Origin of the sequence: Aeromonas sp. QDB25, assembly GCF_027707725.1 — a bacterium.
In the GTDB taxonomy this organism is placed as follows: domain Bacteria; phylum Pseudomonadota; class Gammaproteobacteria; order Enterobacterales; family Aeromonadaceae; genus Aeromonas; species Aeromonas caviae.
This window is the reverse complement of the sequence record NZ_JAPCIZ010000019.1, coordinates 8,614-59,039: the sequence shown is the minus strand read 5'-3', so window position 1 is coordinate 59,039 and position 50,426 is coordinate 8,614. Positions and strand designations below refer to the sequence as shown.

Genomic DNA, 50,426 nt, shown 5'->3' with positions numbered 1-50,426 from the left:
CGCCCAACAGCACCGCGCAGAGGCTGGTGACCAGGTTGTCGGCGCGTGCATTGCGTTCGGAGACATGGGTGAAGGCCTCGGAAAAGCCAGTGCGGGCGGCGATTTCCAAGAGGATTTCCGGCAGATCGACACGCGGCATCAGGTCAGACACGGCCGCCCGCAGTTGCAGCAACGAGCAGGGCTCGTCCAGCTTGTCCAGCGCCCCGAGCGACAGTTCGGTCTTGCCCTCGGTGTTCTCGCTCAGTTGAATCGCCGGGTTGTCGGGCAGGCGCGCGGCTACTGCCAGCCAGGTTGCATCCAGCTCGACGGACAAGGCGTCCAGGGTGGTTTTGGCGTCGATGGTCAGGCCCAGTGACCGGCAGATGATCGGTCGCGCCGCCAGCCATTCGGCACCGTCGAGCAGGCCAAGACGCGGGTCGGCATAGCGCCAACTGGGCGAGACGAAGACATCGTGGCGGCGCAGGGCCGTGCGCAGCGCATCGAGCGTGCAGAACACATAGGCACCCATGTCGAGGGAGCCATCTTCGCGGGTGATGTGCTTCTGCCAAGCCTTGGCCACGATCTCCTGCGGCGCGTCATCCTCTGGCTTCCGGCGCGGCAGGTTCAGTTGCAGCCACTCCAGACTAGCCGCCACGCCCTTGCCGGCCGGGCTGAAGCCGAAGCGGATGTGCTTGAGCAGGTCGGGCAGGAAGCGGCGCACGCTGCGGTAGCGCGCTTCCAATGCAAGAAAATAGACGTCATCTACCGGGCGGATCAGCGCGTTGACCTCTTCCAGGGCCTTTTCCAGGGTGGTCCTCGGCAGGTCGTTGAACAGCCGGGCGCGCACGTTGTCATCGCTGATCGAGCTGTCCAGCACGACCTTGCACGCGGCGGCGAGCGTCGCGGCCGACCGATCCAGGTCTTTCAGGCTGCGCATGCGGGCTTTCTTGTCGGCCTTCTCCGCGTTGCTGAACAGGTCGCGCAGCAAGGCCTCCAGGACTTCCAGTGCGTCGTCGTGCGCAGTCGCCTCCAGGCAGAGTGCGAAGGCCACCAGTGTCGCCATCCGCCGCGACGCCGGCAGCCGATTAATCGCGGTGACCTTGGCCGTGTTGGCGAAGCGGGCCAGGGCGGCGATACGGCTGGGAGGGATGTGCGCCGCCGCCGGCAAGGTGATGCCGATGCCGCGCACGTCATCGAGCCGGCGCAGTGCCCGAATCAACGCGGGGCCACTGACCATGACCGGGCCGGAGCGCAATTGATCCAGCCGGGAGCTGCGGTTGCCTTCGGCCACCGTCAGCAAGTCTTGCAGTTGCAATCGCTGTTCCTCAGTCACGCTGCGGCCCAGCGTAAACCAGAGGCGTTCTTCGACCCGACTGCGCAACTGGGCGATAAAGCGCTCTAGTTGAGACACACCAGGCAGGAGGACTTTCTGTGTGAACAGCCACGAGGTGGCTCGCTCAAACAGCACTCCCGGCCGGTCGGTGCCCGTCCAGCAGAGGGCATACAGCCAGCGGCTCAAGCGAAAGCCGATGCCCGGATCGGTGAAATGACGATAGCCAAAGCGGTTCTGAATATCGGTGGCATGTATCCAGCGGCGATGATCGCTATAGCGCTGGAGGCAGTCGGGGTCTGGAATCGCCAGTTGTCGGCAAAGCACCTGCAGGACTTCCACCGGCACGGCGGCGGGCTTGTCCGGCAGAACGCCAACGAAGCGGACGGTGGTCAGCAGAACGGCATAACCCAGACGGTTATGGTTACCCCGCAGCACCTGGATGGCTTCACGGTCTTCATCGCTCAGGTGGAAGTAACGTTCCAGCTCTTCACGGCTGGGCGAATCAACATAGCGGCCAAAACCGTCGCGTTGCTCTTGAGTCAGAAAACCGACCGGCATTGATCACAGCACCTCGACGCAGAACACGGCGGGCGTGACGATCCGCGTGCGTTCGATGTGCCCGCGTTGCAGCAGGCCGGCGCGGCGATCACCGGTTACCAGGTAGTCCGCATCGCCCGCCAAGGCCATGGCCAGCAAAAACGAGTCATCCGGATCATCGGCTTCGACCTCGATGGTCAGGCGCTCCAGTACCACAGCCCGTTGCAGGTTATTGATCATGGCGCCCACCTTGGCGGGCTGTAGGATGGCCTGAAGCTTGGGATAGCGGCTGGCTCGACGAATTTCATCGAGTTGCATCCGCGAGGTCACCACCTCGAAACGCGCCGCCCGCCAGGCACGGTAGATCGCATCGGGCGCGCCATGTGGCGAGATCAGGGCGCTGAACAGGATGTTGGTATCCAACACGACCCGCATCAGCGCTTACGTGCCCAGTCGAGCGCTTCGTCAACCGCGTTGGTCAATTCTGCCTCACTCAGATGGGCGTTAGCGGCCTTGGCCTGCTCAGCGCTCAGCTCCAGGATGTGTGCCCGTACCGCTTCTTCGATGAAGCGCGACAGGTCGCCCTTACGGCCGCCGCCCTGGCTGGCCAGAAACATCCGAAGCGACTGGTCGGTGTCGGCCGAGACGGCGACATTCCAGCGAATGGTATTCATAGCGTTCTCCGCTAATAGGTGTTTGTGTGTTTATACGCCAATCACAAAGGGCGATGCAATGGTTCGACAAAACGAAGGTTTTGCCGAACTCTATCGAGGAATGGCTCGGTTCGTTAAGCTCCCCGCGCTACGGTTCAAATAACTGGTACGCTTAATCAAAGTTCAACTATTACTAACGTAGTCGAGTAAACAGTACTTTTGATGAAGATCGGTTATGCGCGAGTGAGCACTCGGGATCAGAAAGCCGACCTACAAGTCGATGCCCTGAAACAGGCCGGGTGCGAACGCATCTACCAAGACATCGCCAGCGGCGCGAAAAGCGCCCGGCCGGAGTTGGACAAACTGCTGGCCAACGTGCGGCCGGGTGATGCCGTGGTGATCTGGAAGCTGGATCGCCTTGGGCGTTCCCTCAAGCACCTGGTCGAGTTGGTCGGCGAGCTGGCAGAGCGCAAGGTCGGCTTACAGAGCCTGAATGACCCCATCGACACCACCCACGCCCAAGGCCGCCTGGTGTTCAACCTGTTCGCCTCGCTGGCGGAGTTCGAGCGCGAGCTGATCCGCGAGCGGACTCAGGCGGGTCTGTCGGCCGCACGGGCGCGTGGCCGGATCGGTGGCCGTCCCAAGGGCCTGCCAGCCAAGGCTGAGGCCACCGCCATGGCGGCCGAAACCCTCTACCGCGAAGGTCGCCTGAGCGTCAGCGCGATCGGCGAGAAGCTGCACATCTCCAAGAGCACGCTGTACAGCTACCTGCGCCACCGTGGTGTCGAGATCGGCGCGTACCAGAAGAGCGCCAGGTCACGCGACCAGCAGCCTTCGGCCGCGTCGCCGGCAGAGCCGCCCGCCGCCGAGCGGGTGGCCACCGTCACCCTGCGCCTCGCGGTGGTGAATAACAGCAAGTTCGTGCGCGGCCGGAAGCGGGCCACGGAGAACATTGAGCGCTACTGCCTGGAGCCCTATGGCATGAAGCGGCTGGATGCCGGCCACTATGAGTTGACCATTCCGTATCGGAGCGACGATGAGCTGGACAAGAGCGTGCATGACCTGCTGACCGAGATCAGCCAGGAGGCCGACATGCGCAACTGTTTTGTCGAGATGGGCGCCTGGGAAGAAGACACCGAAAAGCGTTGGTAGGGCTTACGTTGGTTTTTGGTTCCATTGCTCCCCAAACCCCTCCCTGAGCCTTCTCTTAGGCGATGGCTATCCCCTCGCACACAATCGTTCATGCCTCTTCATGCAGCGCGGCGGATCTGCCAGGCTATCGGCATCGAGATCGCCGACATGTTGATGCCGGTTGGCCAACGTGGTGATGACCCCATCCTACAGGCGTTTCTGGCCTTGCCGCCGGCCATGGCCGAGCTCGCAGTCCGCTATGCCTACGAGGCTGCCGAGGCCTGCGGGACGCCGGTCAGGGCCCCACCAAAATTGTGAGAAAGTCACCGCGGCTAATCAGTTATATGTTAAATCGGCACTGGCCGCCGGCGTTGACCAGGCTAACGGCGCGAACTGGCCATAACCGACAATCAACCCGGCGCCTGACTACCTGGTTCACCCCTTCAAAATATGTTACGGCCTTGTTGCTTTTCGATAGCCGATTTCATTATTTTGCTTTGCCACTCTCTAACGTGCCTGAGCCTCGTTTTACGCAATCTCGACCCGAGCCCATGCCTTGCCATGGCTTTTCTTTTTGATGGCCACAGCGGCGGTGGTGTGGATGGATGACTGCGTTATCACAGCGACAACCACCCCCCTCCCTGCTGAGCCGTCTTTAAGGCCCATGCTGCTTGACGCCCCCATGAAGGTGATCGGCCCCCTTGTGGGGCATGACAGGTTCAAGCTGGGGTTTGTGAGCTGGGGTGTGGGGGCTTGCCCCCACGAATGGGGTTGAGTGCTGACCGGCGGGCGGCTTGCCGCCCTGCAAGGGCAGGCATTCTCGTCCTTGGGCTGGCGGCGGCCAGCTTGCTGGCCTGCATAGCCAGGCGTTATCCCCGTTATCGACAGATAACGGGACACAGACAATAAGATCTATCTCTTAGTTCTCTGTTTAAGATCTCTTAGAGAATCTTGCATCTATTCGCTACGCCACAGCATACAAGAGGAAAAGTGGGATGCATTTATATATGGATAACTGTGCAACCCCCTGCGGAAACCAACGGGGCAGGCGTGAGCATGGGCTGGATGTGGATAAATCGAACCAGGAGCGGCTCTGGATGGAGACTGGCGGGGTGACCATTACTGGCCATAATGAACGACAGGCACCGCCGTTAGGCGGTTATATGGGGTATCTGAGGGGGTATTGTAGCTTTACTCTCGAGGCAATGGCTCCATGGCCAGCGCCTCGAGGCGATACACTGCCAGCGACACGGCCCGGTTAAACGCGGCGGGGTCTTGCATTGAACGCCTGGCCTCGTCGGGGGTCATCTTCTTGAACATGCCATCTGCTACCTCACGGCGCATAGCGTCCTTGCCTGCGGCGACCAACCTCTTTGCGCGGCGGATCTGGGCGGCAGTGACGGACTTGCGGCGGCGGTACTCGAACGCTCGCTGCTTGAGGCGTTCCAGGCGCAGCTGGCTGTAAGCCTTGTGCGACAGGTTCATGGCATATGTCGGGTCGAGTCCGTCCCGCATCCAGGAGTCCTCATTGCGCCACTTATCCCACGCCAGCTCCCGCACCTTGATCGCTTCTTCGGCGCCCACGCCCACCATGTCCCAGAACCGCTCTGTGACAGTCAGAGCTTTATAGCCCCAACATCCGGCAACGTCATCCCAGTGCAACTTACCCTCGATGATGCCCATCTTCTCCAGATCCTGGATAAGGCGAGATCCACGAGAGATCGAGTGATTACCGGATCGGGATGTTGTGTCAAGGCCACACTGGCGGGTAAGCACATCAACGGAGGTTTCCACCTGCCAGGTGATCACGTTGGTGTAGTGGAGCATGGCCAGCGCCATTTGATTAAGCGCCCGGGCGCGGTGCGCATTCCAATGACGGGAACGGCCGATGAGGGGTCGGAGCGGGATAAATCCAGGCCAGCAAGCCAGATCGCGCTTAGCGGCGATGTTGTAGGACTTTCCGATAAACTTGGGGCGGCCCTTGTGGTGACCGGGCTTTTCAAACTGAGGGGTAGCATTCGTCACATAGCAACCGCGTTCTACGGTTGGCCGGCCAGCATCCCGCTGGACGTAATCAGTCAGATTTAACATTGTTCCGCCTAAAAAAAGGGCGGCAAGGTTGCCAACTCGGCACTGCTCCAGTAAACTGACTTTGCGATTAGTCGTTTGTATCTTGTTTGTTTACTGGTACAACCGAATCAGAAACCCAGCCCTGCAAGGCTGGGTTTCGTCATTTTGGGCACTCGCCAATTTTTGATTCTATTTGGGGCGACACATCCCGCCCCAATCCATGTCACAGAATGTAGCACAGCTAGTGCATTAGGCGCAATCTTGGCGCCGCCTCTGTCTCATCTAGCCGGATTATTGATCACTTCTGCAGCCAGGTGCGCAGCCTTCTCGACCCGCTCGGCCACAAACGAATCACACACGTCAGGCCCGATATACTCGAGCAGCTCCGCCAAGACCTTCTGCAGGTCACCCATCCTACTTGATCCGCGCTGATCGATCACCTGATCATCTTGATCACTCGTCACACTACCCACCGACAACCCTCCCGGATGTACCTGTATAAACGTACAGGTTAATTTTGACACCTGGCAGCCCAGCTGGGCAAGGCGAAAAAAGAAAGCCCCGGCACAAGGCCGGGGCGGGTTCATATCAGGCCCATACTCTCACGGGCGTCACTGGGTACGTTCGCTGAGCATCGAGAGCAGCGGCAAGCGCCTCCGACTTGGTTCGCACGTTGACGTGGTAGCCAGGGACGGGAGCCAGCACATCCTCCTGGCGGCCATCTACCATCACCTTTTCGCCAGTTGGCTGGTAGATGGTGCCGATCACATCGAGCGCAGCGGCGGGGTGATAAAGCTCGCCGGTGTCGGGAACCTGGATAAAGCCCGCCGTCTTGAGGGCCAGCGTCATGGCCGACTTGCTGCCCGCCTTGAGGTAGAGATCAATCATCTGTCTTATCCTTCCAGAAATACCAGCCGCCAACGCGGCAGGCCGCCCAGAACAGCCAAGCCAGAACCGGCTTGCCCTGGGCAATCATGCACTGGCGCAAGCGCCTGTCATCCTCGGCGCGGGATACCGTACCTTTGGCGCCATAGTCGTTGTCGTGCTGCTTGCAGCAGCTGTTAGTACCAGGGGAAACGGGGCCCAGCCCCGTGCAGTAGTGGCGGGTCACTTGGTCACCTCAATAAGCTCGGCATCAGCCAGCACTGAAGGAAGCACGGCAAACTGTTCGATAGGCTGACCGCCCTGACCAAAGCCACCAACTGTACAGCCGCAACTGATGCGATTTAACACCTTTGACAGCGATGCAGAACCGACGGATGTGGTATAAATCACGCCGTTAACCGCCAGTGAAAGGCGCTTGGTTACGTTGTCATACGAAACGGCCGCTTTGAATCGCTGGGATGGAGTGTTGCTTGATGGCCCGTTCACCCTGGCGACCTCAGTCGCACCGGAAAACACCTTTGCTCTGATGAGCCCGCCACTTGTGTCTGACTCAAGAATGACCTTGTCACTATCCGCACCGTCATCAATGGTCCAAAAAACGTTGGTGATCCCCTGTTGTTTTCTCCCGACAAAAATAACTGACATCGAAGATGACAAGAGTGGCGCGGACGAATCCCGCCTAAAAAGCTCTCTTGATCGAGTCACTTGCGTGCCAGCAGTCGGGATGTAGCTAGTCATAACCGAGCCAGATTCGAGCTGGCCGCCCCATATAGTGACCGCATTGACAGAACCTGACCCCATTTGCAACTCATAGCTACTGGTCGCGGCAGGGTCATACATGCCGATGCGGAACCAACCGCTCGAGCATTTCTCTACAGTCAGAGTCCCGGTTGTTGGCGCTGTCGCAATAGTTCCATCTGCGTTTATGGTGGCGGTCCATGGTGTATATCCAGTTGCTACACCGCGAAGGGTGAGCGCTCCCTGAATATCTCTGACAAAAATGCTTGCAGTAAACCCTGCTGTACCTCCGACTGAAAATCGTACATACCCTTGATTCAGTCCGAGCAGACGACTGGCTGCTCCTGTCGTGCCATCAGGTAACTGAACTGATACGCTGGAAAGCGTAAGTTTTGTGCTGTCGTTGTAATACCACCCCCCCTGCTGGCCACTCGAACCAGCCTGGGCAATAGGATGTGGCCACAACATGAGGTTGGTAGTTTGTGGCTCTGCCACACCTCCTAGCTTTACTCCATCACGATACACAACACGCATCACATCATTACCAACCTGCTCAATAGCAGTTGGCCCCTGAGCGGTAGCTGATGATGAGCGAGTTAACGGCATGATTTGAGCGAGTGGCTTGAGATTAAACCCAGCGCCCATCCCTTCATAAATGCGGTGCTCTGCCTTAATGAAATCGAGCGACAGAGTGGGGGTTTTACCATTGATGCCGTAGCGGGCGAAGTCCATATATGGAATGGCGGCTCTAGGCGCTGATTTGGCCTCTTCCGCGCTGGAAGCCGCTTTGTCGGCCTCCAGCTTGGCACGGGCCGCCTGCCCCTCCCCTTCGCTGGCAATCTTCGACCAGCTCGGCACCTTGATCACCAACCCGGTATCCGGGTCGGTCAGGTTCACATCGCCGGTGGCCGTCAGCAGGGTGTTGATCTGGGAGGCGAACAGCGAGTTTTTTTGCACAAACTGCGACAGCTGGGTCGAGAATTGCGGGATGGTGAGCGCCATTAGCACCAGGGCATACCCCTGGCCGGCGCCACTGGGGCCCGTGTAGTTCGATACCAGCGTCATGTTTGTGTCGTCTGCGACCGTATCGACTTCGTATACCTTGCCATCCGGCCCGCACAGCATGCTGCCTTTGCCCGGAAGCGGGTTAGCAGACTTCCATTTGGTGCCGTAGCCCACCACGGCCTTAGAGCCATTGGTGAGCGTGACAGTGCCGACCCGATACCACAATCCTGCCATTGAAGCGTTCTCCAAAAAGAAACCCGGCCGAAGCCGGGTTGTGGGTTACTTGACGGCAATCAGCCAGGTGGCCGTGCCGGAAAACTGGATGTTACTGATGCCACTGCCGCCAACCTTCTCCACTTCGAAGGTGACATTGCCCTCGCTATAAGCAGGTAGCTCGATAGCAGGTTGAAGGTACGCCCTGAAATAGGGGTTGCCACCGGTCGGGACATACTGGGTTTGCTGCACTGAATCAACAACCTGGCCATTGAGCTTGCAGATCAGCTTGATGCCAAATTCACCCTGACCAGATACGGCGGCAGAAACATTGATAGGTTTAATAGCAATCAACACCCTGGCACGGCGATAGGCTGGCACATAGAAGTTCGCCGGTGCCTGGATCATCTTGACGATATCCCCTACCACTTGCGTCACATCCAACTGCCCCAAGATCTGGCAGTTTTCCCTGATCACCACGTTGTTGAACTCGCCAGAGTTGGCCCGTACATGACCGGTAAAGCTGCCGGAATCGGCGTAGAGCTTATTGGTGCGGATGGTGCCATCGGCATAGATGATGGTGTGCCATGTCTCACCCCAGCCACCGTATGGGCCACCCCGACCAAAGCCGGCATTGCCGCCCTTGAAATCGCTGTTGACGATGGTCGCGGCATCCAGGCTGTTAACCCGGATGTACTTGGCGATCACATTGGCGATTTCGGCTGTGTCCATCATCGCGTGATTGATGTAGGTCACGCCATTCTTGACCACAAATGGGTTGCGCTTGCTGGTCACGCCGCCAGCCCGGGAGAGCACGGCAAACACGTCCGCATCGATGGCAAAGGAGGTCATGATCGACCCGTCCGATGCCATGGTGACAGACAGCCCGAAGCCGCCGCCCTCGCCATTGAGCTGGGCTTTCGTATACCACCCGGCCGAGAGCTTGCCGGCGGTGTCAGCCTGCGCCTTGGCTACCGTCTGGACAGCGGCCGAGAGCTCTTTGCCTTGCTCGGTCACGCTGGCCTGCACGGTATCTAGGCGCTGACCAAGGGCCTTATCACCCTCTTTCTGGGCGGTAGATACCGACTGAACAGCAGCAGAGAGCTCTTTGCCCTGCTCTGTCACGCTGGCCTGCACGGTGTCAATGCGCTGGCCAATGGCCTTTTCAGCATCGTTCTGAGCGGTGGCCACCGACTGAACAGCCGCCGAGAGCTCTTTGCCCTGCAGCGTCAGATCGGCCTGTAGCTTTTCCGTTTTCTCAGCCTGCGCCTGGTCGGCTGCGGCAAGGGTTTTGCCCTGCTCTTCCAGAGCTGCCTTGGCTGCACGGTCTGCCGACTGGTATTCACTGCGCTGCTGCTCGAGCTGCTGGGTGGTTGATTGCTCAACGCCGGCGACGACCTCTTTCAGCGTGGTGAAGCGGGCAGCGGTGTCGGCCTTCTCACCCTGGAACTCGGCCCCGAGGGTTTCGAGCGTCTTGGCTGTCGCCTTAAGCTCATCAGCCTGAGTCTGCTGCTGCACCTTGATTTCAGCCCGGGCCTTGCGGGATCGTTGATCGGCCTCATCGCCGGCGAGCGCGGCACCGATGGCACCGATGGCAGCCAGATCGATCTCTGACATCATGTCGCTTTGGCTGGTCGCCAGGGCTTTCCCCTGCTCCGCAACGGTCTCGGACAGGTTGCCAAGCTGGGCGGCGGTGTGCTCGGTCTTGCTATCGAGCACATCGAGCGCCTGGGCGGTGGACTGCTGGCCATCGCTCACAGTTTTAGCCAGCGCCGTGATCTGAGATTTGGTTTCCCCGACCTCGGTTTGCTGCTGATCGAGCCGTTCCGTCAGCGCCTGGTCACCTTCCACCTGGGCCTTTTTGGCCGCCTTGATGTCGGCAGCCAGCTGGCTATCCCCCTTGTCCACCTTGGCCGACAGCTGAGTGATCTGCTCAACCTGCGCCTTGTCAGCGGCGGTGAGGGTGCGGCCTTGCTCTTCCAGGGCGGCCATGTTTGCCTGGTCGCCTTGCTGATACTCACTGCGCTGCTGCTCGAGCTGCTTGGTGGTTGACTGCTCAACGCCGGCGACAACCTCCCGCAGCGAGGTGAAGCGGGCAGCAGTATCTGCCTGCTCACCCTCGAAGTCTGCAAAGAGGGTTTCGACCGTCTTGGCGAGCGCCTGGTGCGCTTCAACCTGCACCCGCTGATCCCGCTGGATCGCGGCAGAGGTCTGGCGCTGGCGCTGTGCCTCGGCGTCACCGGCCAATGCAGCACCAATCGCCCCCATGGCGGCATCGTCTGCAGCGACCTTGTTGAGATCGAGGCGGGCCGAGATCTCATCTAACCGCCCTGCAGTAACACCACCAACAGACTCCACCACCTCCTCGATTGCTAGGATCTTGCCATCTACCGAGTCAGCCCGAGTCTCGAGCCCGGATACCCGCCGCGCCACCTGCTCAGTGGCCGAGGCAGATACCTCCGCCACGTTGGTGATGGCGGCCTTCATCTCTTGCCCTTGCTCGGTAACCTTGGCGGTCAGGCCATCAACTGCCTTGGCCGTGGCAGATGCCTGGTCTGCCGTGGCGGAGAGTCGCTGCTCTGCCACCCCGAGGCGCTTGCCTTGGGCGGTTACATCGCTTTGGGCGGCCTTCTGAGACAGCTCCCCGGTCGCGGCATCGAGCCTCTGGCTCACTTCGGTCAGTCGTTCACCCTGGGCGGTGAACTCCGACTTAGTGACCAGCTGGGTCAGCTGACCCTTGATACCATCGAGCAGTTGCTCCGCTTCGGTCAGGCGCTGGCCCTGGGCATCTTGCACGGCCTGGCTGGCCTTGCTGGACAGCGTCCCCTCGAGGGCGTCCAGAGTCTGGTTGATGTGTGTAACCGAGGCGTGGACTTCATCGCGCAGCGCACGAACGGCATCCATCTCGATGTTGCCGGTCTCGGGGTCAACGGTGAAAATCGCATCCCGAACATCCGAGATCTCTTTTCTCACGCTGGACAGCATGCCGTGCAGCTTGTCTTGCTGCAGGGCCGTGTTGATCCCCATGCTGCCAAGGGTGTCCTGCTCAGCCTTGAGCACGCTCTCGGCCTGCTCGGCTCGCTGCGCCACCGAAGCCAGCTCACCGTCCATCTCGGTGAGCAGGTGCTCGATGGTTGGCACCCGCTCGGCAACCGGCTTGATATCGGCCACGATGGCAGAGACATCAAACAGGGCCTTGTCCAGGGCGGGGATCTTCTCGATGGGGCGGCGCAGCTCCTCCTTGAGTTGGTCGAGACCGAGCTCGCCATCGAGCACATCCAGGATCGATTCTGGGTCATAGAGGGTCTTGGCCGTGGCCGCCAGCAAGCCTGACTTGCCGTAAGCGTTCACGGCTCGCAACCAGACATAGTATTGCGTGTCTGGCCTGAGGCCCTGCAGGGTCATGTATGACGCCGTGCCGGCAAAGGTAGCCTTGGTCATGGCCTCATTGATCGGGTGTTCAATGCGGCTCCACCACCATTCACACAGCGTCCCGTTATCGGTGCCGCCGGTGAACAATGGTCGGATGGCCAGCGACCAGTTACCTGCCTCGACCTCCACCCCTGTCGGGGTGGCAGGCACTTCAATGGTGAAGTTGACCGCCGCCACCGCTGAATGGGCCCCAGTGATCGAGACGGCCCGCACCAGGGCGACATAGTTCCCCGCCGGTAGGCCCGCAAGGCGGCATAGCTCCCCCGTTACCTGGGCGGTGTGAACGGTCACCGCTTTAGCCGGCGGGCTAAGGCGCTGGATGATCACCTGGTTGTATACAACCCGCCCCGCATTGCGCCAGTGCAGTACACCTTGCACCACGTCACCGATCTGCTCGGTCTCGTACCGGAGATCATCCGGCATAGCGAGCCCACCGGTTGGCAGTGTCGTGATGTCGGGGCGTTCCATCGGCTTGCCCACGGCATCATCCCACACCGCCGCAGACTCTTCTCGCAGCGTCAGATTGACACCGCCCAGCAGGTTGAACCCCCAATCGACCACCCGGAACTCGGCACCGGCGATGCCAAGGGCGGGGATGTAGAGGCGCAGGTACGAGCCTGGGCGATACCGCCAGCCAGACAGGTTCACCGGCACGGTCAAGGTGCGGCTGGTGCGGCGCTGGCGCAGCATGATGTTGGCCAAGCGCTGTGCCTGGTACGGACTGGTGACGAAGCGCAGATCGAGATCTTCTGCCAGCTCGATGCCGCCATCCTCTTCGACCCACTCTTTCACGACCACTGACGGAAAGTCCGTGACGGTAAAGCTATCCGGGTCGACAAAGGTGCCGGTCACCGTGTTGATGCGGTCGGCACTGGCAGGCTCCGGCAGCAGCTCGATGTCACCGATGATCTGGTAATCATGGAGCTCATCGGTAGCCGGGCCATAGTACGCACCGGCCACGATGCCGTGACGGCCGCCGACATAGGTCGGCTGACCAGCGCAAGCCGCATGCATCGCCTCGAGCACCTTGGCTTTCGGCTCTGTCAGGTCGAACTCGCCGTTGAGGGTATAACGAGGCTCGGTGCGACCATCCGGGCGGGTCACGATTTCATCGCAGATATTGGCTGCGACCTTGAACTCTTCGAAGTTGATCTCGTCATCTGGCGTTTTCAGCCAGTGGCGATAGTAGTCAAGGATGACCAGGGCGGCGTTATCAGTCCATTTCGTCTTCCCGTCACGGGGGTCATATACCCGGCGACCAAATTTCTCGATGCGCAGGTTGGGTAGGCCGGCTGGGAACTTCTCAAAGTTGGACTTGTAGGAGACCCGCAGCCAAGCGAGGCCGCGGCCGATCATGTCTGGCTTCCAGCTCGGGCAGTTCGCCAGCAGGAAGGCGTCCGCCTCGGTCGGGTTATTGTGAAATGTGTAGCTGACCAGGTCGCCATAGGTGCTGATCTCATCCTCCCCGACCAGGATCTTGCCGAGGCGATCTATCTCGTGGCCATTGAGCACCACTGCCAGGTGCAGCCATTCCCCTTCGGTCTGCTCGCCTTTCTCTTCTTCGGCAAAACTCATCAGGGCAGATGACACTACCCTGCCATAGCAGGCCACTTTGGCGGAAGCTGCTGCCCGCAACAACTGGCTGCGCTCGCTGGCGCTGGTGTAGTCCCCGAGGCTAGGCGTCTTGGTCATCAGCATCATGGTCGCACTGGCTACCGCCATCCCGATGGAAATAGCAGTCGATAGCACGATGGTGGTAGCGGCATAGGCGCCGGCACCGGCGGCCATGCCGGCAATAACGGGGATGGCTACTGCAGGCATTATTCAGCTCTCCACGCGAACAAAGGAACAGCATCGGGAACAGGACGCGCCCCCTGTTCCGTCATGGCCCAAACCTGACCGGCCCACATCAGACCAGCTGTCTGTCCAAGCGGGCCATCAAACACAACCGGATCGCCGCGCTGGGCCAGCGCGGGGTCAATTCTCTGAAAGTGGGCATCGAGCACGGCGGCAATGCTGCCATGCTCCTTGGTCAGTACCCGCTGAGAGCCGATGGCCGTGGTGTAGCGCCCCCGGTAAACAGCGGCGGGGTCAACGCCACATGTCGCCACACAGCAGTCAGCAACGAACAGGCAGCAGTCGAGCTCCCCCCAAACAAAAGGCCGCACTCTGGCGGCCTCAAGGGTGGTGATCAGTTGTCGTTGCCAATCTGGTCTGCGCATGGGTTATTCCTCGTAGCGGAATGAGGGGGCGTCCTTAGCAGATCCCCAGTGGATATCCCGATTGGCCATCTGATCCTGGTAACGGAAAAAACGGTCGCCGGGATAAAGGCGTTGGTGACTCTCGTCAGTGCAGCGGTAGGGGAGCCCCTGTTTCCAGCTCTCGAAGATGTTAGAGACGCTGAGCTGGATCGTATTGGTCTTGCCGGCTTTGACCGGAGTCTGGTCAATCAACCCCTTGAACTGCAGGGCGGCGCCGATGACGTTGCCGGCATCATCGAGCAGCACCAGGTACAGGCGCAGCGAGCGGCCCACGATGCGCTCGCGCATCACCTCGGCCAGCAGGGAGTGATCAAGCCCGGTCAGGGAAATGGTCAACTTGGTGGGGGATGTAGACAGCTGCTCTTTCTGGGTCGAGACGGAACCCAGCGCACCTACGCCATAAAACAGCTGGCCGTTGATGACCAGCTCGCCGAGGCCGGAGTGCATGCGGGACACCCCACTTACCAGGTCAATTTCCAGCGCGTACAGCCCAGTTACATAGGGGCTAGACAGGGCCGCCAAGAAAGCGGGATCAATACCGGTGATCATGGATAGAGGGCCTCTCGAAACCGTATGGTGCCGAAGTCGGCGCCCTTGTTGGTGATCATCCCCTTTCCAGCTTGCTTGTCATCGATGCGAAACAGCCCCATAGGCCGCTCTACCAGCAGCGGGGTGCCGCTGGCATAGGTTGCTCGCAGCTCCGGCTCGATGTTGATGGTGGCGCGGCCAGACGCATCAGAGCGAACATCGCTGACCACCCGCTTGAGCTCATTGCCAATCTGCAGCCAGTCACCCTCATTCAGCACCAGCTTGGATGGCGTCCACCCTCGACTAGTCAGATAGCGGCGCATAGACAGTGACTCATTCACCACTGGCGTACCGAGCACGGCGCGGCGGGGTCGAGAGAAGTCATACAGCTTGATGCAGTGCTTGCGGCCGCCCACGCTCTCAAGGCGGGCACTGAAACGGCTGGCAAGGGCCAGGTCTTTTATCTGCCCGATCACCACCTCAAACACCCACTTGCTGCCGAGGGTGTCCACCACTTGTTCGTCACCGGTGAATGGTGATTCAAACGAGCGGCTGTTGCCTTCCAGGCCAGGGCGGAATCCGCGCACCCGCACAGCGGCGGGCCAATCGTAAACATTCATTAAACCCCCAACATACGGCGGCCTTGGCCGTAAGTGCCGAAGTCCTGGATCATCATTTGGTAGCCCTGCTGTGCGGCAGACGCGATCACCGCATTGCGGTCTGCGTCTGTCATGTCGGCGCTAAAGTGCAGGTGCTGTTCAAACACCGGACTGCCGCCCAACGCGCCGCCGCCGGAACCCATCAGCTTGTCGTACATCTGGTCGATGCGCTGGGCGCTCTGGTTGGTGTAAACCCGTTCGCCGGTATTCAGCAGCCATGTCCCCTCCCGGGGGATGGCATCGATACCGTCATGGGCCATGCCGGCGATGGCCGTGCCGGCGACAATTCCGACCGAGATCATGGTCTGGGCCTTCATCAGCGCCCGGGCTGACTCGGCGCCCACCATGCCGCCGGTCATCGCCGCAAACGCAGCGGCACCCGCTTCGGCTTGCTGACCGGCCACCATAATCGATGGGATGGCCAGCAGCTTCTGAGTGGCAAGCAGGGCCTTCATCAGAAAGGTCTGCTCTTTGCCGCTGCTCTGCAGCATGTCGGTGATCAGCCCAGTGGTCTGGGTGGTAAACGACAGCATGTCGCGGGCGGCTTGCTGCTGGTCACGGGACTGCTGCTCTACCCGCCGGCGCTCCTGCTCAGCAAGCTGCTCCTGGCGGCGCTGCTCCACCTCGAGCTCGCGCTCGATCTGCTCCTCGCGCTTGCGCAGGTAATCGTCTTGCTCTTGCTGGTAATGGCTTGCCTCGCGTTGGCGGTACTCGTCACGCAGTGCCTCGATGGAGTCAAACCCGGTGCGCACCAGATCTTGCTCTGATAGCTGCATCTCGCTGATGCTGGCCAGCCGCTCCTCATGGGCCAGCCGCATCTTTTCCCGCTCGTCCGCATACTGCATATCGAGCGAGGAGAGCGTGGTCGCCCCCTTGTCTGTCAGCTTCTTGGTGTCGGCTGACATATCCCGGGATGATACCGGCAAGGGCGGCTTGTATTCAGGGGCCTCCCCGATCCCGAAACGGGCCCGGTTATAGGTCTCCTGGATACGATCGATTTCAGCGGCAATCTCTTCCCGCTGGCGCTGCAGTTCTGGCAGCCCGGCCTTGCCCTGGGTGTCCCCCAGAATGGCATCGAGCAGCCCCACCCCACCGAATGCCTTCTGGGTACCGGTCTCCCGGATCTGGTCGTCCAGCTCCTTGAGCTCTTCCCGCAGGTTGCCGAGGCGGCTGGCCATGCCATCAATGGTGCGGGGGTTGTCGGCCCATGAATCGAGCAAAGAGCCCCACCACTGCACGGCATAGCCGAGCTTTTGGCTCAGCCAGTCGATTTGCTCACTGGCACCGAGCACCCCCTGGGCGAAGGAGCTGCGCAGGCGCAGGGACACATCCTGCAGCGCCTGATCCATCTCCTTGAGCTGGCGGATATCGGTTTCTGACAGCGCCACGTTGAGGCTGCGATAGTGTCCGGTAAGACGCTGCAGCTCTGCCCCGTTGTTGCGCAGCAGCGGCTGCAGGGTCGAGACATCGTTGGCGATGGATTCCAGGTAGAAGATTTGCTCAGAGGCTGAGACGTTGGTCGCGTCCATCGCATTCTGGACGGCGATCAGCGCCTCCGGGCCAGCCATCTGCTGCAGCTTGGCAACGGTCAGCCCCACCTTGGGGGCGATGTTTTCCATCCAGTCCTTGAACTCGCCGCCGCCCGTTGCCGAGAAGTCGCCGAGTTTGTCCTGAACGTCCTTGAGCATGTCAGAGAGCTGATCGCCGGTGACGTTGTACTGCTGGGTGGCGTAGGAGAGCTCCTGCATCCGCTCGACAGTCACGCCGGCCTTGAGGGCCATCTGCTCGAGCTCACGTCCTTGCTGGGCCAACGCACTGACGGAGGCAGCCAGACCGACCGCCGTGCCGGCAATGCCCATGACGGCACCCTGTACCACATTGAACCCGCCGATGATGGCCTGGGATTTCTGCGACAGCAGATCGGCCGATTCACCAAAGCTCTGCCCAAACCGGCGGGTGGCATCCTCGGCCTGCACCGCATCGGAGACATAGCTTTTCAGGATGTTGGCAGCGGAACGAACATCGCCCGGGAGCGATGACAGATCCGCGCTGAGCATGACGCGAAGGTCAGCTACATTCGTTGATGACATCGACACGCTCCACACCTGGTACGGAACCAGACAACATCATCAGCTCGTCATCGCTACGCTCGACAGGCTCGGGATCCGCTGGCTGGTTATAGAGAAAATGGGTGAAAGGGATATATTCTGGAGGTCGGAAAGCGGTGTTGTAGATCGCAGCGCAGATCTGCCCCATCTCGAACTGGCGCAGGTGGTAATCGAACGGGAAGCGCCGGAAATGGCCGCTCCACTCGACATACTCCCTAGCCGATATCTCGCTGAGGAAGCGGCGCCAGTCTGCCCGCCCAAACTGGCGGGCAAACGCCAAGGCGTAATCGCGCTCGATCTCTAACCTTTTTTTGGATCGAGCGGGGCGACCTCCTGCTCGCTACCCGCATCGGTCGGTGCCGGCGGTTCGAGACCAGACAGTGCTTTCACCGCCATGGCCAGCCGCAACTGGTGATCAAGATTGGGATAGCTCGCGGCCACCCACTCGACCACCTGGTCGAGGGTTTTGTCAGCATGCTGGTAAGACAGCCCGAACGCTGCCAAAAGCAGGTTGAGGCGGCTCACATGCTTCTGCACATCGATCATATAGCGGGCCATGTCGCTATCACTCGCCGGAGGCGAAGGCTGTTGTGGCCAGTCGCTGTACTTGGTCAGCAGCAGCTCCTGGTACTCGAACATCTGCAGGCCCGTCAGCGCCCGTACAACCACCTTGGCAGCCTTGCCGGCTGGAGTGGTCAGTGTTATCTCGCGGCTATCAATCAGTGGTTCCATTAGCCCCCCTGATAAGTGTGTTCAGCCAGCGCCTGCTTGCCGGTCAGCGTGATGCCAAAGGTGCGGGTGATCTTCTCTTTCGCCGGAATGGCTTTGCCCACTTTCGAGACAAAACCAAAGTGGGCGTCATAAGCCCCGTTCGGGAACTTGATGAAGAACCAGCGCGGCTCACCGCCCAGCAGGTTAACCATGGTGGTCTGATTGGCATCACCCGCTTTCCAGGCCAGTGTGATACCCAGCTCGCCCGGGTCAATCTGGCCGGCCGACTTTTCTTTCCACTGGGGATCCTCGGCGTCCAGGTAGTTCTCTTCTGACGCTTCGGCACTCATCTCCGGCGGGGTGATATCGGTCACTTGCGCCAGGCGCAGGACATCGACAGAGGAGGAGGGGTCGGGCTTTACCTTGCCGGCGGTCTTGGCCATCAGGAACTGGGTGCCCGTGCCCTTGATTGGTGTAGTGGTATCAGACATCGCTGTCGCTCCAGGTTGCATTAAATGACAGGGTCAGGCTGGCAAGCCCGGTCCCCTCTTCGTCTTGGCCATAGGCCCAGCTGATTAGGCCCATACCCTCTGTGAGCAATCCGCTCAGGTTTGACTCATTGAGGCCGGCCAGCGCCTCGGCCAGCAGATCCAGTTCGGCATCCGCCTGGTTGCTCTCCATCACGTAGAGGGAGACCATCAGCTGAGTGCTGTCACAGGCATCATCCAGGGCATACTCGGAGGGGGTGCCCTCGAGCATGTAACAGAAGGCGACCGGCAGATCTTCTTGAGCAATCGAGAATGGCCGGTTGGCAAACACGGTCACCGGCGTGGCGCCGGCGACCTTGTTGAGCTCAAGCTCCACAAGATCAGCTAACGCCTGTCTGATGCGGGTTCTCTTGGTCATAGTGAGTCCAATAAAAAACCCGCCGAAGCGGGTTATTTGGTGGTTGAGGTTTGCCGCCTGGCATCCCATCGGTTGAACATGCCGTTGAGTACCAGCGTCATGCCGACCGTGATAGCAAAGCCAAGCCAGCCCCCCTGATAGGTGCCCACGGCGATCAGCGCCAGCATCAGCAGGGCCACGGCGATTTTTATGATGATCATGCTCTCTCCTTATATCGAGATCAGGATCCTAGCCCTATTTAATCGCCAGCTTCAACTGACGCAGCATGGCCTGCTGCATTTCGCGGGGCATGTCACGACTCATCGCCGCTTTGGCCTCGCGCTCGTAGTGCTCGGTGATCGGGGTGACCAGCGGGATCCGCATCACTTCCAGAGCGTGGCGGCCCTTCCCCACCCTGCGCAGGATTTGCCAGCTTCTGAGCGCGGTGCTGGCATAGCCACCGCCTCGCCGGTACTGGCCAAACCCTTTCGAACCGTCAGCCACAAAACCACCAGACACCCGATGACGCCCGACCTGCATATCGCCGGCCTGATAGCGGCCACCTCGCCGGGTGAGCCGCTGCTGGGCCGGCCCAAGCCTGATCATGGGGATGGGGCGGCGGCGCACCCTGATCACTGCATTCGGCGCCTGCGGGGTTGCTTTGAAGATCTTCACCCTGGGGCGGATCAGCTTGGCGGGCACCCGTACCCGCGCATCCTTGGCCGTCAACCTGATGGCCCGCCCGGACGCCCGAGAGCTGACCCGGTTAACCGCCTGCGCACTGGCCTTTGGCACCAGCTTGGCTGGCAGCAGATTCAGTTTGGCGACCGCCTTCTCAAGATCGAGCTTGATGGACATAGCTGCCTCACTTGATGGGAATGATCAGCTGACCGGCCCGCATATATGGCACGTCTCTGACGACAGTCACCAGATTCAGGCTTGGCACCTCTACCTTGTCACCGTTACGAAAACGCACTCCGGCTGGCGGGCTGCTCACAGCCAACTCGCGCAGCACGGTCGCCACCTGGGCAAACGCATCAGGCTGTTCGTCATAGAGGACGGTCAGCGGCTGCCCAGCGACAATGGCGGGGATACCCATCGCCTGGTCAACGGCCACGTTGAGGCGACTGACAGCCCGCTGCCAGCGGGCGCCGGTCACCATTACTGGACGATCAGCGCGTCGGCATAACCGCTGGCGCCGCTGCTGACCAGCTTGCCGAAGTCGTCCGCGTCCTTGGTGGTGTCAGCGACCAGCTTGGCGCCATCCCATTTGACAGCCGTGCCAACCGTGGTCAGCGCGGTGTCGCAGGGGAGAGACCAGACACCGGACAGGGCGCCGGTAAACTCGGCGCCAGCGGTGGCGTTTTCCAGCGGGACAACGGTCAGAGCACCCATCTTGATAGGCTTGCCGGCAACCACACCACCGGCCGGGGCGACAAACGCCATCTGGGAGCCGGTACAAACGAAATTCTTTGCCATGTTGCTGTTCCTGTTTGTTTGCCAAAAGATGGCCCGCCATCTGGCGGGCCATTCCCATTACTTGCCGTTCGACTTGACCAGACCGCGATAGTCGAGAGCAGAAACGCCCGCATCAATGCGCACCTTGGTGGTCACGCCGTCAACGGTGAAGCCTTGCTGCTGCTCAATCCACGGGGTGTCCATGCCGTCCAGGTAGGCGACCTCGATCGTGTCGCCGCCTTTGGCTGCCAGATACCACTCGGTGGCACTGGCATCGGAGAGGCGCGGCTCGCCAATCACCTCAGCAAACCCTTTGAGCGGGTTACTGATGCCGGAGTTGGCATCTGCACCGGGGACGGAGGTGCTGTTGATCAGCTGGAACGCGGTATCTTCCAGCTCAATCGGCACCAAGGCGTAACCCGGGCGGATGTTGAGGGCTCGGCCCGGCTTGTCGTTTACACCGACAGCCTTCTGGCCGCGCATCAAGGTTTTGGCGGCAGAGAGCGCCTTGATCGCCATGGCAGAGTCGGCACCGGTCAGCAGGTTTTTGTGATCGGCGTGGAACAACTGCTTGCCGTCCGGCATTTTGACGTTGCCAGTCAGAACCGCATAGACCAGATCGCCGATGGTGCCGCGGGCGGCCGCACCAAACAGGCCGGGCACTCGCGTCAGCATGTCGAGGTCATCGTTGATGATCGCCTGGCGGGTGATGGAAAACAGCTCGCCATAGGTCGCCAACTGAATGGTGGCACCGGTGTCGTTCAGGGTGACATGCTTGTACTCTGCCCCTTCACGCACCCGGCGCAGGCTGGGAATATCGCTGAGGCCGATACGGTTGGCCACCTTGAAGTCGGTCAGCGTGCCCTTGCGAGTCCACTTGTCGAAAGTCTCTTCGGCACTCTCCCAGCCCTGCAGAACAGACTTGTTGGCCACATCCAGCAGGATCTTGCCAAAGTCAGAACTGGTGTGGGTGAAGGCCATCCCAACGAAAGCCATCGGAGACAAGCCGCCGGTCGAAATACCACGACCGTCGAGAGATGCCCGCGCCAACTCGCGCAGGTTGTAACCGCCAAAGCGGTTATCCGACTCGGCCTGAGCATGGCCGCAACGGGCCATCAGGGAGGCGCGGACAGAATCGCCGATCAGGTTGCCGTTGCCGGCATGGATGTGAGCAGTAGAACCCAGCGGGCCGGTGGCACTGGCATTGGTGCCGAGCGCCGCTTTCAGCTTCTCTTTGGCTGCAGAGGCGGAAATCTCCATGTCCCCCAGACACTCGGCCATCAGCTCCGGGAAGCGGCCGCCGGTCAGCGCAAACAGATCCTGAATGTCATTGCGGCGGGCCTGCTCCTTGAGCTTGAAGGCAGCGACAGGATCCTCACCAGCAGGCGAGGTCGGCTGAGCTTTAGCTGCCGGGGCGGGATTAGCCGGTGCGGGTGCTGCGCCGCCGGCGTTCGCGTTGGCACCGAACATCGCTCGGGCCGGAGTGGGGATATTGTTAAAGTCTTTCATCTTGTTCTCGTTAACGTAGGCGGCAGCCGAGATCGGCTCTTCCAGGACATCGACAAAACCCATCTCTTTGGCTTGGTGGCCATCGAGCCAGGTATCTGCCGACAGTAGCGCGGCCAGCTCCTCGCGGGGCTTGCCGGTTTTCTTCTCGTAGGCGTTGAGCAACAGCGCCTCGTTGCGGTCGAGCCAGTCGGCTGTATCTCGCAAATCGTCTGCATTGCCGACCGTGCCAGACCATGGCTTGTGGATCATCACCCAGGCGTTGCTCGGCATATGCACGGTGGCATTGGGCAGGCAGAGGATGACCGAGGCCATACTGGCCGCCAGGCCATCGTTCCAGATGTCGATCTTGCAGGTGAGGCGGGCCAAGGTGTTGTAGATGGCAAACCCGTCCATCACATCGCCGCCGGGGCTGTGAATGTGCAGATTGATTTGTTTGGCGCTGAACACCCCGGCAGCCTTGCAATCCGAGATGAATTGCTGGGCCGATATACCCCAGTAGCCGATCACGTCATAGATGTAGATCTCGACAGCGGGCTCTGAGCCGGCCAGGGCGCTGATGGTGTACCAACTGCGGGGACTCTGGTTATCGGCGGCGGGTTGGTCGCTGGCGGTCTCCGCTCGCGCTGGCATCAGCGCGCTCTGGATCGCCGCCGTCAGGTGGTGCTTTTTCACTGGGTTGTGCTCCTGGGTCATTGGCTGGGTTGGAATCGGTGATGACGTTGTTTTGTTTCTCCCATTCCAGTTCGGAAAGACGCTGATCACGCACCTCGTCAGGGTTCCTGTTGCGAGCCCGGATCCACTCAGTCACCGTGCCAGCACTGCCACGAATCACAGCTTTCCATCCGTTGGCCTCACGCTCCGGGTCAATCCAGGGCATGACAGGGGCCAGATAGATGGCATCGAACAGGGTTTTCATATCCAGCTCGGGAGGCAGCTTGAGCGGGTCTTTGCTGCGCAGGGTTTCAGCCAGCAGCCAGTCCCGAAAGACAGGGCGTGACCAGTTGGCAACAAACTCATCCTGCAGCACGGCGAAGCCTTCCCACCCCTCGACCAGCTCCTGGCGTTGGGCGGAATAGGTGCCGTCATAGTCGCGGGCCACGCTCGAATACTGGCTTCGGGTGCCGGCACAGGATGAGCGCAGCTGACCAGCTCGCCAGATGTTCAGAGCGGTGTTTGGCCGGTTGGACTGGATAACCCCGACATCTTCGCCGGGGCGCAGGTCGTCAAAGGTCATGCCCGGCGTGATGTCGATCATTCTCTGCGCTTGCGCAGGCGAACCATCTGGTGGCGCCTGGTATCCCTCCGGGTGCTCCTTCTTGATGAAGAAGGCGAGCGAGGCACTGATCCGAGCTGCCACACGCTCGGCCTCCTCCACCGACTTGAGGTCAGCGAGGCGAGTGATTACACCGTGCAGCAGCGTAACGCCGCGCAGCTGATGGATCCGCTTGCGCAGCGCCAGGTGATACATCTCGCTGGCCTCGATCTCCTTGGTGCGGTAGCGATACCCCTGCATCTCGCCGGGGTGATCGAACATCACAAAGTAGGATTTCGGACGGCGCCAGGCATCGACCTTGATCCCCTGCCTGACCCCATCCGCCACGCTGTTCATCTCGAACGGCACAAAGTCAGGTTCCAGTACCTCCACCGAAAAGGGGGTGTCAGAATGATGCTGATAGCCCTTGATGGTGCCGAGCAGGCGGCGGCCAAACACCTCGCCATCCCGCAACCAGGTACGACAGACCAGGCGCTCCATGGCGGGACGGGTGTACGTGCCGGTGGTTTCCGGTTTGAGCGACCAGGCAGCCCAGCGCCGGCGGATCTCCTTGGCGAAGTCATCCAGCAGCAGACCATCGACAGAGCGGGGCTGCGGCTCGATCTGGATGCCTTTGCCGCCGACAATCCGCTCCTCCATTTTGTCGAGGAGGCCGATCACGATGTCATGGTTTTCGTCCAGGGCTCTGGCCTGCTCGCGCAAGCTGATCGCCGATTGCTGGGTGGCCACGTTGGCGCCCCGCCGTTCCCGCTTGGCCTGATGGGTTCGGGACGGCATTGCCGCCTCGTAGGCCATCATTCGCAAGCGGTCGCGCATCCGGTTGGCCGCCCAGCCGGGCGAGATAAACCCGACCAACTTATCTATGGCTCTCATGTAAACCTCGCGGCGGCATAGGGCTGACGGGCAGGGTTGGCCACGCTGGCGCGGCGCTGCTCCCACTCCCGCCGACCAGAGCGGATCTCGTTGAGGTTTTCAGAGGTCACAGTGCGGCCCTGGAACGTTACCTGCTTGCCGGCCAGCACATCGCGCTCGGCCTGCAGGTACAGCTCGATCATGCTGTCGATATCGCTCAGCTTCACAGCCAGCCTCCTGAGTTTGTTCCGAGCCAGCTGTTGCCTGCAGCCGTGGGTCTTGGCTGCGGGCGGGATACCTGCTCGGCGTGGTTGATGGTGGTTGGCTGATGCCTGGCGACCAGGCGCCAGCCTTTGTGCTGGACGCCAAGGCGCACGGCGGCCAGTGAGTAACCCGCGCAGTCGGTCGGCTCGTTGCGGGCGCCGGATGGGTTAACCCAGCGATAGACGCGGCGGCCCTTGATAAACTCCAGCCGTTTGCGCTCACAGGTCAGCCCCTTGAAATAGTGTTCATCTGCCCACTCGGCGACAGGGTGGTGCCGGTAACCAGGCAGCGGCCCGGATAGCGATGCAGGCACATCGGCCAGGCGGGCGTAGATCACGTCCTTGGCGGTGTCGGTGCCGACCTCAGACAGGTAAACACCCTGCCGGTTCTTCTTGCGCGGGAAGGTGATGATGGGTTTACCCATCACCGTGGCCCCCCTGATAGGGATGTATTTTCGCGGGTTGCGGCGGCAGAACTGATAGACCTCATCGGTGTAGTGACCACCCGAGTCAATCAGCACCAGGCCGATATCCATCACCTCACCGTTGGCCTTGATAAACTGGCGTGAGAACTGCTCGTGCAGTCGATCCCAGATCTCGGTGTGCCCGAGGTTTCCGTACAGGCGCTGGTAGTCGAGCACCCAGTGCTCCTCCCCCACGCCCCAGCCGGTGATCTCGAACTCGAATCGGTCATCCTGGGTATCCGCCCCGACAGTGATATAGAGCACCCCATCAGGGACGGGGTGCGGCCATACCTCGCGGCGGGCGGCAAGCGCCTCCCACTCCAGTTTCTCGCCGGTCTCCTCTTCCCATGTCTCGCCCAGCGTGGTGTTGACGAAGGTCTTGAGCTTGCCCTGGTCATCCTTCGCTTTGAGGAAGTCGGAGACAATGCGCACCCATGTCGTAAGCGGGCTGTAGGCCGTCCAGATATGGAAGGTCACCGACTCGGGCGGCGGGATCGGCTGGTCGTCACTGTCGAACCAGTCGATGGAATCCCGCGTCCAGATGCCGGTGCGCTCACAGATCCAGCGTTCCACCGTCTCGTAATCCATCTCATGCTGACGAATGGCGCAGCCATTTGCCTCGCACAGATAGAACGCCGAGTTGTGGTTGTTACCGTCCCACTTGATGCCGAACTCGGCATCGGGGCCGCCCCACTTGAGGTACTGCTCGGCATGGCAATGTGGGCACTTGACGTGATAACGCATCAGGTGCTGCGATTCGCTGGCCGCCCGCTCTATCTGGCACTGCCCAGCGATCTTTGGGGTAGAGCCACGGATTGATTTGGGGTGGGTCGAGCCCTCCATCCGCTTGTCACCGAGGAACGTGGGCGAACCCTCGTGGTCGATGTCAGCATCGAATGCGGCCAGCTCGTCATAGATACCGAAGTCGGGAGAGGCTTCTCGGTAGTTTGCAGCTGCTTTACCACCCCGGATCTCTAACCCTCGCCCGTTGGCGAACCGCTTGAGCTCCAGCGTGTTATCTTTGTGCTTCTTCCCATACCAGGGCGCGAGCGCCTTTAGTCTGGGGACATCACGGATCATGGGATCAACGTGCTTTTTGACGAACTTTTCAGCATCACCATCAGTGGGATGCCAGATCAGCCCGTTGCGCTTCTTGTGCTCCAGCAGGTAAGCGGCCACACCGAGCAACATCTTGGTGTAACCAACCCGCGCCGACTTGACGAAGTTGACCTCTCGAATATCGTCATTGGCCATCGCGTTGATGATGGCCACCTGGAACGGTAGTGATTTCCACTTCCCCTCCTGATATGACCCCTCGACTGACAAGTAATATTCTTCATTCATCCACTCGTCAGCAGTCTGCACAGGAGGCTTTTGCAGAGCAGACAAACCCAGCTTTACTGCGGCCGCCAGGCTACTTACTTGTGCTGTCGATATATTCATCCAGTAACTCCGGCAGCAAATCACCAAGTGAAGCCGCCTTATTGCTAGCCTCCACTAATTCGCGCTGGATTCCTTCGATGTGCTTGGTCTGCAACTCTGGGTAGCGGCGGCGCATCGTTAGCGGGATGGTATCGAACAGGCTGGAAATCTTGGCGGCAATCTTCGACAGCGCGAACGTTGCAAACTCGGTCGGCACCTGATGGCGCTCGGCGATCCGGTTCTCGCGCTCGGCCTTGTCGGCCTGTTCCTTGGTGAGCCTCCACCGTTGGAAGTCCAATTGATCCTCATCCATGTCTTGAGGATCTGTTGGTTGGTGTTTTTGGATCGCGTTCTCGATCCGGTTATCCACAACCGAACGCACATCAAAATAAACGTTGCGCCCGATCTTTTTTATTGGCTTAACTCCCCACTTATCAAAGGCTTGCACCGAGATCCCCAGGCTTGCAGCCATGTCGGATTTTTTCAGCCAGCCAGGCGCAGGGCGATCCTTGTCTGATGGCTCTGACATGAAAACAACAACCTCACTTCTTGGGGTTTCATATGTAGTGAAAAACTGCGCCTCGTCCGACCCGTCAGGTCGGGGGGTGGCTGGGAGTACCTTTACCCTGGGGGGATGGGTGGGGGTGGCCGCCCGCTGCTGCTATGGGCATTACTGCAGGGCGCTAGCATTGGGCGGCTGTGTCTAACTCAGTAGCGAACATCGTGCGGGTGGTCTTGCTTGATGTAGACGAACCCCATTGGCCTCTGGTCGGTGGCGATGGCATCAGCCAACGCCTCATCATTATCCAGAAGCGGGGCGACTCGGCGCTCGAGGTCGCGGACTCGCAGGAGCAAGCGATACAAGCAGAAGAGCTGCAGGCCACACGCTGCAAGCAAGATTGCGATTCCCATCCGTTCATCTCCATTCACAAAGGCATGAGCTCCACCAGTTTGGTTCCCCTCCCTCGCTGTCCGTCAAGGTTAAGGAGCTCATGCCTTTGCATTGGGTGAGGCGCTGGCATCACGGTCGAGCCCAAAGGGTCAATCGTATCTGATGCTGCTTGGTCGCCGGTCAGTCAGCGCCTCGGTACTCATTGCTTGATGCACTCGCGCACATCGGTAATCCAGTTGGTCAGCTCAGCCTGAGCATCAGGCGGCAGATGCACCCACCCATCAGGGCTGACCATCCACACCAGCCTCGGGGGCGTGGTGTAGCAGCTGGCGTTCGGCGCCGGCGCTGGGGTCGTACACCCCAGCAGCAGGGCCGAAGAGGCCAGCAAAGGCAGCAGCGGGAGCCGCTTTCGCCTGCTCCCGCCTATCATCCTGCTCGGCATAGTACGCGGCCTCACGGGAGGCGTTGAGCTGCTCGACTACCAGCAGGGCGAGCCGGGTCAGTCCGGTTATCACGACCGGTTCCATTCTTTGCGCTTCCCCAGTTGGCGGCCAGCACATCCAGCACAACCAGCACCGGACGGGGCAGCTTCTCCCACCACGCCTGCGGGATGGCGGCTCGCAGTTGCGACCACACCACCAGGCAGACCCCCACCACCGCCACCCAGGCGGCGGCCTTCTCGCCGAACACCTGCAGGAGCAGCTCGGCCACACTCAATCCATCCACTTGCACCTCACGCCATATCAATGCCGAGCAGGAGCAGCTCGGCACTGTAGGGCTGCAGCCCGTTCTCGTGCCTGATGATGGACTCGACAAGCAAGAGCATCACCGCCCTGTCGGCGATGTTGATGGGGGTGTCAGGCATGACGCCCAACGCCTTGGCCACCTGGGCGATATAGGCAGAAGTCACGTTCTCGCTGGGCGGCGCCCAACGGTTGATGACTTCCCGCACCGTGTCGATCCCGGGGCCGCCAACACCAGGCAGGCCATCCCGCTTGGTGTAGTTCTTTAGCACCCGAGCCATTGCCCGGATGCCGTACTCTGGACTGATAAACCGGCAGAACCGGCCATCTGTCGGCTTGTCCTTATCCAGCCCTTGCCACGGGTTGGATGCGTGATAGTCGATATTGCCGGGGTTGTTGTTGCGCAGGCCGCGCAGCTCATGGAACAGCTTTGCCATCAATCCTCCTCTTTGCGCCGGCGGCGCTTATCGAAATAGACATAAATGTCGAAGGCAAGGCGGCCAAGGATGGCCACAGAACCACCTACAACGCCGATGGCGTTCACGGCAGATGGCTCAGGGAGTGGGACTTCCAGGGCTTTCTCTGCGGCCTGAACCAGGCCAGACCACAGACTTAGAACAGACCCACCGCCGTAGGCGATGCACTGGCCTGTGTGACGGCGGAGTAATTCGAACATAAAGCACCATAAAAAAAGGCCCATCAGCGAGATGGGCCTTGGGGGCTCTGGGATAAAGAGCACTGGGACAGGGTTGGCGGCTGCAACTACACCACCATGACGAGAAAGGTACATTCGAGGGCCACTGAACGCAATACTATTTGTCACATATTTCTACTAACTGTAGCTTTTGTGACTTGAATCACCATTACACGTTGAGACGAAAAACGAAATGTAATGGTAAAAAAGGCGCTTGCCTTCTCTTCTCTGGTGAAGGCAAAAAAACGCCTGTAGGCTGCGCCCTGTCTCGCATAGCGCGGCCTGTCAACAAACATTGGATCTAGGGATGGTCTAAGGCTGGTCGCGCTCAATTTCGCCAGCAGGAGCCCTCTAGGATGCTGAACCTGTTTGAAACCCTGAATTCCCTTCAAGCTGTCCGCCACCCTGACGAACTCGCCGCCAAAGTTGAGCGGATAGTCATGGGCCTTGGCTTTGACTATTACCGACTGGCTATCATCATCCCGTTAAGCCATCAAAGGCCCCTGGTGCGCATCTTCAACAGCTGCCCGCCTGAGTGGATTGACCGCTATAACCGCCTCAACCTCATCGCGCTGGACCCGGTTATCGCGGCGGCGCAGATGCAGATCACCCCCATTCAGTGGGCAGAGCTGAGAGCTGACGATCAAGCCATGACAGTCATGGATGAGGCTGCAGGGTTCGGCCTTCGCTCTGGCGTCTCTTATCCTCTTCACGGCCCCCGGGGCGAGCGGGGCGTGCTCAGCTTCATCACTGAGAAGCACAACCCAGGGCTCTACATCGAAAAGGCAGGTGAGCTGGCGATGGTTGTACCGTTCGTGCTCGAGGCGGTGCTAAGGCTATGCCGGCCAGACGACAGGCGCACCCTCAACGGGGCAGAGCGGGATTGTCTGTTTTGGGTCAGCGAGGGTAAGCGGTCGGAGGAAATCGGGATCATCATGGGCATCCCTGAGCGCACGGTGAATTACCACCTCAATCGCGCTTGCAGAAAGCTCGGTGCAACGACTCGTTTTCAGGCGGTAGCGAGAGCCGTCCAGTCTGGCGAGGTGGCCATCACCCTGGACAAAACAACGGTGATCGACCATCAGCGGGGCTAATCAGGAGACTCGGCCAGCCTCAATGCCGCCTCATTGACCAATGGGCGAAGGTCAGCAGGTATTGCATCGAGCCGGGCCAGCAGCTGGGTGCTGAGCTCGCCGTTTGAGAGGTTAATCGGGTCATCGGCAGGGATGCCGAGGTGGGGTGACTCAATCATGGCCTAATCTCCAGTGGCGCCATGATTTGATGATAGCCGGGGATCAAAAAGCCCGCTGATGCGGGCTACTCGATATGGACGATTTCGACCGGTTTTCCCCGTAGCCGGCGGGCCTCCTTGGCTGCCTCATCAGCGGTGATACCATCTACCAGGTAGTGGCCACCGCCACGGCTCGGGGTCGTTTCTCCCAGCTGCGCCACCGAATCGGCCAGCTCCAGCTGCACCCGTTCTGATACCCAGCCATGCTGGCGCGGATAGACCGCAATCCGGCAGGCCGGCGCCTCGGTCAGCGCCTTCTCTACAGCGTCAGTAAATACCTTGCCCATGTCCTTTTCCTCTTACTCTTCCGGCTCGTCAATGACCAGGTGGCCTTCCTTGAGCTCAACACTCAGGCCGGTCAGCCCACAAGCTGAAATCGGGGTGTCCGCGGTCAGCTGGCCGGAGTGATACAGCTCATTCAGATGGGTGGCCAGGGCCGCCCAGGTATACACCGTCTTGCTCATCGTTTTTCCTCTATCTCAGTGCTTGATGCCCAGGTCATCAGATCCGAGGGCATTTTCCAGGGCGCCGTACATGGAAGTGCGCTGGCGCTCAAATTCCGCCATGGCCACTTCAAGCACCTTTTCGTATGCGTCCGCCATGATCACGGCGATGACGCCATCATCAAGATCCAGTGTCCCGCAATAGGGGATGCGCGTATCAAAATCAGGTGACTTAACGAACAGCTCGCCATTCACAGACACAATGCACATTTCAACGTCATAGTCTGGGATGGTGAGCGTTTTGATTACTTCGATATGGTCGGCCATGCCGTTTTTCCTCGATCAGTATTCGCCGCGCAGCAGGCCATCATCACCAGGTCGGGACGCGCCATCGCCACCATCAAAAAGACCATCCAGATCAGCGACGATCAACTTGCCAGGGCCGCCGTCATCAAATCTGAGCTGGCCGAAACCAGACCCACCAAAAACCTCCATCCCCAAAGCCCTGGCCTCTTTGGCATAGCGGGATAAGCCTTTCGCAATCCTGCGCACCTGGGCGGGGTCAAGGCCAGCGGCGACACATTCAGCCTCGTTCTCATTAGCAGACATCGTTTTTCCTCTATCTCTTAGCGTTGACCAGCTCGATGCTGACAAACTTCGTGTTTGTCGAGCCGAGGCACCCACTTACCACCAACCTGACATCTGACCTTACGCAATCAGACATAGGGTGATAGCTCAGGTACTCGCCCCCCTTGTCGTCATGAACAAACCAGCGGCATGAGCCACTAGGCTCGCCCCATATGCGCTGAGGGGCGGTTGGAAGGTGTATGTCTAAATCATCCTCCAAACGGTTTCTGAGGCGCTGGGAGACTGCCAGGCGAGGCCTTTTTGCCATGATTTTTCCCTCAACTCTTTGGCTTTACTGGCGACCCATCAGAAGGGTAACGGTGCCGGTGTTCTTCATCGGTAAAGCGGCCACTAAGCATCGCCGCCCACTCTTGAACACTCAGGTTTAAAGTTGAGATATCGACGGCATTCGCAAGGTCGTCATCAGCCCCAACTTCATCAGTGACAGGCGCGGCATAGATACACACCTCCTTTTCATCAGCAGTTTCTACAAACTTGTATGGGCGAAGGTCAAGCCCGCGTAAATACACTGATACCAGCTGATCCCGATTGAATGTTGAAAGCTCATCGATCAGTTCGCCGACCGTCATTTTCTTCATGGCCGTTTTTTCCCTTAAGTTATTGACCACTCAACCAGAGCGGCGAGGATTGGCTGAACATTGCCGTTATCTGCCCAACCAGCGACACCAATAAACCCATCTCGATTGAATGAAACAGCCTCACGGCGATCCCATTGCTCTGTTTTCATCTCGATGAATTTGAGATCCTTTTTCGCCCTGGCGAGCCGTGCGGTGCCGTGATAGATACCAGACCGCCGGAGGTGCTTGCTGATGATTTTCCGAAGCCGTTTCAACTCATCATCAGTGACCGTTTCACACCGGATCCCCGCATTTTTAAGCCCCTCTCGTACACCGTCCCGAGTCATTGAAGTCATGCCGTTTTTCCTTTAACTGTTGGGCCAGTTGCTTTCGTCGGCGGCGAAGCAGTCCTGGCAGACCCCGCCAGTCTGGTGCTGCCAGCCGGTGTACGTGCCTTGGCATTGTGAGCAAACCAATTCCACCGGGTAGTTGTCGGCAAGGGTGAGCTGGTCGATCAGGTCACCTCGGCGGGTCGGTTTTGTCCTCGTCGATTTGGCCACCCCGGCCCGTACCAATGCCTTGGCCGTGTTCATGCCGATCCGTTCAGCCCGGCTGGCACCAGGCTTTGCGAAGCCGTACAGGTCTAGCTGGTAGTCCAAGACACCACCGGCAGCACTCAGCAGCGAAACCGCTTGGTCTTGTGTGGGGCTCAGTTTAGCCATCTTCTTTTTCCTCTAATTAGAGGGCCATCGCTGGCCCATACGCCTTACAAGAAACCAAAATACCGAGTGCCGGCTTGCATATAGAGCTGACGGGCGGCGCTGCCTGCGATGTCAGCCTTTGTGCCTGGCACCCAGTTATCACCTGCAGGGCGGGCGCCGGTGGCGTATTGCACGTTTGTGCAAGCGGTGTCGAGGTCGAACTTTTCGTTAATCCAGATTTCCATCTTGTGCATCCTCAGCGTGTCCGGGCCAGCCCCGTCTCGATGAGATAAAGATAACACTTTGATGTTATATTGCAATAACTTTTAACTGTTATTTTTTCCCTTTTCTGCGATGGCCTCGGCCACGACTTTATCCAGCTCACGCAGGCGCTTTACCAGGCGGGCAACAGCCTCCTGCTGAACACCATTGGCATCAGCTGCCTCTGGCTGGGTCTTGCCGTGGCAGAGGTGGGCAATGGTTGCGGCAACGGTCGCCTCGCTGCTGACCTTCGTCAGCTTGAGCAGGGTCTTAATGTATTCAGGGGTCATATCCACTCACAGATTACACATATGCGTTATTTCACAATAACAGCAATCCGTTATTCAAACAATCACAACGCCACCTCGAACGCCAGCCGGATCACATCGGGCCTCACGTCCAGGTAGGGCCACACATGATCAGGCTCGGCATGACCCAGCAGCAGCTGTACCAGTTCGACCCGTCCAGTATTGGCCAGCACCTTGGCCGCCAGCGTTCGGCGGCCTGAGTGGCTGCTGCCGCCCTTGATACCGGCCTGCCGGTACAGCCTGCTCATCAACTGCTGGAGCGCATCACAGCACCGGTACTCGACGGGGCCGGTGTTGAGCTGGCGAACCTTGCGGGCCAGCTCGAAGGCTCGGCCCTTATGGGTCAGCACCAGGCGCTCATCAGGGCGAAAACCTCGGAACTCGGGATCGGATGACAGACCCCAGCCACGGGCGCGGCGGTAGGCAAGCCACGCCTCCACGGAGGCGATTGTCTTGGAGTGGGTAAGGTAGATGGTGCGGGGCCTGCTGTGCTTCGTGATAGCGGCCCGCAGATAGACCTCTTCGCGCATCTGGCCGGATGGGTGCAGCAGGTCGCGGATCTCGATGCTGGCCAACTCGGTGACGCGCACACCGGTTGAATGGGTGAGCCAGAGCAACATCACATCACGGATGGGCTGGCGGCCTGTTATCGAGGCAACCCGGATCACATGGCGAAGTTGCCCAGGGCGCAGGGCGGCTGCATGACTGGCGGCGGGCTTTGGATGGTAGTACATGGGGGCTCTCTCTGTTTAGTGCCGGAATCCGGCAGGGTATCGAGAGAGTGAAGGGCGGGCCTCCTGGTGATCATACCAGCAGGGCCGCCCTGGTGTTCACGGAAAGTTATGGGCGCTTGGGTGGCGGGTTCCTGGGCGGGAAGGTTGGCGAGAGGCTGTCGGTGAAGTGCATCACCCAATCCATCTGGATCACCCCTGCTGATGCCCGCAACAAGCTGTGATGCTCAGCGCGGCGAGAGAGGCAATCCCGGCAGGCGAAATACTTGACCGCGCCGACCAGCTTAACCAGCTCCCACCGGTGCCATAACTTGCAGACTCTGGCGGGGGAGTAGGTCACCCGGCTATTCCATTTTTGCATCGTAAATCCTCACGGAAAGTTACTCACCGTCATGGTGTGTCTGTTGATGAGGCGTTGGCGAGGGGCTGCGTTCAACCCAGTGAGCGAACCTGTCAGCAGCCAATCCGGCGGCCTGGTCAAACATACTGTGAACCAAGGTGCCACCGTGCTCCAGCGACCGCGTGAGCTCCTTAGCCACCTCCTTGGCAAACACCTCGGCATCAATGACCGACAGCTTGCGCATCCCGTATCTGCCGGTGGCGAGCGCATGGGAGAACGCCTTCACCCCAACCGAGATGCGCAACTGACCAGCCACACACTCCACGATAAGATCCTGGAATGCAGGAGGGTCACCGGCTGAATCAACCTCAGCACCGCTACCCAGCAAGCGGTGGCGCAAGATATCGGCATACAGCTGCATGGTGCGGTGTTGAGCCTCAAGCAGCGCGATCTCATCTGCCGGAAGCGTGTCCCGCACCAATGACTGAGCAAGAAAGTGGCAAAGCACCTCTCTGCGCCCCTCAAGATAGTCAAGCTCAGCCAGCACTGCGCGAGCCCACGGCTCAATGTTTTGTTGTTCCATCATGATTTCCCTTACAGAATACGGCCGCCAAGCACATAGCAGAGGGTTGTGGCGGTACTGTTGATGGTGTCCTGGTCATTGTTGGCCAAGGCGTAGTAAAGGCGCTCGATAAGGTCAGATGGTGTTGAGTCAACGGGCGCGCTTTTTTCGCCCTGGACTACATACCCCCGCGATTCAAGCTCATCAATGAGGTCGCACGAATCGAACTCATCAAGGTCAACGTCAACGGTTACTGATGCCATGATGATTTCCTCTATCAAGCGGCGCGGGTGAGCAGGTGGCTGATGCCGTTCGGCACATTGAATCGGCCGCCGCGATCCCAGACCATCCAGGCGTATTCGCAAGAGTCGGTGCCGCCCTTGGCAAAGCGGGGACGCGGGATGATGACCGGCGTCTTGTTCGGGAAGCCAATCCGGGCAAAGAACGGCACCCGCTTGATGGAGCCCAGGAAGTTGACCCGCTGCAGGTAAATCAGGGTGCCATCCGGTTTAAGCTCGGCCAGGCTCTTTTCCAGAAACGCCTCGGTCAGGCTGAACGGCGGGTTGGTGATGATCACATCGAACTTACGGCCGAAGTCGTGGGCCAGGTAATCGCGACCCATCGAGATCTCCGCCCAGTCCTTCTGTGATTCAGGTAACGGCACCCGGTCATAGATACGGCTCTCATCACCCCGGCACGGTTCAAGGAAGATATCGCCAGGACGCCATCCCATCTTGGCCAGCATGGCGTTGATCACATCGACCGGAGTTGGGTAGTTGTCGCGCTCGATTTTGTCGCCAGTTGTTGAACTCATCTCACACCCCCATCACGCCGCTTGCTGGCTTGCATAGCCGTTGAAATCGACCGGCACCATGTCAGACTCCTGCACGATCCCGCCCTGCAGGCTGTTGACCTTGAACAGCCAGTTATGGGCAAATTCCTGGACCTCCTTTGACGGCTTCAAACCCGGCTTGGGGGAGGCAGCAAACATCGTGCCCCCCTCTTCGCTGTAGGTGAACAAGCCGCCACGGCCTGACTGGTGCATGTAGAGCAGGGAGCGGGCCTCGAAGGTTGTGCCATTAGGGCGTTGGAATTTGGTCTTTTGTGGCCAGATGATCAGGTGATGCTCGCCGTTGTGATAGAGACCGCTACCGGTGTCGTGGGCCAGCTGGCGCTGGAGCAAATCGATCTTGGTGTGGGCCTCGATGGCCTGACGCTGGGCGATGGTCAGATCGTGGCGAGCCTTGCCATTGTCCCGCTCCAGCTGGCTGATGCGGGCATCCTTCTCGGCGTTGCCATTCTGCAGGCGTTTAACCTGCTCCTTGAGCTTGTTGATGCCGTTCACGCCGCCATAAGAGGAGACCACCTGCTGCAACTGGTTAAGCTGCTCCTGCAGGCGAGCTTTCTCCGTCTGCAGCGCAATGGACTCATTGCCTATCCTAGCCGCCTTACGGGCCGCCTCACGGCAACTCTCGTTCTCCTGCTCGATGTCGGCGAGGCGAGCCTGCAGATCAAGGATCTGGGTGTGCTGGGCGGCGGTCTGAATAGACAACTCGTCCCGCTCCTGAGACACCTCATCCAACTGACCGGTGAGGTCGTTAAAACTCGGTACAAAGGCGGCCAGCAGCTCATGGGGCTGGGCCAGTTTCAGGGCTTCTTCAATGGTTCCGACAGTGCGATTAGTCGTGCTCATTTGATTCTCTCTCGTTACTTGCTAACAACCACCCCGAGAACGGGGATCACATCTTGCGGGGCCCGCCCGGTCATCACCAGGAAGCGGCGCCACACGCCATAGGGGACGGTGCTCTTGCCTTGCTTGAACTCCCGCACCCGCCTATCACTCGACAAGCCGAGCAGCTCAGCCATCTCCTTGTCAGAGCCATAACCGAACAGCTCCTTGAACTGCTGAAAGTAGGCGGCGACCAGATCCTTGTGCGGCGGCTCCCACCCCTCGCGCTCGCGCAGCAAGTGAGTGCGGGGATAGGCGTTCTCATCCACCGCCAGCGGCGCCCGCATCACCTTGGCATCCAGGTTCTTGTTCATGGTCTCCAGGGCTTCTTTCTGGGATGCCAGGAAAACCATCAATTGTTGGTCGGCAATGCCGGGTAACTCGATTTTCATACTCTCTCCTTTGCTGGCCGATATGCCGGGGGCTTTAGCCCCCGGGGTTATCTCGGTGACAGCTCGATGGTTCGAACGTCAGAGACCTTGATATTGACCAGGCTCAATGTGCCCGTGGCCAGCGCCTCCCAGCGTTTCGACTGGTGAAGCCACATCATGCAGTAGTAGAGGTAATCCGGCAGGAGGATATCCGTTCGGGTGACCTTTATGCCGATGTGTTCCGGGTTGTATTCCCGTGTTGGCTGGCCGCAGGTTTTTAAAGAGCCTCGACGCACTAGCCAGAAATCAGCCTCGGGATAGTGGGTCTTGATGGTCGCTACATCACTCAGTCTCATCTCGTTTCCATCGGTGGCATCAACTAGCCGCCTCTGAATCCGAGTGGCTTTCTGTGTGCCACCGTTGAGAGCAATACTAGGCGGATTCCGCCTAGCCGTCAATCATTTTAATATTATTTTGATATTCAAATGATATTACATTAATACCATTGATGCCGGTTACACGGGTGGCAAGCCAGTCGTGATAGGTGACCAGGGCCGCCCGCATCAGGTCGATCAGGTCGCTCTGCACATAGGTCTTTGCCAACTTGCCTGGGCTGTGATTGAGCAGAGCCTCACCGATGTGATAGTCGGTGCGCTGCTCCGTCCAGCGAGTCCTGGCCAGCTTGCGCAGGTCGTGGGCTCGCCACTGACGGTCAGAGACGCCGGCGACCCAGCGGGTAGCCTCCCGGGCTGACAGCTGGCCGGCGCGATGAGGGAACAGGTAAACCCCCTGGTAGCCATTGACCTGCTGCCAGCGGCGATAGGATGTCAGCAGCTCCACCGCGACAGGGGTCAGCGGCAGGGTGTGATCACAACCGTTTTTGGTGGTGCTGCCAGGGATGTGCCAGCTTGCCCCCTCACCCACCAGATCGAAGTCGCGCCAGGCTGCGCGGCGGGTTTCTCCGATACGGGTGCCATGAAGCAGCATCAGCAGGCAGAGCACCCGGGGCGGTACGTTGGCGGCTGGCAGGGTGGCCAGCACGGCAGGGGCATGACTGGGGCGCAGGCGGCCAGCCGTGATGCGGGATCGGGTTGGCACGATCTCGCAAAAGCGCAGACCGAGCAGGGGGTCGGCATCGAGCAGAGTCAGGGTCAGGGCCAGCTTGATGACCGAACGCAGCAGACTGTACCCACCGCGCACCGTCTCGAGCTGGTAGCTCGCTTGCCAGCCCATCACGGTCTCATCGATGGCGCGGCGGCTCAGCGCCAGCGGTAGCTCGCCCCAGATGGGGAGCAGCTGACGGCGGATTTGACTGGTGATGCCATCGCGCCGGCTACGGGAGAGGCGGCGATCCCCCTTCACCCGCTCCAGATACCAGCGCAGCATCTGGCCGAACGTGGCCCACTCGCTGATCTTCTCGTGAGCGTCAGGAGTGGCCACAACAGAGGCGATCAGGCGGGGCATCTCTTTGAAAAAGGCATCGGCCGGGGTGGCCGGCCAGGTGGCCAGCTTGCGCCAGCGCGGGCGGCCATTGTGATGACCGACATAGATATAAGAGGCCCTGTCACGGGCCTTGTGATAGCGCAGCAACACCGGATAGCGCGGGTCTTTCAACTCGCGGCAGAGGGGGTTGTCTGACTGACGCCGGATCTCGGCATCAGTCAGCTTGGCGGTAATGCACTTTGGACTGCAGGTCATTGCCGACCCTGCAGCAAGTTGCGTTGAGCCTCACCGGCCGCCTTGAGTCTACGAAGCGCCTCCTTCACCAGGGAAACACCTCGAGCGATAAGAGAGGGCTTTGGCTTATCGCCATAGACCGGCAAGGCAGGTCTCTCGCAAGGCCAATTCGCCGCGAGCGCCACCGCAGCATATAACGCTGCCGCCCTGACAGTCTCGCTGAATATATGGCGAGCGCGCACCACCCTTGCCCACCCTTTGGCGGCACCCGAACGCTTGTGGGCCACCTTCCTTTTATGACTCAGTCTCATAGTGCCAACCCCTTTCCAAAGTAAGTCAAAACGCAAGCCTCCTCACCGTAGTGAAGGCGGTTGCAGCTATCTGGCAGCCGAGCGCCGCACTTGCGGCACGGCGGGATCCGCGCCATCTGCTCAGCCAGCGCCTGCTTGTCACGAATGATCAGCATCTGGATGTACTCGCTGAGGTCATACGCCTTGGCCGACCAGAGGGCCCGCCAGCGCATCCCCTCGCCGAGCGCCTTTGAATCGGCCGCATCGAGCTTGATCAGCACGCTGCAAGCCTCACCAGGCACAAACTGGGCAGCCAACTCGGCAGCTTTCTTTCTGCTTCTGGCTACCCGCTCGCGGTTCTGTTGCTTCTCCCGCTCGATCTGCTCCGTCGTCTTATTCTTCTTCTTGCCCCTTCGACCACGGGCGACATCCGCAAGGCCACTCATTTGACATCCTTCTCGGTCAGGTTGCGGGACTTGAGATACTGGATATCATCCAAGCGCGAGCGCATCTCCTGCCGGCGCTTGAGGGCTGGCATGGCCTTGGTGTCACTCTCGTAACTCTTCACTTTTTTACTGATCATCACGTCATCCTCTTACAATGCGTGGAATGGATGGCTGCGCCTCCAACGCAGCCATGACGTAATCCCGGGCGGCAGCCAGGTTTCGCTTGTATGTCCGCAGCGGGATCTTGAGCGTGATGGCCCGAACCTCTTGGGCGCGGGTAGCATCACGAACGGGGAGCAGGTACTCGGCCCGCAGCACGGCGGCCCGCTTCTCACCGATGGCGCCTGACGCAGCGAGGCGCATCACGGCGGCCTCGATGGTCGCCTCGATGAGGTCTGATGATGTGGTGGTTTTAGATGCGCCGTTGTGCCCCGGGCCAGTCACCCCGAGCGCCAGCATCTCCATCACCTTGCCGGTCTGGCCAACGGACTGCAGCGGCATCAGTTGGCCGCTATAGGCCCACTGGGCCCATGAATCGAGCGCGTCAGAGAGGGTCATTTATCTGCAACCTCGCCATGCAGCGCCGCCACTCGGCGATAGTGGTTGCACCATGCTCGCAGGCAGTCACGCTCAGATTCGGGGTGGTTCTCGATCTCGAGTTTCACTTTCTCTTTAGTGATCTCACCGCGCCGAGCCTTGTAAACGAGCAGCCCCGCCTTCAATTGGCAGGTAATCTCCTTGGCGATATCAGCAGGGTCTGCGCGGTAGTAGTCGATAAACATCACGCCCTCCCGATGCGATCTCGCTGCGCCAGCAAACTGGTTCGCAGCTCGCTGCACAGCTCATGGGGTGGGATGTGGCCGGCCTGCAGCTTGACTGCAGCAGGATTCGCCAAGATGAAATCGGTCTTTTCGATCCTGATTTGAGGGTGTGCCAGGCCGTAGACATGGCCAACGAAGCCCCCCATCAGGCGAATGGCAGAGACTTCTTCTTGAGTGGTAACCGGCACCAATGTCGTCAGCGAGGAATTGCTCGCATCGCGGCGCAGCGCCTCGAGCAATACCCCCTCCCGGTCACAGGCCTTGCGGCCCTGCACCGAGAAGCGATAACAGCGTGAACTGGCGGCCATCACCTTGTGGATGTAAGCATCTTGCGCAGCAGCAGAGGGGGAGACGATAGCGACGATCACTGACTGACCTCCTCATCGGGGATCAGGCAGCTCATATTGAAGTCAGGGAGGTGCTTCTTGATGGCGACCAGCGACTTTGTGCCAGGAATGCGAGCACCCCGACACAGCTTCTGGATCTGCGAGAACGACAACCCCATCGCAGCAGCGGCCTGTCTTTGCGTCTCAGCCATCGAAGCGGCCGGCCAGTGCCCTTTGATTGCGTCACTAAATGTCATCAAAAACCCCATTTCTGCTACTAACTGTAGCAGATAATAGCATGGGGAAACGGAATGGCACTAGCTGTGCTTCAATCTATGTACTATGGCACTGTCAGTGCTACACTATGTAGAACACAGTCCCCAATTGAGACGAACATGACTCATATCCAACCGACCGCCGATGACGACAAGCAGCTGGCTCAGCTGATCGGTCATCGCATCGCAAAATCGAGAATGGACGCCGGGTATCAATACTCCAATAAAGCGGCGGAGGCGTTGGGCCTGACTAGAGCCATATACACCTGTTATGAACGGGGTCAGCGCCTGGATGTCGTTGCTCGCTGGATCAACCTGATGGACAGGGTGATATCGCCTGAGTTCAATGTCTGCGCGGCCTACCTGATGGGGCTGATTGATGACCCGATCAGCGACCAGGAGTTTAAGATACGCAACCAGATAGGAACCCAAATCCTGAATCGCGCCGGCGGCGGTGCCAGGGAGGTGCTGCTCGGTGAAACCTTCGCCCACCCGCTTAGCTCCGATATGGGGCCACACAAGAAGGGAGACATCCTCTTTTTCGAGCGCAGCGAAGGCATGCCGACAGAGGGGGGATTGTTTGCCATCAATGCGGAAGGCGGTAAGACCCTGATCCGCTGGATAACCCCGCTCACAAGCGGCAAGTGGAAGATCACGGATGGCCATCAGAGCGAAGAACTGACCGATGAGCAAGTCGGTGCCCTGAACATAAGTGGCACATATCGTTGCAAAATCACTGATCTTTAATCTGAAAAAGTAGACTGGGCGATGCCCGGTTTTTTTGCATCTGTACGAACTACAGTTAGTAACACAAATTCGGGATTTTGCGACCATGAGTAACACGACATACACCACCGATCTCCTGACAGCAGCAGCGCGCGATGCGGCCATTATCGAAGCCCTGGTGGAGAAGATGCTCAACGAAGGAGAGGGCGGCGAAACTGCGATCCTGGTGATGCACCAAGTAAGCAGGTTGCGCAAAGAACTGGATAGGGGGGCAGAGGGAGCCCACGAACTGGAAGTGGCTAAATCCATGGTGATGCTTGGCAGGCCCGATCACCTTAATAGCGACTTGTTGGAACAACTGAGGCTAACGGAAGGAGACAAACATGGAACTGTGCGGGCCTAACTTCAAAGCAATCCCGGGGCACGGTCTGACGGCCAGGGAACTGGGCATGATGTTGCTGCTGGCCGAGGGCGCCACGAACAGCGAGATCGAACAGATGACCGGCATGAAGAGCATCGACCGGGCTGCAGCCGAGACCTCCATCAAGAAAAAGCTTGGAGCCAGAACCCAGGCCAACATGATCGCCCGCGCCTTTTCCCTCGGCGTTATTGCCAGTCGCGTCCTCTGCCTGCTGCTGGCTGTACTGTCTGCCGACTACCAGGACACCATAAAGCAACGCTCACCGGTTCGCGGAGGGCGGCCCGGGGTGGTGATGGTTCGCATCAAAACTGCTGGCCGCAATATCTGGGTGTAATGCTGAGAAAGTCACATTGTAATGCGTGAGGCCGGTCACACTGTGAGCGGCCTTTTTGTTTGCCTTAATACCAATTTAATATTATTTTAATCCCATTAAGATATTAAACTGGAGAGAACGACATGAAGAAAACCACCATGATTGCAGTCGCGCACAACAAGGGCGGCGTAGGTAAAACCACCACTATCACCCAGCTGGCCGGCGCGATGGCTCCCTCCCTCATCATCGATCTGGATGCCCACCAGGGCATCAGCATAATCAACCGTCAGCGCGAACCTGAGCAGCAATGGAACGTAGTGGTGCCCCGTGATACTGCCCACCTGCAGCAGCTGCTCGAGGCTGACCATCAAGGCTTGGTGCTGGTCGACTGCGGCGGCTTTGACTCTACCCGCACCCGGGCGGCCATTGCGATGGCTGACCTGCTGATCTGCCCAAGCAATGACGACCTGTCAGAGCAGATCGGGCTGGTCAAGATGCACGATGTAGTAAAGGAGATAAGCCAAGCGGTTGACCGCCATATCACCGCCCAGGTGCTGATGACCAGGACGAACCCGGCACGGCGCAACTACCAGGGCATGGCAAATCAGCTGGCCCGGCAACCCCACATGACCCTGATGCGCAGCCGCTTGTCTCGCCGCGCTGACTACCCAGCCGCCATGATGGAGGGGCGGGGTGTCACCGAACGGGCCAGCACTCGCCACGGTGAAGCAGGAAAAGAGGTCGCCGAATTGATTGCTGAAATCACCGAACTATTGAATTAATATTATTTTGGTATTACTTTAATATCATATTCATATTTAAAGAGGTATTTTAAATGGCTGGCAAAGGCAAGATCGTAGACTGGGACAAGCTGACAGGAGGGGCCACAATGCAGGAGGTGGCCAAAGAGGCGACCATCGACAAGCCAAAGACCAAGGCCAAAGAGATCCGCAACATGCCGGTTGATTTCTTCAACCGTCATGCAGCGTTGAAGAGCGAGGGCAAAACCACCCTGCTGTTCACTGCGTACATCATCGAGGCTGTACGCGAGAAGTTGGAACGAGACGAAACCCGTTAACCAGAAACAGCACGGGCCAGGGTGTAAGAGACCCTAGCCCGCGCAGTTGCAAATCTATTGGAGGTAGACATGCAACGGACAGATCATACCGAAGAAAGAGGCACGAGTGTAGCCGATTTGATTGCCATGAGCCTGAAAGAGCGAGAGGCCTTCTTTGCGAGGCTTAATCAGTTCAAGGCGGTCACGCACTGACATCATGAAGGGTCACCACCAGGTGGCCCTTTTGTCCATCTGAGATGGCCTTGATGCGACTTACCATCGCCAGCACCACCTCATCAGCCACATCAGGCCCAATATAATCCGCCAGTTCGTCAATCAACTCCCACAGTTGGCCAGCCGAAATCCCGTTATTGCACATTGTCATTTTTTATCCCGTTATTTTTACCGCTATCGGGATAGATCCTACTCCGACCAGTTCCACGACACCCGCCAGAAGTGATCGATATAGTCTATCTTCTGATCAAAAATGACTGTCATTTTTGACAGTGGCGGCGAACGTGCTGCCAACGTGACAGAAACAGACACATAAACCGACAAAAAGAGCGCGGGAATGCTCAAAAGGAACCGACAGGATGAGCCGCGCTTATATCGATGATGATGACCGGGCATATGTGCTCGCGGTCAAGAAGAACCTGGCCGGCGTATTCGTCCGCCGAGGTCTCTCCCTAGACGATGTATCCGATGCCACAGGCATCCCTGGGGTTTGGGGAGCAATGGAACCAAAAACCAACGTAAGCTCTGAATCCCACCGTAAAGGGGCTTTCCGATCTCCAGCTCACCCGCCAGGCATTACTCTCTGATCAGTGCCTCGATGATCGGGCAGATCGTTCCGCCGTCTCCCGCATCACATTGCTGCACCAGTTCGCCTAACAGTTGCTGCATGACGACCAAGTCGGCCATCTTCTGCTCGATCAACGCGAGCTTGCGTGCAGCCCGTGCTCGCGTTTCGGCACAGGCGCACGACTCATCCAGCGTCAGCAGTCCACCGACTTCCGAGAGCGTGAAACCCAGCGCCTGAGCCCGCTTGATGAAACGCAGTCGCTTCACCATGTCCACCGGATAGCGCCGATGGCCACCCAAGGGTTTGGCTGGTTCATCCAGCAGCCCGCGTCGCTGGTAGTAGCGGATCGTCTCGACGTTCACCCCGGCGGCGTCTGCCAGCTTGCCAATGGTCAGCTCTGTGGCCATCACTTTCTCCTTGATTCCGTACTTTGGTACGGAGTTTAGAATAGCACCTAGGCAATCAGGCTCAGGAGATGGGAATGGGGATGCAACTCACCGGGAAAGGCTCGCTGGTCGCGAGTTCGCTGACCGCCATCGGTGCGTCGGTGTGCTGTGTCGGGCCACTGGTGCTGTTGGCACTCGGTGTCGGCGGTACGTGGGTGGGCGCTCTGACCATGATGGGGTCGCTTCAGAATTCGGAAATTAAAGCACGTTAAGAGATCCGATACCCAGCAACTGCGCGGCTTTGCGCAAGCTGCCAACCCCTAGAAACAGCATTTTCGTGGTTCTCGAAACTCGGCTGTTTCAGCCGTGCAATATGAGAGTGGTTTTCGAGAAAGCAACATGCCATACCAGCACTAGCGCGGATCTGATTCTCATTGAAGCCTCTCAAAAACGATCGTTTGCGAGAAGCTAGACCATGCCAGCGGCTTACCGTACGATTTTTTCCGTTTTCTGAGGTGACCCCATGATGGAGCCACTACGCCCCCTCTTCATCGGGTTGACTCTACTGTTCCTGGGATTGGCATTCCGCAAGCTCTACCTGGTGCCACAGGTTTGTACGCCAGGTACACCCTGCGCCGATCCGCGCACGCTCGTGCGACAGCGACTCGTGTTCTGGATCGTCAGCGTGCTGCTGCTCGGCCTATTGGCCGTGCCGTGGCTCGCCCCGCTGTTCTACTGAAGGAGATTAACCATGCGCAAACTGCTGATCGCCGTGCTTTTCGCCTTGCCCTTCGTGGCGCTGGCGGCTCCCCCGAAAACCGTCACGCTCGACGTGCAGAACATGACATGCGGACTCTGTCCGATCACGGTCAAGAAGTCGCTGGAGAAGGTGTCCGGCGTGAGTGACGTCCAGGTCAATTTCGACCAGAAGACGGCGACCGTCACCTACGATCCCGATAAGGCCCAGCCCGAGGCACTGACTGAGGCGACCGCGAACGCGGGATACCCCTCCACAGTGCAGAAGTGAGGTCACGATGAGCGCCATTGTCCTTGAGTCCGTGCTGACTTGCCCGCGCTGCGGCTTCGCCAAGCCGGAAACCATGCCCACGGACGCCTGCCAGTTCTATTACGAGTGCAGCAACTGCAAGGCGCTGCTGCGCCCCAACCCAGGGGATTGCTGCGTTTTCTGTTCGTTCGGCTCGGTGAAGTGCCCGCCGATCCAGCAGCAGCTTGGGTGTTGCTCATAGCGTTTAGGGGGATCACAGGTCGTCGTCTGGATTACGCAGTGGCCGCAGCTCGCCGCGCGCAACTTCTTCCGGTACCGCAAAGGAATACCGCCCGAGCATGTTGATGTGCTCGTAGATCAGCGGCGATAGCCGGGCCAAATCCTCTTCCAGCACTGGATAGCCGTGCTGCTTGAGCCGTTCCACGGCCGCCGTCATGTAGAGGGTGTTCCACAGCACGATGATGTTCACCACCAGGCCCAGAGCACCGAGCTGGTCTTCCTGGCCTTCGCGGTAGCGCTGGCGGAGCTCGCCGCGTTTGCCGTGGAACACGGCGCGGGCCAGGCTGTGCCGGCCTTCGCCTCGGTTCAACTGGGTCAGGGTGGCGCGGCGCTTGGACTCGTCGTCGATATAGGTCAACGTGTGCAGAGTCTTTTCGATCCGCCCGAATTCGGCCAGCGCCTGGGCCAGCCGGGTGGGTCTATCTCCCGTTTGCAGCGTGCGCATGATGCCAGTCGCCGGCACCCGGCCGAGTTTGAGCGAGCCGGCCAGGCGCAGCAGGTCGTCCCAGTGCTCGGCGATCAGGTCGAGTTTGACCGACTGGCGGGCCAGCCCGTTGAGCTTGCCGTAGTCCGCGTCCGGGCGCGTGCGCCAGAAGCGGGTACCGCCGACATCGGCCAGCCGCGGACTGAAGTGGTAGCCAAGTAGGCGGAAGAGCCCGAACACCACATCGCTGTAGGCCCCGGTGTCGGTCATGATTTGCGTCGGCTGCAACTCGGTCTGCTGTTCCAGCACGACCGCCAGCAACACCAGGCTGTCGCGCAGCGTGCCGGGCACGGTGATGGCGTTGAGGCCGGAGAATTGGTCGGAAATCAGGTTGTACCAGGTGACACCCCGGCCGGTGCCGAAATACTTCGGATTGGGGCCGGCATGCACGGTGCGCACCGGTACGACGAAGCGCATGCCATCGGCGGAGGCGACCTCGCCGCCACCCCAGACTTGGGCCAGTTCCAGTTGGCTTTGCGCTCCGACCAGGATGGCGTTAGCCGCTGACAGGGTGTCGTCGCGGATATAATTCTGGCTGACCCAGGACAGCCGGTCACGGCGCAGCGCCGGGTTGTCGGTGCGGATCAAGGGCTCCAGGCCGGTGTTGCAGGCCCCGCCCAACAGCACCGCGCAGAGGCTGGTGACCAGGTTGTCGGCGCGTGCATTGCGTTCGGAGACATGGGTGAAGGCCTCGGAAAAGCCAGTGCGGGCGGCGATTTCCAAGAGGATTTCCGGCAGATCGACACGCGGCATCAGGTCAGACACGGCCGCCCGCAGTTGCAGCAACGAGCAGGGCTCGTCCAGCTTGTCCAGCGCCCCGAGCGACAGTTCGGTCTTGCCCTCGGTGTTCTCGCTCAGTTGAATCGCCGGGTTGTCGGGCAGGCGCGCGGCTACTGCCAGCCAGGTTGCATCCAGCTCGACGGACAAGGCGTCCAGGGTGGTTTTGGCGTCGATGGTCAGGCCCAGTGACCGGCAGATGATCGGTCGCGCCGCCAGCCATTCGGCACCGTCGAGCAGGCCAAGACGCGGGTCGGCATAGCGCCAACTGGGCGAGACGAAGACATCGTGGCGGCGCAGGGCCGTGCGCAGCGCATCGAGCGTGCAGAACACATAGGCACCCATGTCGAGGGAGCCATCTTCGCGGGTGATGTGCTTCTGCCAAGCCTTGGCCACGATCTCCTGCGGCGCGTCATCCTCTGGCTTCCGGCGCGGCAGGTTCAGTTGCAGCCACTCCAGACTAGCCGCCACGCCCTTGCCGGCCGGGCTGAAGCCGAAGCGGATGTGCTTGAGCAGGTCGGGCAGGAAGCGGCGCACGCTGCGGTAGCGCGCTTCCAATGCAAGAAAATAGACGTCATCTACCGGGCGGATCAGCGCGTTGACCTCTTCCAGGGCCTTTTCCAGGGTGGTCCTCGGCAGGTCGTTGAACAGCCGGGCGCGCACGTTGTCATCGCTGATCGAGCTGTCCAGCACGACCTTGCACGCGGCGGCGAGCGTCGCGGCCGACCGATCCAGGTCTTTCAGGCTGCGCATGCGGGCTTTCTTGTCGGCCTTCTCCGCGTTGCTGAACAGGTCGCGCAGCAAGGCCTCCAGGACTTCCAGTGCGTCGTCGTGCGCAGTCGCCTCCAGGCAGAGTGCGAAGGCCACCAGTGTCGCCATCCGCCGCGACGCCGGCAGCCGATTAATCGCGGTGACCTTGGCCGTGTTGGCGAAGCGGGCCAGGGCGGCGATACGGCTGGGAGGGATGTGCGCCGCCGCCGGCAAGGTGATGCCGATGCCGCGCACGTCATCGAGCCGGCGCAGTGCCCGAATCAACGCGGGGCCACTGACCATGACCGGGCCGGAGCGCAATTGATCCAGCCGGGAGCTGCGGTTGCCTTCGGCCACCGTCAGCAAGTCTTGCAGTTGCAATCGCTGTTCCTCAGTCACGCTGCGGCCCAGCGTAAACCAGAGGCGTTCTTCGACCCGACTGCGCAACTGGGCGATAAAGCGCTCTAGTTGAGACACACCAGGCAGGAGGACTTTCTGTGTGAACAGCCACGAGGTGGCTCGCTCAAACAGCACTCCCGGCCGGTCGGTGCCCGTCCAGCAGAGGGCATACAGCCAGCGGCTCAAGCGAAAGCCGATGCCCGGATCGGTGAAATGACGATAGCCAAAGCGGTTCTGAATATCGGTGGCATGTATCCAGCGGCGATGATCGCTATAGCGCTGGAGGCAGTCGGGGTCTGGAATCGCCAGTTGTCGGCAAAGCACCTGCAGGACTTCCACCGGCACGGCGGCGGGCTTGTCCGGCAGAACGCCAACGAAGCGGACGGTGGTCAGCAGAACGGCATAACCCAGACGGTTATGGTTACCCCGCAGCACCTGGATGGCTTCACGGTCTTCATCGCTCAGGTGGAAGTAACGTTCCAGCTCTTCACGGCTGGGCGAATCAACATAGCGGCCAAAACCGTCGCGTTGCTCTTGAGTCAGAAAACCGACCGGCATTGATCACAGCACCTCGACGCAGAACACGGCGGGCGTGACGATCCGCGTGCGTTCGATGTGCCCGCGTTGCAGCAGGCCGGCGCGGCGATCACCGGTTACCAGGTAGTCCGCATCGCCCGCCAAGGCCATGGCCAGCAAAAACGAGTCATCCGGATCATCGGCTTCGACCTCGATGGTCAGGCGCTCCAGTACCACAGCCCGTTGCAGGTTATTGATCATGGCGCCCACCTTGGCGGGCTGTAGGATGGCCTGAAGCTTGGGATAGCGGCTGGCTCGACGAATTTCATCGAGTTGCATCCGCGAGGTCACCACCTCGAAACGCGCCGCCCGCCAGGCACGGTAGATCGCATCGGGCGCGCCATGTGGCGAGATCAGGGCGCTGAACAGGATGTTGGTATCCAACACGACCCGCATCAGCGCTTACGTGCCCAGTCGAGCGCTTCGTCAACCGCGTTGGTCAATTCTGCCTCACTCAGATGGGCGTTAGCGGCCTTGGCCTGCTCAGCGCTCAGCTCCAGGATGTGTGCCCGTACCGCTTCTTCGATGAAGCGCGACAGGTCGCCCTTACGGCCGCCGCCCTGGCTGGCCAGAAACATCCGAAGCGACTGGTCGGTGTCGGCCGAGACGGCGACATTCCAGCGAATGGTATTCATAGCGTTCTCCGCTAATAGGTGTTTGTGTGTTTATACGCCAATCACAAAGGGCGATGCAATGGTTCGACAAAACGAAGGTTTTGCCGAACTCTATCGAGGAATGGCTCGGTTCGTTAAGCTCCCCGCGCTACGGTTCAAATAACTGGTACGCTTAATCAAAGTTCAACTATTACTAACGTAGTCGAGTAAACAGTACTTTTGATGAAGATCGGTTATGCGCGAGTGAGCACTCGGGATCAGAAAGCCGACCTACAAGTCGATGCCCTGAAACAGGCCGGGTGCGAACGCATCTACCAAGACATCGCCAGCGGCGCGAAAAGCGCCCGGCCGGAGTTGGACAAACTGCTGGCCAACGTGCGGCCGGGTGATGCCGTGGTGATCTGGAAGCTGGATCGCCTTGGGCGTTCCCTCAAGCACCTGGTCGAGTTGGTCGGCGAGCTGGCAGAGCGCAAGGTCGGCTTACAGAGCCTGAATGACCCCATCGACACCACCCACGCCCAAGGCCGCCTGGTGTTCAACCTGTTCGCCTCGCTGGCGGAGTTCGAGCGCGAGCTGATCCGCGAGCGGACTCAGGCGGGTCTGTCGGCCGCACGGGCGCGTGGCCGGATCGGTGGCCGTCCCAAGGGCCTGCCAGCCAAGGCTGAGGCCACCGCCATGGCGGCCGAAACCCTCTACCGCGAAGGTCGCCTGAGCGTCAGCGCGATCGGCGAGAAGCTGCACATCTCCAAGAGCACGCTGTACAGCTACCTGCGCCACCGTGGTGTCGAGATCGGCGCGTACCAGAAGAGCGCCAGGTCACGCGACCAGCAGCCTTCGGCCGCGTCGCCGGCAGAGCCGCCCGCCGCCGAGCGGGTGGCCACCGTCACCCTGCGCCTCGCGGTGGTGAATAACAGCAAGTTCGTGCGCGGCCGGAAGCGGGCCACGGAGAACATTGAGCGCTACTGCCTGGAGCCCTATGGCATGAAGCGGCTGGATGCCGGCCACTATGAGTTGACCATTCCGTATCGGAGCGACGATGAGCTGGACAAGAGCGTGCATGACCTGCTGACCGAGATCAGCCAGGAGGCCGACATGCGCAACTGTTTTGTCGAGATGGGCGCCTGGGAAGAAGACACCGAAAAGCGTTGGTAGGGCTTACGTTGGTTTTTGGTTCCATTGCTCCCCAAACCCCTCCTTCACCGGCACAAAGCCAGGTTCACGTTTCCAGTACAGGCCCAGCCGGTCTAGCGTTTCCTGCACCGTCATTGCCCGCAACGAATCCAGCAGCGCGGGCGGAAAGGATCGACGGGCGCGACTCATGACAGCCACCCGATGAACTGGACGAGGGGGCCGCGCCGTTC

Annotated in this window: 74 protein-coding genes (1 of these 74 running past the window's edge); 13 read left to right on the top strand and 61 right to left on the bottom strand. The window is 59.8% G+C overall.

All coding sequences use genetic code 11. The annotated features are described in order from the left end of the window. The 3 genes in view from PG883_RS09175 to PG883_RS09165 are tightly spaced (at most 3 nt apart) and all read right to left on the bottom strand, a layout consistent with a single transcriptional unit that may run on beyond the window. Positions 1 to 1,870, bottom strand: the 5' portion of a protein-coding gene (locus PG883_RS09175; RefSeq protein ID WP_033995769.1) for a Tn3 family transposase. Its footprint begins 1,124 nt before the window's first position; the window shows 1,870 of its 2,994 coding nt (coding positions 1-1,870); the start codon lies at positions 1,868 to 1,870; the stop codon falls past the left edge of the window. A 3-nt stretch (positions 1,871 to 1,873) separates the two neighbouring features. Beyond that, positions 1,874 to 2,284 carry a putative toxin-antitoxin system toxin component, PIN family gene (locus PG883_RS09170; RefSeq protein WP_003150546.1) on the bottom strand — a complete coding sequence of 137 codons (411 nt, stop codon included), beginning with the start codon at positions 2,282 to 2,284 and terminating at the stop codon, positions 1,874 to 1,876. After that, positions 2,284 to 2,523, bottom strand: coding sequence for a ribbon-helix-helix domain-containing protein (locus PG883_RS09165; RefSeq protein WP_003089107.1), 240 nt, complete (start codon positions 2,521 to 2,523; stop codon positions 2,284 to 2,286). Before PG883_RS09165 ends, PG883_RS09170 begins: the two co-directional genes overlap by 1 nt. A gap of 201 nt (positions 2,524 to 2,724) precedes the next feature. Between PG883_RS09165 and PG883_RS09160 the strand changes: the two genes are divergently transcribed. Then, on the top strand, positions 2,725 to 3,654 hold the full coding sequence (locus PG883_RS09160; protein WP_003150544.1) for a recombinase family protein: 930 nt from the start codon (positions 2,725 to 2,727) through the stop codon (positions 3,652 to 3,654). 90 nt (positions 3,655 to 3,744) lie between these two features. Beyond that, positions 3,745 to 3,951, top strand: coding sequence for a hypothetical protein (locus PG883_RS09155; protein ID WP_270807136.1), 207 nt, complete (start codon positions 3,745 to 3,747; stop codon positions 3,949 to 3,951). 873 nt (positions 3,952 to 4,824) lie between these two features. Here PG883_RS09155 and repA read toward each other — a convergent pair. The 27 genes from repA to PG883_RS09020 all read right to left on the bottom strand — a co-directional run bounded on the left by repA (position 4,825) and on the right by PG883_RS09020 (position 28,680). Then, entirely contained in the window at positions 4,825 to 5,724 is a 900-nt protein-coding gene (gene repA / locus PG883_RS09150) for a plasmid replication initiator RepA (protein ID WP_270807135.1), read from the bottom strand. Positions 5,725 to 6,291: 567 nt separating this feature from the next. After that, the gene (locus PG883_RS09145; RefSeq protein WP_270807134.1) at positions 6,292 to 6,591 is read right to left on the bottom strand and encodes a hypothetical protein; all 300 of its coding nucleotides are present in this window, start codon (positions 6,589 to 6,591) and stop codon (positions 6,292 to 6,294) included. Continuing rightward, a complete protein-coding gene (locus PG883_RS09140; protein ID WP_270807133.1) occupies positions 6,584 to 6,814 on the bottom strand; it encodes a hypothetical protein in 231 nt (76 codons plus the stop codon). The genes PG883_RS09145 and PG883_RS09140 overlap by 8 nt, the downstream gene beginning before the upstream one ends. Next, positions 6,811 to 8,565, bottom strand: coding sequence for a phage head spike fiber domain-containing protein (locus tag PG883_RS09135; RefSeq protein ID WP_270807132.1), 1,755 nt, complete (start codon positions 8,563 to 8,565; stop codon positions 6,811 to 6,813). The genes PG883_RS09140 and PG883_RS09135 overlap by 4 nt, the downstream gene beginning before the upstream one ends. A gap of 45 nt (positions 8,566 to 8,610) precedes the next feature. Beyond that, positions 8,611 to 13,797 (bottom strand): phage tail tip protein J-related protein, encoded by a 5,187-nt coding sequence (locus PG883_RS09130; RefSeq protein WP_270807131.1) that lies wholly within the window; start codon positions 13,795 to 13,797, stop codon positions 8,611 to 8,613. Continuing rightward, entirely contained in the window at positions 13,797 to 14,198 is a 402-nt protein-coding gene (locus tag PG883_RS09125; protein WP_270807130.1) for a DUF6950 family protein, read from the bottom strand. Before PG883_RS09125 ends, PG883_RS09130 begins: the two co-directional genes overlap by 1 nt. Positions 14,199 to 14,201: 3 nt before the next feature. Next, positions 14,202 to 14,693 carry a hypothetical protein gene (locus tag PG883_RS09120; RefSeq protein WP_270807129.1) on the bottom strand — a complete coding sequence of 164 codons (492 nt, stop codon included), beginning with the start codon at positions 14,691 to 14,693 and terminating at the stop codon, positions 14,202 to 14,204. Between the two features lie 89 nt (positions 14,694 to 14,782). Beyond that, entirely contained in the window at positions 14,783 to 15,385 is a 603-nt protein-coding gene (locus PG883_RS09115; RefSeq protein ID WP_270807128.1) for a hypothetical protein, read from the bottom strand. Beyond that, a complete protein-coding gene (locus PG883_RS09110) occupies positions 15,385 to 17,514 on the bottom strand; it encodes a hypothetical protein (RefSeq protein ID WP_270807127.1) in 2,130 nt (709 codons plus the stop codon). The genes PG883_RS09115 and PG883_RS09110 overlap by 1 nt, the downstream gene beginning before the upstream one ends. After that, entirely contained in the window at positions 17,492 to 17,812 is a 321-nt protein-coding gene (locus PG883_RS09105) for a phage tail assembly protein T (RefSeq protein WP_270807126.1), read from the bottom strand. The genes PG883_RS09110 and PG883_RS09105 overlap by 23 nt, the downstream gene beginning before the upstream one ends. 20 nt (positions 17,813 to 17,832) lie before the next feature. Then, the gene (locus PG883_RS09100; RefSeq protein WP_270807125.1) at positions 17,833 to 18,264 is read right to left on the bottom strand and encodes a hypothetical protein; all 432 of its coding nucleotides are present in this window, start codon (positions 18,262 to 18,264) and stop codon (positions 17,833 to 17,835) included. Further along, positions 18,264 to 18,734, bottom strand: coding sequence for a phage tail tube protein (locus PG883_RS09095; RefSeq protein ID WP_076362712.1), 471 nt, complete (start codon positions 18,732 to 18,734; stop codon positions 18,264 to 18,266). The genes PG883_RS09100 and PG883_RS09095 overlap by 1 nt, the downstream gene beginning before the upstream one ends. Beyond that, positions 18,727 to 19,149, bottom strand: coding sequence for a phage tail terminator protein (gene gpU, locus PG883_RS09090; protein WP_201886286.1), 423 nt, complete (start codon positions 19,147 to 19,149; stop codon positions 18,727 to 18,729). Before gpU ends, PG883_RS09095 begins: the two co-directional genes overlap by 8 nt. A gap of 32 nt (positions 19,150 to 19,181) precedes the next feature. After that, the gene (locus PG883_RS09085; RefSeq protein WP_201886287.1) at positions 19,182 to 19,349 is read right to left on the bottom strand and encodes a hypothetical protein; all 168 of its coding nucleotides are present in this window, start codon (positions 19,347 to 19,349) and stop codon (positions 19,182 to 19,184) included. Between the two features lie 34 nt (positions 19,350 to 19,383). Next, positions 19,384 to 19,986 carry a phage tail protein gene (locus PG883_RS09080; protein ID WP_270807124.1) on the bottom strand — a complete coding sequence of 201 codons (603 nt, stop codon included), beginning with the start codon at positions 19,984 to 19,986 and terminating at the stop codon, positions 19,384 to 19,386. A gap of 7 nt (positions 19,987 to 19,993) precedes the next feature. Beyond that, the gene (locus PG883_RS09075; protein ID WP_270807123.1) at positions 19,994 to 20,290 is read right to left on the bottom strand and encodes a hypothetical protein; all 297 of its coding nucleotides are present in this window, start codon (positions 20,288 to 20,290) and stop codon (positions 19,994 to 19,996) included. Next, positions 20,290 to 20,607, bottom strand: coding sequence for a DUF2190 family protein (locus PG883_RS09070; RefSeq protein WP_270807122.1), 318 nt, complete (start codon positions 20,605 to 20,607; stop codon positions 20,290 to 20,292). The genes PG883_RS09075 and PG883_RS09070 overlap by 1 nt, the downstream gene beginning before the upstream one ends. A 57-nt stretch (positions 20,608 to 20,664) precedes the next feature. Continuing rightward, positions 20,665 to 22,767, bottom strand: a complete 2,103-nt coding sequence (locus tag PG883_RS09065) for a ClpP-like prohead protease/major capsid protein fusion protein (protein ID WP_270807121.1) — start codon at positions 22,765 to 22,767, stop codon at positions 20,665 to 20,667. Further along, positions 22,679 to 24,241, bottom strand: coding sequence for a phage portal protein (locus PG883_RS09060; RefSeq protein WP_270807120.1), 1,563 nt, complete (start codon positions 24,239 to 24,241; stop codon positions 22,679 to 22,681). The genes PG883_RS09065 and PG883_RS09060 overlap by 89 nt, the downstream gene beginning before the upstream one ends. Beyond that, complete coding sequence (locus PG883_RS09055) at positions 24,238 to 24,447, bottom strand: hypothetical protein (protein ID WP_270807119.1); 210 nt, start codon at positions 24,445 to 24,447, stop codon at positions 24,238 to 24,240. Before PG883_RS09055 ends, PG883_RS09060 begins: the two co-directional genes overlap by 4 nt. Continuing rightward, entirely contained in the window at positions 24,444 to 26,291 is a 1,848-nt protein-coding gene (locus tag PG883_RS09050) for a phage terminase large subunit family protein (protein WP_270807118.1), read from the bottom strand. Before PG883_RS09050 ends, PG883_RS09055 begins: the two co-directional genes overlap by 4 nt. A 70-nt stretch (positions 26,292 to 26,361) precedes the next feature. Then, the gene (locus PG883_RS09045; protein WP_270807117.1) at positions 26,362 to 26,898 is read right to left on the bottom strand and encodes a terminase small subunit; all 537 of its coding nucleotides are present in this window, start codon (positions 26,896 to 26,898) and stop codon (positions 26,362 to 26,364) included. Between the two features lie 179 nt (positions 26,899 to 27,077). Further along, the gene (locus PG883_RS09040; protein ID WP_270807116.1) at positions 27,078 to 27,281 is read right to left on the bottom strand and encodes a hypothetical protein; all 204 of its coding nucleotides are present in this window, start codon (positions 27,279 to 27,281) and stop codon (positions 27,078 to 27,080) included. A 261-nt stretch (positions 27,282 to 27,542) separates the two neighbouring features. Next, complete coding sequence (locus PG883_RS09035) at positions 27,543 to 27,776, bottom strand: hypothetical protein (RefSeq protein ID WP_270807115.1); 234 nt, start codon at positions 27,774 to 27,776, stop codon at positions 27,543 to 27,545. Continuing rightward, entirely contained in the window at positions 27,715 to 27,987 is a 273-nt protein-coding gene (locus PG883_RS09030) for a hypothetical protein (protein ID WP_270807114.1), read from the bottom strand. Before PG883_RS09030 ends, PG883_RS09035 begins: the two co-directional genes overlap by 62 nt. 7 nt (positions 27,988 to 27,994) lie before the next feature. After that, positions 27,995 to 28,441, bottom strand: coding sequence for a hypothetical protein (locus PG883_RS09025; protein ID WP_270807113.1), 447 nt, complete (start codon positions 28,439 to 28,441; stop codon positions 27,995 to 27,997). Beyond that, entirely contained in the window at positions 28,441 to 28,680 is a 240-nt protein-coding gene (locus tag PG883_RS09020; RefSeq protein ID WP_270807112.1) for a hypothetical protein, read from the bottom strand. Before PG883_RS09020 ends, PG883_RS09025 begins: the two co-directional genes overlap by 1 nt. A 374-nt stretch (positions 28,681 to 29,054) precedes the next feature. Here PG883_RS09020 and PG883_RS09015 point away from each other — a divergent pair, with 374 nt between their 5' ends. Further along, a complete protein-coding gene (locus PG883_RS09015; protein ID WP_270807111.1) occupies positions 29,055 to 29,792 on the top strand; it encodes a LuxR family transcriptional regulator in 738 nt (245 codons plus the stop codon). On the opposite strand, the gene PG883_RS09010 is transcribed toward PG883_RS09015, so the two are convergent. From PG883_RS09010 to PG883_RS08890, 25 genes are all read right to left on the bottom strand, one after another. Next, the gene (locus tag PG883_RS09010) at positions 29,789 to 29,950 is read right to left on the bottom strand and encodes a hypothetical protein (protein ID WP_270807110.1); all 162 of its coding nucleotides are present in this window, start codon (positions 29,948 to 29,950) and stop codon (positions 29,789 to 29,791) included. The genes PG883_RS09015 and PG883_RS09010 overlap by 4 nt on opposite strands. 65 nt (positions 29,951 to 30,015) lie before the next feature. Beyond that, a complete protein-coding gene (locus PG883_RS09005) occupies positions 30,016 to 30,276 on the bottom strand; it encodes a hypothetical protein (protein WP_270807109.1) in 261 nt (86 codons plus the stop codon). 12 nt (positions 30,277 to 30,288) lie between these two features. Further along, the gene (locus PG883_RS09000) at positions 30,289 to 30,453 is read right to left on the bottom strand and encodes a hypothetical protein (protein ID WP_270807108.1); all 165 of its coding nucleotides are present in this window, start codon (positions 30,451 to 30,453) and stop codon (positions 30,289 to 30,291) included. Positions 30,454 to 30,468: 15 nt separating this feature from the next. Next, positions 30,469 to 30,759, bottom strand: coding sequence for a hypothetical protein (locus tag PG883_RS08995; RefSeq protein WP_270807107.1), 291 nt, complete (start codon positions 30,757 to 30,759; stop codon positions 30,469 to 30,471). Between the two features lie 15 nt (positions 30,760 to 30,774). Continuing rightward, positions 30,775 to 31,041 (bottom strand): hypothetical protein, encoded by a 267-nt coding sequence (locus tag PG883_RS08990; protein ID WP_270807106.1) that lies wholly within the window; start codon positions 31,039 to 31,041, stop codon positions 30,775 to 30,777. 296 nt (positions 31,042 to 31,337) lie between these two features. Continuing rightward, on the bottom strand, positions 31,338 to 31,658 hold the full coding sequence (locus PG883_RS08985; RefSeq protein WP_270807105.1) for a hypothetical protein: 321 nt from the start codon (positions 31,656 to 31,658) through the stop codon (positions 31,338 to 31,340). Between the two features lie 14 nt (positions 31,659 to 31,672). After that, a complete protein-coding gene (locus PG883_RS08980; protein WP_270807104.1) occupies positions 31,673 to 31,993 on the bottom strand; it encodes a hypothetical protein in 321 nt (106 codons plus the stop codon). 12 nt (positions 31,994 to 32,005) lie between these two features. Continuing rightward, entirely contained in the window at positions 32,006 to 32,359 is a 354-nt protein-coding gene (locus tag PG883_RS08975; protein ID WP_270807103.1) for a hypothetical protein, read from the bottom strand. 44 nt (positions 32,360 to 32,403) lie between these two features. Next, a complete protein-coding gene (locus tag PG883_RS08970) occupies positions 32,404 to 32,583 on the bottom strand; it encodes a hypothetical protein (RefSeq protein WP_270807102.1) in 180 nt (59 codons plus the stop codon). Between the two features lie 81 nt (positions 32,584 to 32,664). Further along, a complete protein-coding gene (locus PG883_RS08965; RefSeq protein ID WP_270807101.1) occupies positions 32,665 to 32,889 on the bottom strand; it encodes a hypothetical protein in 225 nt (74 codons plus the stop codon). 62 nt (positions 32,890 to 32,951) lie between these two features. After that, on the bottom strand, positions 32,952 to 33,641 hold the full coding sequence (locus tag PG883_RS08960) for a site-specific integrase (RefSeq protein ID WP_270807100.1): 690 nt from the start codon (positions 33,639 to 33,641) through the stop codon (positions 32,952 to 32,954). A gap of 106 nt (positions 33,642 to 33,747) precedes the next feature. Then, positions 33,748 to 33,999 carry a hypothetical protein gene (locus PG883_RS08955; protein WP_270807099.1) on the bottom strand — a complete coding sequence of 84 codons (252 nt, stop codon included), beginning with the start codon at positions 33,997 to 33,999 and terminating at the stop codon, positions 33,748 to 33,750. Positions 34,000 to 34,018: 19 nt separating this feature from the next. Continuing rightward, on the bottom strand, positions 34,019 to 34,564 hold the full coding sequence (locus PG883_RS08950; RefSeq protein ID WP_270807098.1) for a crAss001_48 related protein: 546 nt from the start codon (positions 34,562 to 34,564) through the stop codon (positions 34,019 to 34,021). Between the two features lie 8 nt (positions 34,565 to 34,572). Continuing rightward, positions 34,573 to 34,803, bottom strand: coding sequence for a hypothetical protein (locus PG883_RS08945; protein ID WP_270807097.1), 231 nt, complete (start codon positions 34,801 to 34,803; stop codon positions 34,573 to 34,575). A 14-nt stretch (positions 34,804 to 34,817) separates the two neighbouring features. Further along, a complete protein-coding gene (locus tag PG883_RS08940) occupies positions 34,818 to 35,354 on the bottom strand; it encodes a DNA methyltransferase (RefSeq protein ID WP_270807096.1) in 537 nt (178 codons plus the stop codon). 12 nt (positions 35,355 to 35,366) lie between these two features. Next, the gene (locus PG883_RS08935; protein ID WP_270807095.1) at positions 35,367 to 36,233 is read right to left on the bottom strand and encodes a hypothetical protein; all 867 of its coding nucleotides are present in this window, start codon (positions 36,231 to 36,233) and stop codon (positions 35,367 to 35,369) included. Positions 36,234 to 36,247: 14 nt separating this feature from the next. After that, the gene (locus PG883_RS08930) at positions 36,248 to 36,661 is read right to left on the bottom strand and encodes a hypothetical protein (protein WP_270807094.1); all 414 of its coding nucleotides are present in this window, start codon (positions 36,659 to 36,661) and stop codon (positions 36,248 to 36,250) included. Between the two features lie 47 nt (positions 36,662 to 36,708). Next, entirely contained in the window at positions 36,709 to 36,996 is a 288-nt protein-coding gene (locus PG883_RS08925) for a hypothetical protein (RefSeq protein ID WP_223952165.1), read from the bottom strand. Positions 36,997 to 37,087: 91 nt separating this feature from the next. Continuing rightward, positions 37,088 to 38,338, bottom strand: coding sequence for a site-specific integrase (locus tag PG883_RS08920; RefSeq protein WP_270807093.1), 1,251 nt, complete (start codon positions 38,336 to 38,338; stop codon positions 37,088 to 37,090). 286 nt (positions 38,339 to 38,624) lie between these two features. Then, positions 38,625 to 39,053: a hypothetical protein gene (locus tag PG883_RS08915; RefSeq protein WP_270807092.1), complete on the bottom strand. Its 429-nt coding sequence runs from the start codon at positions 39,051 to 39,053 to the stop codon at positions 38,625 to 38,627. After that, positions 39,050 to 39,190: a hypothetical protein gene (locus tag PG883_RS08910; RefSeq protein ID WP_270807091.1), complete on the bottom strand. Its 141-nt coding sequence runs from the start codon at positions 39,188 to 39,190 to the stop codon at positions 39,050 to 39,052. The genes PG883_RS08915 and PG883_RS08910 overlap by 4 nt, the downstream gene beginning before the upstream one ends. A 4-nt stretch (positions 39,191 to 39,194) precedes the next feature. Beyond that, entirely contained in the window at positions 39,195 to 39,611 is a 417-nt protein-coding gene (locus PG883_RS08905) for a hypothetical protein (RefSeq protein ID WP_127008609.1), read from the bottom strand. Beyond that, a complete protein-coding gene (locus PG883_RS08900; protein ID WP_270807090.1) occupies positions 39,608 to 39,835 on the bottom strand; it encodes a hypothetical protein in 228 nt (75 codons plus the stop codon). Before PG883_RS08900 ends, PG883_RS08905 begins: the two co-directional genes overlap by 4 nt. Further along, a complete protein-coding gene (locus PG883_RS08895; protein ID WP_270807089.1) occupies positions 39,835 to 40,242 on the bottom strand; it encodes a hypothetical protein in 408 nt (135 codons plus the stop codon). The genes PG883_RS08900 and PG883_RS08895 overlap by 1 nt, the downstream gene beginning before the upstream one ends. After that, positions 40,239 to 40,457 (bottom strand): helix-turn-helix domain-containing protein, encoded by a 219-nt coding sequence (locus PG883_RS08890; protein ID WP_270807088.1) that lies wholly within the window; start codon positions 40,455 to 40,457, stop codon positions 40,239 to 40,241. Before PG883_RS08890 ends, PG883_RS08895 begins: the two co-directional genes overlap by 4 nt. 138 nt (positions 40,458 to 40,595) lie before the next feature. Here PG883_RS08890 and PG883_RS08885 point away from each other — a divergent pair, with 138 nt between their 5' ends. From PG883_RS08885 to PG883_RS08865, 5 genes are all read left to right on the top strand, one after another. Continuing rightward, positions 40,596 to 41,222, top strand: coding sequence for a hypothetical protein (locus PG883_RS08885; protein ID WP_270807087.1), 627 nt, complete (start codon positions 40,596 to 40,598; stop codon positions 41,220 to 41,222). 85 nt (positions 41,223 to 41,307) lie between these two features. Beyond that, entirely contained in the window at positions 41,308 to 41,604 is a 297-nt protein-coding gene (locus PG883_RS08880) for a hypothetical protein (protein WP_270807086.1), read from the top strand. Next, complete coding sequence (locus PG883_RS08875; protein ID WP_270807085.1) at positions 41,585 to 41,956, top strand: helix-turn-helix transcriptional regulator; 372 nt, start codon at positions 41,585 to 41,587, stop codon at positions 41,954 to 41,956. The genes PG883_RS08880 and PG883_RS08875 overlap by 20 nt, the downstream gene beginning before the upstream one ends. 122 nt (positions 41,957 to 42,078) lie before the next feature. Further along, positions 42,079 to 42,717 carry a ParA family protein gene (locus tag PG883_RS08870; protein WP_270807084.1) on the top strand — a complete coding sequence of 213 codons (639 nt, stop codon included), beginning with the start codon at positions 42,079 to 42,081 and terminating at the stop codon, positions 42,715 to 42,717. Between the two features lie 53 nt (positions 42,718 to 42,770). Further along, a complete protein-coding gene (locus PG883_RS08865) occupies positions 42,771 to 43,013 on the top strand; it encodes a hypothetical protein (protein ID WP_270807083.1) in 243 nt (80 codons plus the stop codon). 181 nt (positions 43,014 to 43,194) lie between these two features. On the opposite strand, the gene PG883_RS08860 is transcribed toward PG883_RS08865, so the two are convergent. Further along, positions 43,195 to 43,377: a hypothetical protein gene (locus PG883_RS08860; RefSeq protein WP_270807082.1), complete on the bottom strand. Its 183-nt coding sequence runs from the start codon at positions 43,375 to 43,377 to the stop codon at positions 43,195 to 43,197. Positions 43,378 to 43,802: 425 nt separating this feature from the next. Then, a complete protein-coding gene (gene merR, locus PG883_RS08855) occupies positions 43,803 to 44,201 on the bottom strand; it encodes an Hg(II)-responsive transcriptional regulator (RefSeq protein WP_003089120.1) in 399 nt (132 codons plus the stop codon). 74 nt (positions 44,202 to 44,275) lie between these two features. On the opposite strand from merR, the gene PG883_RS08850 reads away from it, so the two are divergent. The 4 genes from PG883_RS08850 (at position 44,276) to PG883_RS08835 (ending at position 45,427) form a co-directional block, all read left to right on the top strand. Next, positions 44,276 to 44,452: a mercuric transporter MerT family protein gene (locus PG883_RS08850; RefSeq protein WP_224873767.1), complete on the top strand. Its 177-nt coding sequence runs from the start codon at positions 44,276 to 44,278 to the stop codon at positions 44,450 to 44,452. Positions 44,453 to 44,703: 251 nt separating this feature from the next. Beyond that, positions 44,704 to 44,919: a mercuric transporter MerT family protein gene (locus tag PG883_RS08845; protein WP_225865360.1), complete on the top strand. Its 216-nt coding sequence runs from the start codon at positions 44,704 to 44,706 to the stop codon at positions 44,917 to 44,919. 12 nt (positions 44,920 to 44,931) lie between these two features. Continuing rightward, positions 44,932 to 45,207, top strand: coding sequence for a mercury resistance system periplasmic binding protein MerP (gene merP, locus PG883_RS08840; protein WP_003150552.1), 276 nt, complete (start codon positions 44,932 to 44,934; stop codon positions 45,205 to 45,207). A gap of 7 nt (positions 45,208 to 45,214) precedes the next feature. After that, positions 45,215 to 45,427 (top strand): GDCCVxC domain-containing (seleno)protein, encoded by a 213-nt coding sequence (locus tag PG883_RS08835; protein WP_003089113.1) that lies wholly within the window; start codon positions 45,215 to 45,217, stop codon positions 45,425 to 45,427. A gap of 12 nt (positions 45,428 to 45,439) precedes the next feature. Here PG883_RS08835 and PG883_RS08830 read toward each other — a convergent pair whose 3' ends face one another. Genes PG883_RS08830 through PG883_RS08820 form a run of 3 tightly spaced genes read right to left on the bottom strand, consistent with a single transcriptional unit; the run spans position 45,440 to position 49,086 of the window. Continuing rightward, positions 45,440 to 48,433 carry a Tn3 family transposase gene (locus tag PG883_RS08830; protein ID WP_033995769.1) on the bottom strand — a complete coding sequence of 998 codons (2,994 nt, stop codon included), beginning with the start codon at positions 48,431 to 48,433 and terminating at the stop codon, positions 45,440 to 45,442. Between the two features lie 3 nt (positions 48,434 to 48,436). Continuing rightward, positions 48,437 to 48,847: a putative toxin-antitoxin system toxin component, PIN family gene (locus tag PG883_RS08825; RefSeq protein ID WP_003150546.1), complete on the bottom strand. Its 411-nt coding sequence runs from the start codon at positions 48,845 to 48,847 to the stop codon at positions 48,437 to 48,439. Next, positions 48,847 to 49,086 carry a ribbon-helix-helix domain-containing protein gene (locus PG883_RS08820; protein ID WP_003089107.1) on the bottom strand — a complete coding sequence of 80 codons (240 nt, stop codon included), beginning with the start codon at positions 49,084 to 49,086 and terminating at the stop codon, positions 48,847 to 48,849. The genes PG883_RS08825 and PG883_RS08820 overlap by 1 nt, the downstream gene beginning before the upstream one ends. 201 nt (positions 49,087 to 49,287) lie before the next feature. Here PG883_RS08820 and PG883_RS08815 point away from each other — a divergent pair, with 201 nt between their 5' ends. Then, positions 49,288 to 50,217, top strand: coding sequence for a recombinase family protein (locus PG883_RS08815; RefSeq protein WP_003150544.1), 930 nt, complete (start codon positions 49,288 to 49,290; stop codon positions 50,215 to 50,217). Between the two features lie 3 nt (positions 50,218 to 50,220). Here the strand turns inward: PG883_RS08815 and PG883_RS08810 are convergent. Further along, positions 50,221 to 50,426 (bottom strand): hypothetical protein (locus tag PG883_RS08810; RefSeq protein ID WP_442866370.1); only part of this gene is annotated, 206 nt, incomplete at its 5' end.

What these genes read in the sequence shown, in the direction of transcription:
- PG883_RS08865 (WP_270807083.1), top strand. Translation starts at nt 42,771, where the DNA reads ATGGCTGGCAAAGGCAAGATCGTAGACTGGGACAAGCTGACAGGAGGG.
- PG883_RS09000 (WP_270807108.1), bottom strand. Translation starts at nt 30,453, where the DNA reads ATGAGCAAGACGGTGTATACCTGGGCGGCCCTGGCCACCCATCTGAAT.
- PG883_RS09075 (WP_270807123.1), bottom strand. Translation starts at nt 20,290, where the DNA reads ATGGTGACCGGCGCCCGCTGGCAGCGGGCTGTCAGTCGCCTCAACGTG.
- PG883_RS08935 (WP_270807095.1), bottom strand. Translation starts at nt 36,233, where the DNA reads ATGAGCACGACTAATCGCACTGTCGGAACCATTGAAGAAGCCCTGAAA.
- PG883_RS09085 (WP_201886287.1), bottom strand. Translation starts at nt 19,349, where the DNA reads ATGATCATCATAAAAATCGCCGTGGCCCTGCTGATGCTGGCGCTGATC.
- PG883_RS08910 (WP_270807091.1), bottom strand. Translation starts at nt 39,190, where the DNA reads ATGATCAGTAAAAAAGTGAAGAGTTACGAGAGTGACACCAAGGCCATG.
- PG883_RS08940 (WP_270807096.1), bottom strand. Translation starts at nt 35,354, where the DNA reads ATGAGTTCAACAACTGGCGACAAAATCGAGCGCGACAACTACCCAACT.
- PG883_RS08925 (WP_223952165.1), bottom strand. Translation starts at nt 36,996, where the DNA reads ATGAGACTGAGTGATGTAGCGACCATCAAGACCCACTATCCCGAGGCT.
- PG883_RS09010 (WP_270807110.1), bottom strand. Translation starts at nt 29,950, where the DNA reads ATGATTGAGTCACCCCACCTCGGCATCCCTGCCGATGACCCGATTAAC.
- PG883_RS09040 (WP_270807116.1), bottom strand. Translation starts at nt 27,281, where the DNA reads ATGGGAATCGCAATCTTGCTTGCAGCGTGTGGCCTGCAGCTCTTCTGC.
- PG883_RS09135 (WP_270807132.1), bottom strand. Translation starts at nt 8,565, where the DNA reads ATGGCAGGATTGTGGTATCGGGTCGGCACTGTCACGCTCACCAATGGC.
- PG883_RS09025 (WP_270807113.1), bottom strand. Translation starts at nt 28,441, where the DNA reads ATGGCAAAGCTGTTCCATGAGCTGCGCGGCCTGCGCAACAACAACCCC.
- PG883_RS08825 (WP_003150546.1), bottom strand. Translation starts at nt 48,847, where the DNA reads ATGCGGGTCGTGTTGGATACCAACATCCTGTTCAGCGCCCTGATCTCG.
- PG883_RS09060 (WP_270807120.1), bottom strand. Translation starts at nt 24,241, where the DNA reads ATGAGAGCCATAGATAAGTTGGTCGGGTTTATCTCGCCCGGCTGGGCG.
- PG883_RS08960 (WP_270807100.1), bottom strand. Translation starts at nt 33,641, where the DNA reads ATGTACTACCATCCAAAGCCCGCCGCCAGTCATGCAGCCGCCCTGCGC.
- PG883_RS08975 (WP_270807103.1), bottom strand. Translation starts at nt 32,359, where the DNA reads ATGGCTAAACTGAGCCCCACACAAGACCAAGCGGTTTCGCTGCTGAGT.
- gpU (WP_201886286.1), bottom strand. Translation starts at nt 19,149, where the DNA reads ATGACCAAGAGAACCCGCATCAGACAGGCGTTAGCTGATCTTGTGGAG.
- PG883_RS08820 (WP_003089107.1), bottom strand. Translation starts at nt 49,086, where the DNA reads ATGAATACCATTCGCTGGAATGTCGCCGTCTCGGCCGACACCGACCAG.
- PG883_RS09070 (WP_270807122.1), bottom strand. Translation starts at nt 20,607, where the DNA reads ATGGCAAAGAATTTCGTTTGTACCGGCTCCCAGATGGCGTTTGTCGCC.
- PG883_RS08850 (WP_224873767.1), top strand. Translation starts at nt 44,276, where the DNA reads ATGGGGATGCAACTCACCGGGAAAGGCTCGCTGGTCGCGAGTTCGCTG.
- PG883_RS09015 (WP_270807111.1), top strand. Translation starts at nt 29,055, where the DNA reads ATGCTGAACCTGTTTGAAACCCTGAATTCCCTTCAAGCTGTCCGCCAC.
- PG883_RS08945 (WP_270807097.1), bottom strand. Translation starts at nt 34,803, where the DNA reads ATGGCATCAGTAACCGTTGACGTTGACCTTGATGAGTTCGATTCGTGC.
- PG883_RS09005 (WP_270807109.1), bottom strand. Translation starts at nt 30,276, where the DNA reads ATGGGCAAGGTATTTACTGACGCTGTAGAGAAGGCGCTGACCGAGGCG.
- PG883_RS09115 (WP_270807128.1), bottom strand. Translation starts at nt 15,385, where the DNA reads ATGAATGTTTACGATTGGCCCGCCGCTGTGCGGGTGCGCGGATTCCGC.
- PG883_RS08920 (WP_270807093.1), bottom strand. Translation starts at nt 38,338, where the DNA reads ATGACCTGCAGTCCAAAGTGCATTACCGCCAAGCTGACTGATGCCGAG.
- PG883_RS09145 (WP_270807134.1), bottom strand. Translation starts at nt 6,591, where the DNA reads ATGATTGATCTCTACCTCAAGGCGGGCAGCAAGTCGGCCATGACGCTG.
- PG883_RS08965 (WP_270807101.1), bottom strand. Translation starts at nt 32,889, where the DNA reads ATGACCCCTGAATACATTAAGACCCTGCTCAAGCTGACGAAGGTCAGC.
- PG883_RS09095 (WP_076362712.1), bottom strand. Translation starts at nt 18,734, where the DNA reads ATGTCTGATACCACTACACCAATCAAGGGCACGGGCACCCAGTTCCTG.
- PG883_RS08860 (WP_270807082.1), bottom strand. Translation starts at nt 43,377, where the DNA reads ATGACAATGTGCAATAACGGGATTTCGGCTGGCCAACTGTGGGAGTTG.
- repA (WP_270807135.1), bottom strand. Translation starts at nt 5,724, where the DNA reads ATGTTAAATCTGACTGATTACGTCCAGCGGGATGCTGGCCGGCCAACC.
- PG883_RS08815 (WP_003150544.1), top strand. Translation starts at nt 49,288, where the DNA reads ATGAAGATCGGTTATGCGCGAGTGAGCACTCGGGATCAGAAAGCCGAC.
- PG883_RS09155 (WP_270807136.1), top strand. Translation starts at nt 3,745, where the DNA reads ATGCCTCTTCATGCAGCGCGGCGGATCTGCCAGGCTATCGGCATCGAG.
- merR (WP_003089120.1), bottom strand. Translation starts at nt 44,201, where the DNA reads ATGGCCACAGAGCTGACCATTGGCAAGCTGGCAGACGCCGCCGGGGTG.
- PG883_RS09165 (WP_003089107.1), bottom strand. Translation starts at nt 2,523, where the DNA reads ATGAATACCATTCGCTGGAATGTCGCCGTCTCGGCCGACACCGACCAG.
- PG883_RS08900 (WP_270807090.1), bottom strand. Translation starts at nt 39,835, where the DNA reads ATGTTTATCGACTACTACCGCGCAGACCCTGCTGATATCGCCAAGGAG.
- PG883_RS08905 (WP_127008609.1), bottom strand. Translation starts at nt 39,611, where the DNA reads ATGACCCTCTCTGACGCGCTCGATTCATGGGCCCAGTGGGCCTATAGC.
- PG883_RS08915 (WP_270807092.1), bottom strand. Translation starts at nt 39,053, where the DNA reads ATGAGTGGCCTTGCGGATGTCGCCCGTGGTCGAAGGGGCAAGAAGAAG.
- PG883_RS08830 (WP_033995769.1), bottom strand. Translation starts at nt 48,433, where the DNA reads ATGCCGGTCGGTTTTCTGACTCAAGAGCAACGCGACGGTTTTGGCCGC.
- PG883_RS08885 (WP_270807087.1), top strand. Translation starts at nt 40,596, where the DNA reads ATGACTCATATCCAACCGACCGCCGATGACGACAAGCAGCTGGCTCAG.
- PG883_RS08995 (WP_270807107.1), bottom strand. Translation starts at nt 30,759, where the DNA reads ATGGCCGACCATATCGAAGTAATCAAAACGCTCACCATCCCAGACTAT.
- PG883_RS09170 (WP_003150546.1), bottom strand. Translation starts at nt 2,284, where the DNA reads ATGCGGGTCGTGTTGGATACCAACATCCTGTTCAGCGCCCTGATCTCG.
- PG883_RS09100 (WP_270807125.1), bottom strand. Translation starts at nt 18,264, where the DNA reads ATGGAACCACTGATTGATAGCCGCGAGATAACACTGACCACTCCAGCC.
- PG883_RS09125 (WP_270807130.1), bottom strand. Translation starts at nt 14,198, where the DNA reads ATGCGCAGACCAGATTGGCAACGACAACTGATCACCACCCTTGAGGCC.
- PG883_RS08985 (WP_270807105.1), bottom strand. Translation starts at nt 31,658, where the DNA reads ATGAAGAAAATGACGGTCGGCGAACTGATCGATGAGCTTTCAACATTC.
- PG883_RS08950 (WP_270807098.1), bottom strand. Translation starts at nt 34,564, where the DNA reads ATGATGGAACAACAAAACATTGAGCCGTGGGCTCGCGCAGTGCTGGCT.
- PG883_RS09050 (WP_270807118.1), bottom strand. Translation starts at nt 26,291, where the DNA reads ATGAATGAAGAATATTACTTGTCAGTCGAGGGGTCATATCAGGAGGGG.
- PG883_RS08870 (WP_270807084.1), top strand. Translation starts at nt 42,079, where the DNA reads ATGAAGAAAACCACCATGATTGCAGTCGCGCACAACAAGGGCGGCGTA.
- merP (WP_003150552.1), top strand. Translation starts at nt 44,932, where the DNA reads ATGCGCAAACTGCTGATCGCCGTGCTTTTCGCCTTGCCCTTCGTGGCG.
- PG883_RS08930 (WP_270807094.1), bottom strand. Translation starts at nt 36,661, where the DNA reads ATGAAAATCGAGTTACCCGGCATTGCCGACCAACAATTGATGGTTTTC.
- PG883_RS09130 (WP_270807131.1), bottom strand. Translation starts at nt 13,797, where the DNA reads ATGCCTGCAGTAGCCATCCCCGTTATTGCCGGCATGGCCGCCGGTGCC.
- PG883_RS09160 (WP_003150544.1), top strand. Translation starts at nt 2,725, where the DNA reads ATGAAGATCGGTTATGCGCGAGTGAGCACTCGGGATCAGAAAGCCGAC.
- PG883_RS09080 (WP_270807124.1), bottom strand. Translation starts at nt 19,986, where the DNA reads ATGTCCATCAAGCTCGATCTTGAGAAGGCGGTCGCCAAACTGAATCTG.
- PG883_RS08970 (WP_270807102.1), bottom strand. Translation starts at nt 32,583, where the DNA reads ATGGAAATCTGGATTAACGAAAAGTTCGACCTCGACACCGCTTGCACA.
- PG883_RS08875 (WP_270807085.1), top strand. Translation starts at nt 41,585, where the DNA reads ATGGAACTGTGCGGGCCTAACTTCAAAGCAATCCCGGGGCACGGTCTG.
- PG883_RS08955 (WP_270807099.1), bottom strand. Translation starts at nt 33,999, where the DNA reads ATGCAAAAATGGAATAGCCGGGTGACCTACTCCCCCGCCAGAGTCTGC.
- PG883_RS09110 (WP_270807127.1), bottom strand. Translation starts at nt 17,514, where the DNA reads ATGTCATCAACGAATGTAGCTGACCTTCGCGTCATGCTCAGCGCGGAT.
- PG883_RS09045 (WP_270807117.1), bottom strand. Translation starts at nt 26,898, where the DNA reads ATGTCAGAGCCATCAGACAAGGATCGCCCTGCGCCTGGCTGGCTGAAA.
- PG883_RS09020 (WP_270807112.1), bottom strand. Translation starts at nt 28,680, where the DNA reads ATGTTCGAATTACTCCGCCGTCACACAGGCCAGTGCATCGCCTACGGC.
- PG883_RS08980 (WP_270807104.1), bottom strand. Translation starts at nt 31,993, where the DNA reads ATGACTTCAATGACTCGGGACGGTGTACGAGAGGGGCTTAAAAATGCG.
- PG883_RS08890 (WP_270807088.1), bottom strand. Translation starts at nt 40,457, where the DNA reads ATGACATTTAGTGACGCAATCAAAGGGCACTGGCCGGCCGCTTCGATG.
- PG883_RS08880 (WP_270807086.1), top strand. Translation starts at nt 41,308, where the DNA reads ATGAGTAACACGACATACACCACCGATCTCCTGACAGCAGCAGCGCGC.
- PG883_RS08845 (WP_225865360.1), top strand. Translation starts at nt 44,704, where the DNA reads ATGATGGAGCCACTACGCCCCCTCTTCATCGGGTTGACTCTACTGTTC.
- PG883_RS08835 (WP_003089113.1), top strand. Translation starts at nt 45,215, where the DNA reads ATGAGCGCCATTGTCCTTGAGTCCGTGCTGACTTGCCCGCGCTGCGGC.
- PG883_RS08990 (WP_270807106.1), bottom strand. Translation starts at nt 31,041, where the DNA reads ATGTCTGCTAATGAGAACGAGGCTGAATGTGTCGCCGCTGGCCTTGAC.